Genomic DNA, 40,679 nt, shown 5'->3' with positions numbered 1-40,679 from the left:
CCCGCCCCCTTCCTACACCCCCGGAACTTCATGGACACGACACCGGCCCGGCTGCCAACTCTCTCTTCCGCCCCGCCGGCGCGCGCGCCACGGCGACAGATGCGCGCCTGCGCGATGAACATGCTCATGGCACTGGGCATCGCGCACGCGGGTGCTGCACGCGCAGATGATGGCTGCGGCGGCCCGGAGCGGTTCAAGACCGAATCCACCCTCAACGTGCGCATCGACAACGACCTGTTCGGCGGCCTGGGCCAGGACCAGGGTTACTCCAACGGGTTCCTCGTGACCCTGGTGTCGCCCAACCTGGTGGACTACACCGATGATCCCTGCCTACCAGCCTTGGCGAAGCGCCTGAATCGACACCTGTCCCTGCTCCAGCCGAGCGGCTTCGACGAACTGAACATGACCATGGGGCTGGGACAGATGATGTACACCCCCAACGAGCGGGAACCGCGTGAGCTGATCGCCGAGGACCGGCCCTACGCAGGGGCCGTGATGCTCAGCATCGGCTACAACGCGCGCAAGGAGGATCGCCTGCGTACGTCCCAGCTGCGCGTGGGCGTGGTGGGCCCGGCGGCCAAGGCCGGTGAAGTACAGAACTGGTGGCACGACATCATCGGTACGGATCGCTTCAATGGCTGGGACAACCAACTGCACAATGAGCCGGTGGTGCAGTTCATCCATGAACGGCGCACGCGGTTTGCATACGGTGAACCTGCGGGCGAATGGCGCTGGGACGCCATCTCCCATTGGGGCGGCAGCCTGGGCAACTTCGCCACCTACGCGAACACCGGCATGGAATTGCGCTTCGGCCTCCGGCTTCCAGACGACTTCGGCACCGCACCGTTGCGCCCCGCCGGCGAGAACACCGCGCCCCTCATCGTGCAAGAGGACAAGCGCTGGCTGGGCCATCTGTTCGTCGCGGTGGATACGCGTTGGGTGCTGCGCGACATCACCCTGGACGGCAACACGTTCCGCTCCAGCCACAGCGTCGACAAGCGTCCTTTCGTAGCCGACATCGGTTACGGCATCGCCGTCACGCGCGGACACTGGCGTTTCGCCTTCGCCCGCTACCACCGCTCGCGCGAGTTCGACGGCCAACGCAGCCGCCCCACGTTGGGCAGCTTCACGATCGGCCGAAAATTCTGACCCGCGCAGGACACCTCCCATGACCCAGACGTTGCTGCTCGTCCTCAATTGCGGTTCTTCCAGCATCAAGTTCGCGGTGTTCGACGCGTCGAGCGATCCGCTTTCGCGTACCCCCTTGTGGAATGGCAAGGTGCAGGGCATCGGCAGTGCGCACGCGACGTTCGGCGAAACCGGGGTACCGCCGTTCTCCGTCGTGCTCGATGCCGCCCAACCTTATCACGCCGCGCTGGCGCTGATCGGCGAGCGCATCGATGCCCGCATGGCGGGCCGGCGCCTGGCCGCCGTCGCGCATCGCGTGGTGCACGGGGCGAACCGCTACGTCGAACCCGTGCGCGTGGACGCCGTGATCGTCGCCGAACTGCGCCAGCTCATCCCGCTTGCGCCGCTGCACCAGCCGTTCGCGCTCGAAGCAATGGACATCCTGCTGCAGCAGAGGCCCGAGGTCGTGCAGATCGCCTGCTTCGACACCGCCTTCCATCACACCCTGCCCAAGGTTGAACAGATGCTGCCGCTGCCGCATGCCGCGTGGGAACGCGGATTGCGGCGTTACGGCTTCCACGGCCTCTCCTATGCGTACATGGCGTCCGCGCTGCCGGAACGGCATGGCGCAGTGGCCCAGGGACGCACCCTCGTGGCCCACCTGGGTAGCGGTGCCAGCCTGTGTGCCATGCGAGGCCTGAAGAGCGTGGCCACCACGATGGGTTTCTCCGCCCTGGATGGCCTGATGATGGGGACACGTACCGGTGCACTGGATCCAGGCGCGGTGCTTTATCTGATGGAGATCGAGAAGCTCTCCGTCGCGGAAGTCGGCGACATCCTTTACCACCAATCCGGACTGCTGGGCGTGTCGGGCCTGTCCTCCGAGCCACGCGTGCTGCTGGACCGCGAAGACGATGGCGACGAAGGCGCCGACCGGGCCCGCGACGCCTTGGAGCTTTACGTGCGTCGTATCGTGCGCGAGATCGGTGCACTTGTCGCCGTGCTCGGAGGGCTCGACCTTCTTGTCTTTACCGCGGGTGTCGGCGAGCACAGCGGCGAGATCCGCCAGCGTGTGTGCGCTGCGTTGGGGTTCCTGGGTGTAAGCCTGGATGCCGCCGCCAACGAGGCCAATGCCGCCGTCATTTCCGCGGCGGACAGCCGAGTCGTCGTCGGCGTGGAGCCGACCAACGAGGAATGGATCGCCGCGACCTATGCGCAGCGCCTGCTATTCGCCGCGACCTCCGTCAGGGCACACGCCTGATGCCCACCGCAGCCGCGCACGCGCGGCACAAGCCGGGCGTAGCGCCCTCCGGACACGCATTCGAATACCTGGATACGCGCATGAGCAACGACAACACGAACGACAAACCGGCGGGCGATCCCGATAACGCCACCCATGCGGCCTGGGCGAAGGCATGGTCGCATCTGTCGCCCGAGTCTGCCCTGATGGCGTGGACCGACTGGGCCAGCCACCTCGCCGTCAGTCCGCACAAGCGGGCCGACTTGCTGCAACTTGCCCAACGCCAGTTCGAGCAAATGATGGCCCATCTGCGTGACAGCTTGGACAGCCTGGCCGAAGGGAACACCCCGCCCGAGTTGCCGGCGACCGATGATCGGCGCTTCAGCGATCCTGCCTGGGGCCAGTACCCCTTCAGCCTGTTGCGCCAATCGTTCGAGATGCAAACGCACTGGTGGGATCAGGCCACGCAGGGCGTGTGGGGAGTGGACTCCGGGCACCAGAAGTTCGTGCAGTTCGCAGCCCGGCAATGGCTCGAGGCGATGTCACCCACCCACTTTCCCCTGCTTAACCCGCAGGTGCTGGAGCGCACGCGCGCCGAAGAAGGCAACAACCTGGCGCGCGGCATGAGCTACCTGATCGACGACACGATGCGACGGCTCGCCGGTGAGGTGCCTGCAGGACTGGAAGACTTCAAGGTCGGCCAGAATCTCGCCATCACCCCCGGCAAGGTGGTGTACCGCAATGCGCTGATCGAGCTCATCCAGTACGCGCCCAGCACGCCCGACGTCCATCCCGAGCCGATCCTCATCGTGCCGGCTTGGATCATGAAGTACTACATCCTCGACCTGTCGCCGCAGAACTCGCTCATCAAGTACCTGGTCGAGCAAGGCCATACCGTGTTCTGCATCTCATGGAACAACCCGGGCAAAGAGGATCGCCATTTGGGAATGGACGACTACCTGGCGCAGGGCATCGACGAGGCGCTTGCTGCCATCAACGCCATCGTCCCTAAACAACGCATCCATGCCGCCGGCTACTGTCTGGGCGGCACGCTGCTCTCGATTGCCGCCGCCGCCCTCGCGCGCGACGGCGATGATCGGCTTGCCTCCGTGACCCTGCTGGCGGCGCAAACGGATTTCAGCGAGCCCGGCGACCTGAGCCTATTCATCAACGAGAGCCAGATCGCCCTGCTCGAAGCGCAGATGGAGGAGACCGGCTACCTGCGCGCAGACCAGATGGGAGGCGCGTTCCAGATGCTGCGCTCCTACGACATGGTCTGGTCCAGGCTGACCCAGGAATACCTACTGGGCGACCGCCGGCCGATGAACGATCTGATGGCCTGGAACGCTGATGGCACCAACATGCCCGCGGCAATGCACTCGCAATACTTGCGACGCATGTACCTCTACAACGACCTTAGCGGTGGTCGCTACCTCGTCCGTGGCCGTTCCATTTCGCTGGGCGACATCACCGTGCCGATCTTCTGCGTGGGCACCACGACCGACCACGTTGCGCCATGGCGATCGGTGTTCAAGATCCACCTCTTTTCGCCCGCCGAGATCACCTTCGCCTTGACCAATGGTGGGCACAACGCGGGCATTGTCAGCGAACCGGGCAGACCGCGCCGGCACTACCGGCTGCATACCCGCCAGCAGGGCGAGCGTTACCTGGCCCCGGATGAGTGGCTCGAAACGGCAGGTCGCCACGAAGGATCGTGGTGGTCATCCTGGGTCGCATGGCTGAACGAGCATTCCGGCCCTCCAATGAAATCTAGTCGCGTCGCTTTGGGCGGGAAACGCCACCCGCCGCTTTGCAATGCGCCCGGCACCTATGTACTGAAGGCCTGCTGACATGACCAACGAGATGCTGAAAGGAAAGAAAGGGCTGGTCATCGGTATCGCCAACGACCAGAGCATTGCTTGGGCCTGCGCGAAGGCCCTTCGCCAGGCAGGTGCCACGCTTGGGGGTACTTGGCAGAGTGACAAGGCCCGGCCTCATGTCGAACCTCTGCTGGAATCCATCGATGCCGATATTCGTTTGCCGCTGGATGTAGCCGACGATGCGCAGCTGGAGTTGGTGTTCGACGCCGTAGCGCGCCAATGGGGACGGCTCGACTTCCTGCTCCACTCCATCGCCTTCGCTCCGAAGCAGGATCTGCACGGTCGCGTGGTCGATTGCTCGCGCGACGGCTTCCTGACCGCCATGGATGTTTCCTGCCACTCCTTCCTACGGATCGCTCGGTCAGCAGAACCGTTGATGACCGACGGCGGCAGCCTCATGACCATGAGCTTCCTCGGCGCGCAGGAGGTCGTTCCGCACTATGGCCTGATGGGGCCAGTCAAGGCAGCCTTGGAATCCGCCGTTCGCTATTGCGCCGCCGAGCTCGGCCCCTCCTCAATTCGCGTGAACACCATTTCGCCCGGCCCGATCGCAACGCGCGCCGCTTCGGGACTTGCGGAGTTCCCTGCCCTGCTCACCGACTACGGCCAACGCGCCCCGTTGCGGGCGCCACTGACCATCGACGATGTGGGCCCCCTCTGTGCATTCCTTGCCAGCGACCACGCCAAGTCGATCACCGGCATGACGATGTACGTCGATGGCGGCTATCACTTGCTCAATTGATCTGCGCTTCACAGGGGCACTACAGCATGCATCGCCGCGTCCGTGTTCGCGCCGGCTTGATCAACCGGTGAGCGTTGGGATGCTTGACTCTGGGCGCCGAGCATTGTGACGCTTGCGAATCTCCAGGACGTTGCCTACCCGTTTCTGGGGGGGCTTGGCCTATTCCTGATAGGGATGCTGCTGCTTTCGCAAGGCTTGGTGGCCTTCGGCGGCTCAACCATGAAGCATGCGTTGGCGCACTTTACCGGAACGCCAACAAAAGCCTTCGTTTCAGGCACGCTGGCCACCATAGCGGTGCAGTCATCGACGGCCACAACCGTCACCCTGATCGGCTTCGTCAGCGCTGGGCTAATCAGCTTTTCACAGGCCATTGGCGTGCTCATTGGGGCGAGTCTCGGGAACACGGCCACCGGATGGATCGTGGCCACCCTGGGCCTGAAGGTCAATCTGGGGTTCCACACCCTCCCGCTTATCGGCATCGGGGCCTTAGTCAAGCTGCTTGCGAAAGGACGCCTTGCCGATCTCGGCATTGCGATGACGGGCTTTGGACTCATGTTTCTGGGGCTGGAAATCCTTCAACATGGCATGCACGGCGCAGCCCAGGTGTTCGACTTCACCTCACTGCCAAGTGGCGGCTTCTGGGCCACCGTTATCACGATGCTCGTTGGATTGGCACTAACCGCCATCCTCCAGTCTTCAACAGCAGCCATTGCCACCACGCTCACCGCACTGCACGCGCAAGTGATCAACTTCGACCAAGCCGCCGCCGTGGTCGTGGGGGCAGCGATCGGCACCACGTTGACCGGCATCGTGGTGACTGCAGGCGGAACGATACACGCCAGACGGACAGCATTGGCTTATGTCTTATTCAATACCGCCACTGGCACCATTGCCATCGTGCTACTTCCGGCTTTCCTCCGGATCATCGCCATGTTGGAAGTGCGCGCAGGGCTTGACGCTGGCACCACCAGCCTCGCTGCGTTCCACACGATGTTCATCTCCGTTGGGGTGTTGCTTTTTTTGCCGTTCGCGGCGCAGTTTTCTCGGCTCATCGAGCGCATTCTCCCCGCTCATGGCGAAGCCACCACTCAGCTCCTGGATGCCTCCTTGTTAGCTATTCCCGCAGTGGCACTTGAGGCCTCCCAACGCGCGCTGGAGCAGGCCATGTCCGGGCTGCTTAACATGTTCGAAGAGATGCTTCTTGGCCAATCCACCACGACACACAAAGGAAGACTCCAAGCAGCAATACTTCCTTTGGATGACATATACAGCTTCGTCACCCGCATCGAGTTGCCTGCTGCGGACACGATACCTGCGGCTCAACGTGTCGCGCAGCTGCATGCGATCGATCATTTGATTCGCTTTAGAGGCCGCCTGAGTGAACTCGCGCAAGCTCGCGTCGTCCTAGCCACCTCAGACTATTTGTGGGCGCTGAAGAGCAGCCAAGAAATGATTCAGTTGGCTCGTCGCGGGGTAGAGCGCCGCGGCATTGAGGGCGACTTGGAGTCAATTGAAAGTCACGCCCGTTTTCTATCAGCACGCTCTCTGGAGATGCGCCACGCGGCGCTACAAGAAGGTGAAGCCTCATCGGAGGGTGCTGCTCGAATCACTCTCCAGCTCACTGACAACTTCCGCTGGATTGAACGAAATGCGAATCACATTTGGCGTATTTGCCACTATCTGAATCAAGGGTGTTCTCGACGCGCTCAACGAACCGACGCCAAACAATCTTCAGCCCCAGATGAAGTCGTAGCGACTTAATCGTAGAAAGATGGCATCGCTTGAGCAACGATGGACACGCTTAGTACTGCGCTCTGGCCGAGGATTCACTCCACCTTTTACGATCACAGACCACGGCTCTACCTTTTCAAGGCTCCTTCGAAGAACATGTTGTCAATCAAGCACTGCATTCCGACCCTTGCCACCCTGCCACGGTATTCTGCATCTATGATCCCACTGAGACTGGCCACGTAGATCTCGGTAAGTGCAGGAGCTGGCACGTCCACTCGGAAGACGCCCAATTGTTGGCCCCGCAGGAAGAAGGCATCCAAGGCCTGCTCCCAAGCGCTCTCCACGCTCCCTCTTACGGTGGATATCTTCCACTCATGGACGAGGAAAACCGATAGCTCCCGGTGCTCCAAGGCATTTTTCGTCAACTTCTCCAGTGCTTTGCGAGGCGCCGCACTCTCGAGCGCGGCGTCGCGAAGCGCACTGGTAACCACCTGCTGGGCGTGCGCCAACAGGACCTCGTAGAGCTGCTCACGCGTTCTGGAGAAGCGATAGAGCGTCGCCTTGCTGATACCCGCAGACCTAGCCAATTCCTGGAGAGATGCGCGCGGCTGACGGATCATCGCCAGCGCGAGCACCGCCATCAACGAATTGTCTTCTGTCAACCCAGCCGCCTTCATACCAACCCATGGCCTATCGAAGTTCTAACGACCCCAAGAATACTACCCGAGCCGCGACCTGTTTCAGGCAAAGTCCTCCAAAGCAAAGTACCGCTCTACGGACGCGCCTTGCCCGAAGGGGCCCGCTAGCGCAGACAGTCGCGGCCTTTCCCGCGCCGATACAACAACTGCAATGACGCTCGACAGTTGACCTCCGGCTGAATTATTGATCCGGCTCTGGTGGAGGCATGCGCAGACGTTCAGCGAGTGAGAAGCAGCCAGTAGCCTTGCTCTCCTCCTCGGACTTATCAAAAGCCCGGCCGACATCGACAAACAGCGCCGCGGTGGCATCACGTTGCCCTGCATCTTGCAGGACTCCCGCGAGATCGCCACCAAGTCGCATGGCTTGCTGAAGGTACTCGAGCCCGCTCGCCGCATCGCCAACAAGACTTAAGTGCAGGCTCGCCAGCGTCAGCAACAGATTGGCACGCTGGATCAAGGACTCGGGTACAGGCGCAGCTGATCGATCAAGCACGCCGAGGGCCTCGGCAAAATGCTCCACGGCATCGGGACGTTCGAGATCGACGTGGACCGGCCAGAGTTCTGTAGACACTCAGTCGCCGCTCTGCGCGTAGCGCCTTTCAAACTCTACCGGTGACAGTCCGCCAGCGGAACCATGCCGGCGGATCGGGTTGTAGAACATCTCGATGTAGTCAAACACGTCCGATGCCGCCATGGCGCGTGTCGGGTAGATCCGCCGCTTGATCCGCTCCTTCTTCAAGACGCTGAAGAAACTCTCGGCCACGGCGTTGTCGTGGCAGTTCCCGCGTCGGCTCATGCTCGGCACCATCCGGTGCGCTTTCAGGAACGACTGCCAATCGCGGCTGGTGAACTGACAGCCCTGGTCGGAGTGCACCATCACGCCAGGACCGGGCTTGCGCCGCCAAGCCGCCGCCACCAGTGCCTGCAGCACCAGATCGCTGGTCATCGTCGAAGCGGTTGCCCAACCCACGATCTGGCGCGAATACAGGTCCATCACCGCCGCCAGGAACAGCCAGCCCTCGTAGGTCCGGATGTAGGTGATGTCCGTGACCCAGACCTTGTTCGGTGCCTGTGGCCCGAAGTCCCGGTTGAGCACGTTGGCCACCACGCCCGCCGGGCCGCCGCGATGACGCGGCTTGCGGCCATAGCCGACTTGGGCACGCAGACCTTCTGCCCTCATCAACCGCAAGACGCGGTGCCGACTGCATTGCTCGCCGGCCTCGCGCAGGTCCAGGGTGATCTTGCGATAGCCATACACCGTGCCGCTGGCCAGCCAGTGGTGCTTGATCAGCCCCAGCAGACGCTGATCTTCGCGCTCACGAGCGCTGGCGCCATGGCGCAGCCAGGCGTAGTAGCCGCTGCGCTGCACGCCAAGCACCCGGCACATCGCCACCAAGCGGAACTCCCGGGCGTGCGCGCGCATGAACGCGTACTTCGCCCTTACCCCTTGGCAAAGTACGCGGCGGCTTTTTTTAGGATGTCGCGCTCCTCGGTCACCCGCCGCAGCTCAGCCTTGAGCCGTCGGATCTCGGCCGAGTCGCTCGGCGCAACCGTGGCTCCAGGGGCCGGTACCGTCTTCTTGGCCGCCTGCACCCAGCCATACAACGTGTGCTTGGGAATCCCGATCCGGGAGGCGACATCCACGACCGTGAAGCCACGCTCGATCACCTGCTTCACCGCTTCGGCACGGAACTCATCCGTGTACTGCTTGCTGTTGCCCATAAACACCTCGGTCATTGCCATGAATTATGGCAACCGGATGTCTACGAAAGGCTGGCCGGTCCACAAGCGCATTGCAGCCGAACCGGATCTGCTCAGTTCCCTCGGCGTAGATTCGAGGCAGTGGCTGCAGGATCGTGTGGGAACCATCCACACGTTCCAAGGCAAGGAGGCGGAGGCAGTAATCGCGATATTGGGCGCTCCCATGGCGGCGCAGCAGGGGGCACGGCGCTGGGCTGCAAGCTCGCCCAACATCTTCAATGTGATGGTGTCTCGCGCCAAGGATGCGTTGTATGTCGTGGGTTCGCATGCAGCGTGGTCAAGCGTCGGGTACGGGGTCGCTGTAGCTTCACACTTGCCGCATGTGGGAGCTCAATCGCTAAGAAGATGACTTTCAACCTGCTTTAACTGAAAGTCGTGCGATCTCATTGTTGATGCACTCCAGGATACTTCAGCTTTCCGCCACGGAAACCTCGTTTATCCAAGGATTCCCCGCCGCTGAGTCGATGATCCCCGCATCAGCTAGGTGATGATCGTCTACTCAGCAAAAGTGGGGACCTCCCTCAACCACTTAGCCACGCAACCTGCATCACCCGATTCTCCTGCGGATCGCGGTGAACAGTGCATTCACCGCCTCTATGTCCTGGAGCAACTCAGCAGGTTGCGTTACTGCACGCTGTTGGCCAGCAGCGTGGGAGTGCGCCCGTACGTTGCGGCAGCACTTGTCGTGCAGTCGCTGGACCTCGGCAAACTCACTGGCTTCGACCTCCTTCACTCCGTCAAGTCGTCCAACTGAGATGTTGTCGCGGAACCTCACGACTGTGCCATTCAGGATGGTCTCCTCGATTCCAACCTCAATTGTCACTCGCAGATCGTCGTACGCATTACGGGTAGCCAGTCGCTCCGCGTCTCCTGGCGGGTTATTGAACACCGCGGCAATCTGCTGTTGGTCGAGGCGATGCTGCGCAATGCGCTCCCTATGCTTACGCAGGTCGTATGGCAGACCGGCATCTATGTATCCGGGACCTTCAGCGCGGTAGGCAATGGACCGAACACTAGGCTCAGCACCCGCATCTTGCGCAAGCGTAGTCAATTCGCCGAAGAACACAGCGTCGTGCGTGAAAACAATCACCTGTCGAACTACGGACTCCGCCACGATACGACGTGCAACAGCAGTTCGATGATTATGGTCTAGGCTGGACACGGGGTCGTCGAAGACGACTCCTGAAGTCGAGCCTGACTGGTGGAGCTCGGCAAAGAAGTAGGCCAACGCACACATCCGCTGCTCAGCCTCGCTGAGGACAAGGTGGGGGTCTAACTGGCTGCCGGACAGGACGATACCCAGCCTAGTGGAACCCGCATCGCCCGTGGAGCTGATTTCAGCGCGGATGTGGTAGAGGTCCAGGCGTTCAAGCTCCTGGTTCATTCTGGCAGCAAGGGCGTCGCTGACGTGCCTCCGAGCGAGCTGCCCAGCGAAGGTGGTGATTGGCCTGGTGTTTCCGACGTCCGCTAGGCAGCTTTCAAGCTTGGCCTTGTGGACCAGGTTCCGCACAACAAGGGCGATACTCTCTATGTGCTCCGAGAGTACGCTTCTCGTCTGGAGCTCCCTCAGACGACGGCGCTTCGCCGCCAAGGCTTCTGCATCAAGATTGGCTCGCATGGCCGCAGCTTCGGCGCGCAGGTCATTCGCAATCTGACGAATTGCAGGAGCGGGGCTGACAACTCGGAAAGCGGGCCTATTATCCCACTGCCCACCTGATACGGCACGTTGGAGCCACCTCAGCCGAGAGGCCAGATCTTCTTGGAATGTGCGGATACCAGCCGGCAGAGTATCCACTCGACGACCGAGGCTTGTAGCCATTGTGTCAGAGAGAGTGAAGGACGCGCTTGCCTGCGCGACCTCGCCGACGATCTGCTGCCATCTCGTGCGCGCCTGCTGCGCGGTTGCAGAGGCGGAATCTCGCACAAATCGGTCGAACCTTTGCAGTCGCTCCTTTGCGACCGGCGACAGCTCCTGCTGGCATAGAAGGCACTGAGCCCCATCTCCTGTCACTGGGAATGCGTTCGCCACATACGCAGCGCGCGTTGAAAACTCGCGCGCCGCACTGAATAACAATGCCCAGGGCCCTTGCCCTGTCCCAGGGAGTAACTGCTCAGGGTCTTCCGACTGCAAGAGAGCCGCGGCAGCCCGCTCCGCAATCTCAGCCTCTCGCAGCATCAGGTAGGCGGAATGCTTGGCGTCAAGCAACTCGTCGGACACAACGTTAGCCGCTTCAACCGCACTGACCAACTCATCGACCCTTGTTGCCGCGTTCTCTAGAACGGTAGCCTTGGATGTAGGGTCCGCCTCGGCGATCTCTTGCGGAAGGCGAGCTAGCTCTTGCATCTCATCAGGAGACAGGTTGGCGAGCCTGCGCACTTGGTCCAAGTCGGTGCGCGTACTTACTGGATGCAGGGCACGCCCCGCTTCGGTGTCAACGGGAATGACATTGAACGGCGCTGTATTTACGGCGAGCGTATTGATCTCAGCTTGAAGTCTGGGCCGCAGCGCCTGATTGAGTCCGCTAGCTAGCTGCTGCAGTTGGGTCAAGGCCACCGGCTGGAAAGTCGCAACCTCTCTCGTCTGGAGATAGTGCCGCGCGCAGTCGCCGTCAAAAACTGCGATGGCTCGCAGTGCTGCGGGGGCGACGTGCCCGCGCCGACCACTCCAGTTCGCCTCATGGGGCTCATCGTCTATTAGGAAGGTGAGCGATGCGCTGGGTGTAAGTTGTTGGAACTGCGGATCATAGGCGTTGGGGTAGACCGCCCCAGGGCTCCTCGCACGACAAGCCTGCTTGAGTACACGTGCATACCCCGATTTGCCGGTGCCGTTGCCTCCATACGCGATGGTCAATCCCTGTGCTGCGAACTCGAGCACCTGGTCGCCCGGGATTCTCCCGACGTTGTTCAGTGTGTGAAGGGAAGTGAGCGTTACCAGTGCGCCATCGGTCGCTTCTGCCGGGAAGTGATCCTCTGCAAATGGCGCTGGCTCGATGGCCGGCTCTAGTCCGCTCGCGACGCCGTGTTGCTGCTTGGCGAGATCCAGGAGCTCGTCCAAGTCTTGGTCGCTCCACGAGCCGTGGACGCATAGACGACGCAGCGCGTCCTGACGCCATATCGGCAACCTTCCAGACCAAGCCAACACTTCCTCGTAAATGGCCATGCCCTGCTCCCCATTCCACTCCCGTGTCTCCAGCATACGGATCAGCAGGCCCGCAGACGATCTACCTCCTGAGCCACGGCAAGTTCGCCCTGGCGGGTCCACCGCTTGTGCCGGTTTCACACGGGCTGTCAGTCGGGCTCAACCCTTGGCTCAGACCCGGAAGCCGTTGATTTTAACTATTATTTTCAGCCACTTAGTTGCAGCGAACCCTAACTCACAATGCAAGGGGCGGAGATTCGGCGGAAACGCGGACGAACCTCATTCCCCGCTACACCAAAGCTGAGCTAGAGGGGCGGGGGGGGCGGGGACCACGAGGCCTAGGGCCTAGACTTCCCTTAGCTTGCTTGACACTCCTTTGCAGGCGCAATGGAATGCAGCAAAGTCGGCGGCTTCAACAACCTTTGAGACGTCCTTAGCAGCGTCTAGTCCACTCTTGGAAGAATGATCATGCATCCAGATCAGCAGCCGTACGCTAAGTTCACAGGCAAGGCTCGTCTAGATAGATCAATCAACTCACTTCTTGGCATCATTGAGGGAATTGCCATTGATGGGCGCATCAACGAGCTTGAGGTCAGCTACCTCAACATATGGCTTGAAGAGCACGAAGAGCTGAGAGATCTACATCCGTTCAACGAATTTGTGCCGCTAGTATCGGCAGCCTTAAGCGACGGGGTACTCGATCCTGAGGAACGAGAAGACATTGTGTGGCTTTGCGAGAGGCTGCGGTCGCAAGAGTTCTACGATCAAACAACGTCCGATCTCCAGCGACTTCACGCAATACTTGGCGGCATAGTCGCGGACACTAAGATTACCGAAGAAGAGCTCAGGGGACTGTCTGAGTGGATGGAGCAGCATCCTCATTTGAGATCCTGCTGGCCATTCGATGAGATAGGTAGCTTGATAACCGGCGTGCTTGCGGACAAGAGGATAGATCCCCATGAGCACGACCTACTCAGCTCCTTCTTCGCTGAGTTCACCGCGCTTCTAGACTCTAAAACAATAGTGAAGGCACCCGTTACTGAGCCAGAGTCAGGCCAAGTCGTTGGACTATGCGCAGTCGATCCCGAGATTTTGTTTGAGAATCGCGGATTCTGCTTTACCGGAGCATCTAATCGATTCACGCGCTCACAGCTTGAACATATCGTCTCTCGCCTTGGAGGGACAAGCCATGCGAGTCCCTCAAAGAAAGTCCACTACGTGGTTATCGGAGCCGAGGGGAACCAATGCTGGGCTTACTCGTGCTATGGGCGCAAAGTGGAGAAAGCGATCAAGCTGCGCAAGGAGGGCGTACGAGTCGTAATTGTGCACGAACTGGATTTCCATGACGCTGTTGCAAACTACTGAGAGGTCGAACCAACGGGCGATGATTACGAAGTTCGAGTAACTACTGCGCGACAGTTCCCTCGCAGCGAAGTAACTCTAGGCTGTAGCGTTCGTAGTCGCCGATGATGCTTTCGCACGCCCGACACAAAAGATAGGGCATAGGCGCGGCGATCCTCAGAAAGATCAGGCAAATGTACTGCCGCCGATGTCACGTCTGCACACCTTAAACTACGTAGCCGGATTGCGCTCACCCCATTGGACCGCCAATGCTGACCAGCTTCACTCGCCGACACAAGCTCGACTACGAACCATGCAAACTGCGGTACAAATTCGTACCCGCCGCATTCCGCTACGACCTACTCAAGACCGTTCTGGAACGGATCCACGACAGCGAGGACGGGCACCTACGCGAATACGGCGTCTATCGCCACCTGTCGGTGATGGTCAACAAGGACTACGAGCGGTTGGTCGGCGAGGACACCATCAACGAGTTTTACAGCAGCGACCTGCTTGTGGACCTAGTGCTGACCGCGCAGTGGCATGAAGTGCTGAGCATGGTCGAGGCGCTCATCGCCATTCGGCGGCTGAAGCGAAGGGAGGCGAACGACCTGTTCGACTACCACCACATCGGCTACGAAGCCACGGATCACGGTGCCGGAACCGTGCAGGTCGAGGTCAAGTACGACGCATTGGTGGAAGAAGTCGATCGGGCGGAGGAGGCCGCGTCCCAACACCCGGCGATCGCCGCGCTGCTGCGCGATGCGCGGCAGGCCCTGGTCGCGCCGAAGGAAGTGTCCGCCGAAAACTCGATCACGAACTCGATGAAGGCCATCGAGGGCTACCTGAAGGCCTGGCTTGCCGAGAAAGGCGTCAAAGCCTCGACCTTAGGCGAAGCCGTGAAGGAGATCCGGAGCAGAAAGCTCGTCGATACGACGATCGCCAACGCCTTAGAACAGTTTTACATCTACCGGAACAAGCAGCCGAACATCGGCCATGGTAGCGTTGCCCCCTCCGATGCTGGCCACAGCGAAGCGCTGCTGGTGCTGGACATGGCATCGAGCTTCATCAACTACTTCCATCGGCTGGATGGCAACAGCCCTCCTTGATTGACCGCCGCGGCCCTACTTGGGCAATCGGAGCGCTGGCTGGCCGCAGCAAAGATGCGCAATGCGTCAGCTATCGCGGCCTCCGACAGAGATGTCCCGACCTCTTACCCCGTGCCCTCGCGGGTGAAGGTAGCTACTGGCAATAGATGTGGGGCGAATCACCAGCGCTTCAGCGGAGATTTGGGATAACTCGCTCCCTCACCAGGTCCATTTTCAAGCACCGCTTTCATGGCGGTAACGCCGTCGGTAACTTAGAAGATCCACTCCACTGAATTTTATGAGATTCAATATCTTATTTGAGTTGTTTGGGAGCACCCATACCACCAACGCGGAGAGAGCCGAAAAACCCCGCCAGCCGGGGTTTTTTGCTGTCTGGGCCTCCGCTCCGATCGACCCTCGGCCAGGACGCCAAGGTCCCAGGCCGGGATCGCCTGCGCACGCATGGCCGATGATGGCCATACGCGTGGACACGGCCGCCCCTGCACGCGCGGCCGCAATCGAACGCATCGGCAGGTGGCCTGATCGCAGCACGGCGGAATGCGGTCGCCGACAGGTGCGCATGGCTCGCAGTCGCACCGGCTTGACCTAGGTCATGGGTGGAAGCGGCCGCCGGCGTGAACATGGCCGCATGAGAATACTTCCCATTACCCGCATGACCGGCCGGGCCCGGGCCCGGGCCGGGGCCCTGGCCGTGCTGCTGGCCGCCCTGGCGCTGCCGGGCTGCGGCTCGCCGCAGCCGGCGAACGAGGCCGAAGAAAACGCGGCCGCGGCGACCGCAGATCCGCTGCGCCTGGCCGGCCCGGCGGCGGTGGTCAGCTTCCCGCTGATGCGCATGGCCGACACCGGCGTGGCCGTGGACGGCCGCGTCCGCCCGGCCCGCTTCCAGCTGTGGCAGGGCGCCGACCAGCTGCGGGTGATGCTGGCCCGCGGCGAGGTCGACTACAGCGCCACGCCGGCCAACCTGCCGGCGCTGATGGCCAACCGCGGCGAGCCGGTGCGGCTGCTCAACGTCTCGGTCTGGGGCCTGCTCTGGCTGGTCAGCCGCGACCCGGAGGTGCACGGCTTCGCCGACCTGCGCGGACGCACCCTGCTCACTCCATTCCGCCGCGACATGGGCGCCATCGCCCTGCACGAGCTGTTCAAGGCCCAGGGCCTGGAACCGGACAAGGACATCGCCCTGCGCCAGACCCGCGACGCGCTCGATGCGGTGGCCCTGATGCTCGCCGGCCAGGGCGACCACGCGGTGCTGCCCGAGCCCACCGCCTCCCTGCTGCTGTACCGCAGCCGCCAGCAGGGCGCCGCGCCGCTGCACCGGGTGCAGAGCCTGGAGGCGGCCTGGGCCGCCGGTTTCCCGCAGCAGCCGGAACTGCCGCAGGCGGGAGTGATGGCCTCGGCTGCACGCGCCGGCGACGACGCCCTCGCCCAGGCCATCGTCGTCGACTACGCCGACGCATCGCGCTGGTGCAAGGCCGATCCGCCCGCCTGCGCGGCGCTGGCGCAGCGCTACCTGCCGCAGATGCCCTTGCCGGCGCTGGAGGAATCGATCCGGGTGACCCGCCTGGACGGGGTGCCGGCCGCCGAGGCTAGGCCGCAGCTGGAGGCGCTGTACCGGCTGATCCTGGACAGCCAGCCCGAAGCGGTCGGCGGCCGCCTGCCCGACCCGGGGTTCTACGGGCCCGCGGACGGCCCATGAACGGGCCTCCGCCCTCGCCACGCGAACTTGCGCCGTGGTCGGCGCTGGGCGTGCTCGCGCTCGGCCTGGCCTGGCAGCTGCTGGCGCTGCGCCTGGGCCCGCTGCTGATGGCCACGCCGCTCCAGACCCTGCGCGCGCTGGTCACGCTGATGGGCAGCGAAGCCTTCCTCCACCACGCCGCGACCAGCCTGCTGCGGGTGGTCCTCGGCGTGGGCCTGGGGATCGCGACCGGCCTGGCCCTGGGGCTGCTGGCCGGCCGCCGGCCGCGCCTGCGCGCCCTGCTCGAGCCTTTGCGCTGGCTGCTGATGTCGGTGCCCGGGGTGATCGTGGTGGTGCTGGCGATGCTGTGGTTCGGCATGGGCAGCGCGATGGTGGTGTTCATCGCGGTGGTGCTGCTGGCGCCGGGCGTGTACGTGAACACGCTCAAGGGCCTGCTGCTGGTCGATCCGGGCTTGCTGGAGATGGCCCGGGTCTACCGCTTCGGCCGCTGGCGGCGGCTGCGCCACGTGGTCCTGCCGGCGCTGGCGCCGCCGCTGTGCGCGGCCTTTCTGATCGCCACCAGCGGCGGCGTGCGCCTGGTGGTGATGGCCGAGGTGCTGGGCGCGGCCGACGGTGCCGGCTTCGCCCTGGCCAATGCCCGCAGCACCTTCGACAGCGGCGAGCTCTACGCCTGGGTGGTGCTGGTGCTGGGCCTGGTGGCGCTGCTGGAGCTGGGACTTTTGCGGCCCCTGCAAAGCCGGCTCACGCGCTGGCAGGACGAGGCCGACGGCCGCCGCGGCGCGGTGCGAGGAGGCGGCGATGCTTGAGTTCTCCCGGGTCGTGCTCGAGCGCGCCGGGCAGCGGGTCCTGGATGGCGTGGACCTGCGCATCTTCCCCGGCCAGCGGGTGGGCTTGGTCGGTCCCAGCGGCGCGGGCAAGAGCAGCCTGCTGCAGCTGGCCGCCGGCCTGCTGGCGCCGGCCTCGGGCGCAGTCGGCAACACCTTCGCCCGCACCTGTGTGGCGTTTCAGGAGCCGCGTCTGCTGCCATGGCGCAGCGTGCTCGACAACCTGCGCATCCCCCTGCGCGCGGCCGGACACGACGATGCCCAGGCACGCCGCATCGCCGGCCGGTGGCTGGCGCGGGTGGGCCTGGACGCGCGCGCGCAGGCCTGGCCGCGGCAACTGTCCGGCGGCATGGCCCAGCGGGTCTCGCTGGCGCGCGCGTTCGCGCTGGAGCCGGACCTGCTGCTCCTGGACGAACCCTTCGGCGCTTTGGACCCGGCCTTGCGCCAGGAACTGGGCGAACTGTGCGACGCCGAGCTGGCGCGCACCGGCGCCGCCCTGCTGTGCGTCAGCCACCACCCGCAGGAACTGGCCCGGCGGGTGGACCGCTGCCTGCGGCTCGAACACGGCCACCTGCATCCCTGCCTGCTTCCCGGCGCGTTCGCCGGGGAAATCCTCCACGCCACGCCAGCCGCCCCGCAAAGGCACGCGAGCCCGTCATGAGCCGTTACGCCCTGTTCCACATCCTCCACCTGTTCGCTGCGTTCGTCTTCGTCGGCACCGTGTTCTTCGAGGTGCTGATCCTGGAGAGCGTGCGCAAGCGGGTGCCGCGCAACGTGATGCACCAGATCGAGGCCGGCATCGGCGCCCGCGCGCGCCAGCTAATGCCATGGGTGCTGGCGGTGCTGTACGGCAGCGGCCTGGGCATGGCCTGGCGCTACCGCGAGTTGCTGGCGCACCCGCTGGGCGACAGCTTCGCGCTGATGCTGACGATCAAGATCGCGCTGGCCCTGAGCGTGTTCGGCCACTTCGTCTACGCGATGCACGTGCGCGGCCAGGGCCGGCTGGCGTCCACCGCGTTCAAGCGCCTCCACCTGAGCGTGTTCAGCCACATGGTCGGCATCGTCCTGCTGGCCAAGCTGATGTTCCACCTCGGCTGGTGACCTCCCTTCCCCGATACAAGCGAGCCTCCCCATGAACCTGCGCACCTCCCCCCTCGGCTTCCCTCCCGCCCTGTCGCTCGCACTGGCCATTGCCGCCGCGCTGGCAGCCGGCCCGGCCCTGGCCTCCGGCGACGACGCCGCCGACGGCACGGTCGACCTGGACCGGATCACCGTGCTCGGCCGCAGCGACGCCACCCCGGTGGCGCCGACCGTGGCCGACGAGCGCGCGCGCCTGCAGCGCGTGCCCGGCGGCACCAACCTGGTCGACCTGCGCGGCGCCGGCCGCCAGGCCACCCTGCGCGACGCGCTCGACTACAAGCCGGGCATCGTGCTGCAGGAGTTCTTCGGCGGCATCGACCAGCCGCGGCTGAACATCCGCGGCTCCGGCATCCAGAGCAATCCGGTCAACCGCGGCGTACTGCTGCTGCAGGACGGGCTGCCGCTGAACGAGGCCGACGGCTCGTTCGTCATCGGCCTGCTGGAGCAGCGCAACGCCGCCTTCATCAGCGCCCGCCGCGGCGCCAACGCGCTCAGCCCCGGCGCCACCACCCTGGGCGGCGAGATCGACTTCTACAGCCTCAACGGCGCCGACGAGCGCGGCCGCCTGCGCCTGGAGGGCGGCAGCGACGGCCGTCGCGGTGGCCAGCTCGCCTGGGGCGGCGCCGGCGAGCGCGGCGACTGGTGGATCGGCGCCAGCGACGACCGCAACGACGGCTACCGCCACCACGCCGACGGCGAACGCCAGGCGGTCCACTTCAACAGCGGCTGGCGCGCCGGCGAGAGCTTCAGCAACCGCACCTGGCTGTCGTGGACCGACCTGTTCTTCCACATCCCCAACGTGGTGCCCAAGGACCGCATCCACAGCGATCCGCGCGGGGTGATGGGCGACGGCAACACGCCGCAGGACACCCTGCTCAACGTCTACCGCCGCGATCCCCTGCGCGACACCCGCCAGCTGCGCATCGCCAACGCCTCCGAATGGGGTACCGGCGATTCCAGGCACGCGCTGGGCCTGTGGTGGCAGGACACCGAGGACCTGTTCAAGAACCCCACCGTGCACAACGTCAGCGACTCGGACACCTGGGGCGCGCAGTACCAGTGGCAGGGCGCGCACGCGGCCTGGGACTACCGCCTGGGCGCTGCGTACACCGGCGGCGAGACCGCGCGCGATTTCTACGCCAACAACCCGGCCGACGGCACCCGGCTGCAGCGCTTCGGCCACTACGACCTCGACGCCTCCAGCCTGGACCTGGTCGCCGCGCTGGGCTGGCAGGCGGCCGACGGCGTGCGCCTGCTGGCCGAGGGCAAGTGGAGCCGGGTCGGGCGCGACGCCGCCGACCTGGCCCGCGGCGGTGGCCTGGACCAGCGCTATACCCATGCCAGCCCGCGCCTGGGCGCGACCTGGCAGCCGCGCGCGGACCTGCGCCTGTTCGCCAACCTCAGCCGCAGCAACGAGGTGCCGACCTGGTGGGAGATCGTGGCCGCCGAGGCGCCGGCGAACAATCCGGCGGGCGCCGCGGCTGCACTGCTGCGGCTGCGGGTGCAGACCGCCGACACGGTGGAGATCGGCGCCAGCGGCCGGATCGGCGACGAGCAGGGCGTGAACTGGTCGCTGGTCGCCTACCACAGCGCGGTGGACGACGAGCTGATGTCGATGGTCGACGATTCCGGCAGCCGCGTGGGCACCTACAACTACGCCGCCGGCACCACCCACCAGGGCGTGGAGGCCGGGCTCGACGGCCGCCTGGCGCTGGCCGACGCCGGTGCGCTGGAGTACCGCCTGGCCTGGACCTGGAGCGACTTCACCTTCGACGACGGCCAGTTCGCCGGCAACCGGATCGCCGGCGTGCCCGAGCACCTGGTCAGCGCCGAGCTCTTGTGGCGCGGCGGCGGCTGGCGGCTGGGGCCGAACGTGCGCTGGCTGCCGCGCGACACCCCGACCGACCACGCCAACACCCGCGCGATCTACCAGGACGGCTATGCCCTGCTCGGCTTCCGCCTGCACTACACCGCCGGCGACGGGCGCTGGTCGGTGTTCCTGCACGGCGACAACCTCACCGACCGCCGCTACGCCAGCAGCTACGTGATCCGCAACGTCGGCACCCTGGCCCAGCCGGGCTTCCTGCAGGGCGTGGGCCGCAACGGCACGGTCGGCTTCACCTGGAGGTTCTGAAGGACGCAGTGCATGCACGCCACTCCCCCATTCCCGCCCGACGCCTGCTGCCGCGAGGACGAAGTCGTCGACCTGGTCCACGGCTTCTACGCCCGCGTGCGCGAGGACGACCTGCTCGGCCCGGTGTTCGACCGCCACGTCCACGACTGGCCCGCGCACCTGGCCCACCTGGTCGATTTCTGGTCGGCGCTGCTGCGCGGCACCCGCCGCTTCAATGGCGCGCCGATGCCGCGGCATATGGCCCTTCCGGGATTGAGCGCGGAGCTGTTCGAGCGCTGGCTGGCGCTGTTCGCGCAGGCCACCACCGCCTCGGGCAATCTGGCACTCAAGGCCGAGGCCGACGCGCGGGCGGCGATGATCGCCCAGCGCTTCTGGCGCCAGTACCAGCTCGAAGGCCACCACCTGCCGGCCGCGGCCGGCGTCGCTGTCGATACCGATGGAGAACCCGCATGAACCCGATCCGCTTCCCGCACGCTGGCCTAGCCGGCGGCGTACTGGCCCTGGCGCTGGCCGCGACCCTGCCGGTCCTGGCTCACGCCCACGACGGGCATGAGCACGGGCAAGCGGCGCCGGCCGCGGCACCAGCACCACGACTGGCGGACCTGGCGCCGCGGCCCGCCGCCGGGCTGGCCGAGGCCAAGACGGCGACGACCATCGGCCGCTACGGCGGCACCCGGATGATGCAGCTGCAGCTCAAGGCCGGTACGTCGATGCCGGCGCATTCGGCGCCGGAGCGGGTGGTGGTGGTGGTGCTTTCCGGACGCGGCAGCTTCGGCCTCGGCGCCGACCGGGTCGCCCTGCACGAGCGCCAGGTGCTGCATCTGGCGCCGGGCGAGGAGCATTCGGTACAGGCCGAGACCGACCTGGAGCTGCTGCTGGTGCGGATCGGCGAAGGGCCGGCGGTGCCATAGCGGCACGACCGGGTTCACCTGGCGGTGCTGAGCCGCGGGCGCTCGCCGACCACCGGATCGAGGCCGAAGACCCGGCGCAGGAACCGGGCGCCGTCCTCCAGCGACTGGCGGGCGGTGGAGGACACCTGCACCGCCTCGATGAAGCTGTGCGGCGCGCCGGGATACAGCTTCACCTCCACGTCCACGCCGGCGGCCATCAGCTTGCCGGCCATGGCCAGGTTCTGCTCGCTGAGCACGTCGCACTCGCCCACACCGATGAAGTACGGCGGCAGGCCGGCCACGTCGGCCAGCAGGCCGTGGGTGTACGGGTCGTTGCGGTCGGCGGGACGGGAGATGTAGTAGTTCCAGAACGTGTCGACCTCCACCGCGGTCAGCATGTCGGCGTCGGTGCCGTAGCGGCGGCGCGAATGCGGCGAGCAGTCGGGGGTGAAGCCGGCGTAGTAGCTGAGTACGGCGCCGACGCGGTGGCCCTGGCCTTCGTCGCGCAGCTTCAGCACCGCGCCGGCGCTGAGATTGCCGCCGGCCGAATCGCCGCCGAGCGCCAGCCGCTCGCCGTCCAGGCCGTGCCGGGGGCCGTGCTCGCGCAGCCGGTGCACCACGTCGACCACCTGCTCCAGCGCCACCGGATAGCGGGCCTCGGGCGACAGCGCGTAGTCGATTCCGACCCCCGCCACCCCGGCACGCGCCGCGAGCTCGCGCATCACCAGGTCGTGGGTGTCGATGCTGAACATCGCCCAGCCGCCGCCGTGCAGGAAGCCCAGGGTCGGCTTGGGCCTGCCCGGCGCCGGGTCGTGGATGCGCAGGCGCACCGGCCCGTGCCGGGTGTCGGCGAAGACCTCCTCGGTCCGCGGCATGACCGGCCCGCCCTCGCGCCAAGGCCGGCGCACCTGCTCGACGATCTCGCGCAAGGCGGGCCAGCCCAGGGTGCGGCCGCCGACCAGGCGCCGGCCCTCGGCGATCACGCTGTCGATGAAGAGGGCGATCTCCGGGTCGATCGGCCTGGCCCGCGGCTCGATCGCGGCGATGGCATCGGCGCCGCGGCCGCCGTCGAAGCGCCGCATCCAGTCGGCCAGCGGCAGTTGGCGGGTGTCCCACAGCCCGCGCAGGATGTCGTCGAAGACGTCGTCGCGTTCGTCCTGGCCGAGCTTGAAGGTGGCGCGGGTATCGCGGATGTGGGCGTGGAAACCGACCACGTGCTCGCGCAGCGACAGGTAGCGCGGGCCCATCTCCTCGATGCTCCAGGCGGCCGGGCGCCGCCTATCCGGTCCTGGTGCCCAACGCGAAGGGCCTGGAACGCGCGCTGGCCGCAGGCGTGGGCCAGATCGCGGTGTTCACCGCCGCCTCGGACGCCTTCAACCTGCGCAACACCAACTGCACGGTCGACGATTCGCTGCTGCGGCTGGCGCCGGTGGTCGAGCGCGCCCGCGCCGAGGGCCTGAGGGTGCGCGGCTACGTCTCCACGGTGCTGGGCTGTCCCTACCAGGGCCAGGTGCCGCTGGCCGAGGTGGTGCGCGTGGCGCGCGGCCTGCACGCGATGGGCTGCGATGAGATCTCGCTCGGCGACACCATCGGCGTGGGCACCCCGGACAAGGCCCGGCGGATGCTGCTGGCCTGCGCCGCGGAGGTGCCGATGGAGCGGCTGGCCGTGCACTTCCACGACACCTACGGCCAGGCCCTGGCCAACGCCTTCGCCTGCCTGGAGGCGGGTGTGCGCGTGGTGGACAGCGCGGTCGCCGGCCTCGGCGGCTGTCCCTACGCGAAGGGCGCCAGCGGCAACCTCGCCAGCGAGGACCTGGTCTACCTGCTGGAAGGACTGGGCATGCGCACCGGCATCGACGCCGAGGCGCTGGTCGACACCGCGCTGTGGATTTCCGCCGAGCTCGACCGGCCGCCGGCCAGCAGGCTGGCGACCGTCGCAGCGGCGACCTGCGGCTGAGCGCAGGCGCCGGGGCTAGCCCTGCGGCACCCCGGTCATGTCCGGCAGCTTGTGGGCGATGCCCTTGTGGCAGTCGATGCAGGTCTTCTGCCCGCTGCCCAGCCACAGTTTGTGGATCTGGCCCGCACGCGGGCTCTGCCGGGTCAGGTCCATCGAGTCGAACTCGTGGCAGTTGCGGCATTCGAGCGAGTCGTTGGCCTTCAGCCGCGCCCATTCGTGGGTGGCCAGGACCAAGCGCTCGTCGAGGAACTTCTCGCGGGTGTTGATGGTGCCGAAGATCTTGCCCCAGACCTCCTTGGAGGCCTGCATCTTGCGCGCGATCTTGTCGGTCCAGTTGTGCGGGACGTGGCAGTCCGGGCAGGTCGCGCGCACCCCGGAGCGGTTGCTGTAGTGGATGGTCGACTTCAGCTCCTGGAACACGTTGTCGCGCATCTCGTGGCAGCTGGTGCAGAACTCCTCGGTGTTGGTCGCCTCCAGGGCGGTGTTGAAGCCGCCCCAGAACATCACCCCGGCCACGAACCCGGCCACGGTCAGGAAGCCCAGGCTGTAGTAGCGGCTGGGCGAGCGCAGGGTCCGCCACAGACTCAGCGCGTGGTACCTGATCCAAGCCACCCGGGTGCGCACCGACATGGGTCAGCCTCCCCCCGGCGGGGCGGCTTGCGGCGGCGCGGCGTCCGGCGGCGGCGACGCCAGCACGCTGTCGATGTCGCGGAAGCCGCTGGCCACCAGAGTCGGGGCGTCGGTCTGGACCACGTGGCACTGGTTGCAGAAGTAGCGGCGCGGCGAGACCGTGGCCAGGAACTGGTCGTCGCGGTCCATGTAGTGGGTCACGCTCACCGGCGGCGCCTGGAAGGTGGCCGCGTTGGCGCGCGCGTGGCAGAGCATGCAGCGGTTGCTGTTCTTGTCGACCTGGTAGCCGTCGATGGTGTGCGGGATGGTCGGCGGCTGCATCGGGTAGGCGCGGGTGCGCTTGATGTCGGTGTTCTCCACGTGCGCCATCGGCGGCGGATGGCCCTCCTGGTCCACCGGCACGCCGCGTCGGATCGCGTCGATCTGGCCGGCGCCGGGGATGAACACCGCGCGCGCGTCCACCGGCACCGCGCCGGCGGCGGTCACCGGCAGTTGCGGTGCGTCGCTCCGGGCGCGGATCTTGCCGAGCATCCAGCCGGCCGAGAACACCAGCACCGACAGCGCCAGCACCAGGACGACGGCGACGATCAGGGGCTTGTTGCGCATGGGCTGTCTCCTAGGCCGCCACGACCTTCACGGCGCACTTCTTGTAGTCGGTCTGCTTGGAGATCGGATCGGTCGCGTCCAGGGTGACCTTGTTGATCAGCTGGCCGGCGTCGAACCAGGGCACGAAGATCACCCCGGGCGGCATCCGGTTGCGGCCGCGCGTCTCCACCCGCGAGCGCATCTCCCCGCGCCGCGACACCACCCGCACCTCGTCGCCGCGCTTGAGCCCGCGCGCGCGCGCGTCGTCCGGGTTCATGAACACGCAGGCGGCGGGAACGGCCTTGTACAGCTCCGGCACCCGCATCGTCATCGAGCCCGAATGCCAGTGCTCCAGCACCCGCCCGGTGACCAGCCACATGTCGTAGTCGGCGTCGGGCGATTCGGCCGGCGGCTCGTAGGGCAGCGCCCAGATCACCGCACGGCCGTCCTTGTTGCCGTAGAACTCGAAGCCGGCGCCGGCCTTGACGTAGGGGTCGGCGCCCTCGCGGTAGCGCCAGCGGGTCTCCTTGCCGTCCACCACCGGCCAGCGGATGCCGCGCGCCTTGTGGTAGTCGTCGAACGGCGCCAGGTCGTGGCCGTGGCCGCGGCCGAATTCGGCGTATTCCTCGAATAGGCCCTTCTGCACGTAGAAGCCGAACGCCGCGGCCTCGGCGTTGGCGTAGCCGGCCTCGATCTGCTCCACCGGGAAGGCGTCGACCTTGCCGTTGCGGTACAGCACCTCGAACAGGGTCTTGCCCTTGTACTGCGGATGGGCGGCCAGGATCTCCGCCGGCCAGCACTCGTCAGTGGTGAAGCGCTTGGAGAACTCCATCAGCTGCCACAGGTCCGACCTGGCCTGTCCCGGCGCGTCCACCAGCTGGTGCCAGAACTGGGTGCGGCGCTCGGCATTGCCGTAGGCGCCCTCCTTCTCCACCCACATCGCCGCCGGCAGGATCAGGTCGGCGGCCTGCGCGGTCACGGTCGGATAGGCGTCGGAGACGACGATGAAGTTGTCCGGGTTGCGGTAGCCGGGCCAGGTCTCCTGGAGCAGGTTGGCCGCGGCCTGCATGTTGTTGTTGACCTGCACCCAGTAGGCGTTGAGCTTGCCGTCCTTGAGCGCGCGGTTCTGCTCGACCGCGTGGTAGCCGGGCTTTTCCTTGATGATCCCATGCGGGATCTTCCAGATCTCCTCGGCGTGGTGGCGGTGCTCGGGGTTGGTCACCACCATGTCCGCCGGCAGGCGGTGGCTGAAGGTGCCGACCTCGCGCGCGGTGCCGCAGGCCGATGGCTGGCCGGTCAGCGAGAACGGGCTGTTGCCCGGGGTGGAGATCTTCCCGGTCAGCAGGTGGATGTTGTAGACCATGTTGTTGGCCCACGTACCCCGGGTATGCTGGTTGAAGCCCATGGTCCAGAACGACATGACCTTGACCTTGGGGTCGGCGTACAGCTCGGCCAGCTTCTCCAGCCAGCCGCGCTCGACCCCGGTCATCTCCACCGCCCGATCCAGCGTATACGGCGCGACGAAGCGGGCGAACGCCTCGAAGTCGATCGGGGTGCCGCCGTTGGCGTCCTTGGCGTTCTTGGCCTTCAGTTCCAGCGGGTGGTCGGGGCGCAGGCCGTAGCCGATGTCGTCGTTGCCGCGCTTGAAGGTGGTGTGCTTGTCGACGAAGTCCTTGTTGACCTTGCCGGACTGGATGATGTGGTTGGCGATGTAGTTGAGGATGACCAGGTCGGTCTGCGGCTTGAAGATGATCGGGATGTCGGCCAGCTCGAAACTGCGGTGCTCGAAGGTCGACATCACCGCGACCTTGACGTGCGGGTTGGTCAGCCGGCGGTCGGTCACCCGGGTCCACAGGATCGGGTGCATCTCGGCCATGTTCGAGCCCCACAGCACGAACGCGTCGGCCGCCTCGATGTCGTCGTAGCAGCCCATCGGCTCGTCCATGCCGAAGGTGCGCATGAAGCCGGTGACCGCCGAGGCCATGCAATGGCGCGCGTTCGGGTCGATGTGGTTGCTGCGGAAGCCGGCCTTCATCAGCTTGTTGGCGGCGTAGCCCTCGAACACGGTCCACTGCCCGGAGCCGAACATGCCGATGCCCTCGCCGCCCTTGGCCTTGAGCACCTTCTTGAACTGCGCGGCCATCACGTCGAAGGCCTCGTCCCAGCCGACCGGGGTGAAGTCCCCGTCCTTGGCGTAGGCGCCGTTCTTCTTGCGCAGCAGGGGCTGGGTCAGGCGGTCGGTGCCGTACAGCACCTTGGACAGGAAATAGCCCTTGACGCAGTTGATGCCGCGGTTGACCTCGGCGTGCACGTCGCCGTGGGTGGCCACCACCCGGCCGTCCTTGACCGCCACGTTCACCCCGCAGCCGGTGCCGCAGTAGCGGCAGGGCGCCTTGCTCCACTTCAGCTGGGTCAGGTCGCCCTCGGTGATCACGTTGCTGCCGCCGCCCGGCAGGGGCAGCCCTGCGGCGGCGGCGGCCGTGGCGATGGCGCTGGAGCGGATGAAGTCGCGACGTGTGGTGCTCATGCGGAGGCTCCGCTCGCGGATGCAGGGGAAAGGGAAAGGTCCACCGGCTCGTCCAGGGCCTGGCCCGGCTCGGCGTGGTGGTAGACCAGCAACACGTTGAGCACCCCGGGCACGGCCTGCAGCTGGTCGACCCGATCCATCAGCGCGTGGCGGTCGGCCGATTCGCACAGGACCACGCTGCGGGTGTCGCCGCGCACGGCCAGTTCCAGATCGCCGTGGCCGGCGACCGCCGCGGCCAGTGCGGGCAGCGCGTCGTCGCGGTGCTGGACCACGAAGCTGGCGATGTGGACCTCGTCGTGCGCGGGGACGTTCATGCGGCCGCTTCCAGCGGCGCGTCGGCCAGGGCCAGCGCGTCGGCCGGGCACACGCCGACGCAGGCCGCGCAGCCGGTGCAAAGCGCGGGATCGACCCAGGCGGCGCCGCGGCCGCCGGGCGGCACCCGGATCGCGGACTCGGGACAGGCGTCGCGGCAGCTGGCGCAGACCACGCCGTGCGCGGGCAGGCAGCCCGGGCCGACCTGGGCGCGCAGCTCCCACGGCGGCGAGAGCGAGGCGTCCAGCGCGCCGGTGCCGCAGGCCCGCGCGCAGTCGCCGCAGAAGGTGCATTCGCCGGCGGTCGCCTCGAACCGCGGCAGGCCGTCGGCGCCACGCGCGAGCACGTCCTCGCCGCAGGCGCGCACGCAGGCGTCGCAACGTGTGCACAGGGAGGCGAACGCGGCTTCGGCCAGCGCCCAGGGCGGGCGCACGGCGGGCGCCTCGGCGGCGGTGCGGCCGAACAGCAGGGCGCGTCGGGAAAGAGCGGCGGCGGCCATGGCTACGGCCCGGTCGGCGGCCCGGCAAACAGCAGCTGCCAGCCCCACACCAGAAAACCGTAGCCGGCCACGATCAGGATCGCCAGCAACGGGAACACCACCGCCGTCACCAGCAGGAACGCGATGCGTTCCTGGTTGCGGGTCGCCTGGACTTCCTGGCCTGGGCTCTGCTCCATGTGCCTACCTTTTACAGGATGGGGACGCAGCAGTACTTCGGCGCGCAGGCTACCACAGGCCTTCGTCGGCGGTAAGCGAAGACGCGCCGCATCGCGGTGCCCGGCGGCGCGATGCGATCCAGATCACATTCGCGTCCTCGCGGCCCTGGCCCGCGGGATCGGCAAGGCGCGTCGCGGTTCAGGCCTGCGCACGCAATGGTCGCCGGGCCTCGTTCTCGCGCGTCCGGGCGGCATCGCCGGAGGCCGCCGTTGCCTCCGCCATCGCGGCGCCAACCAGGATCACGCCCGGCTGGCCGGGCTCCAGCACGGCGGCCGCGGTCGCGGCCAGTTCGCCCAGGGTCGTCACCAGCCGGCGCTCGTCGCACTGGCTGGCCGCCTGCACGACCGCCGCGGGGGTGGCCGCCGGCAGCTGGCGCAGGAGGCCGCTGGCGATCGCGGCGATCCGGCCCATGCCCATGTAGATCGCCAGGGTGGTGCCGCCGCGCGCCAGCGCCTCCCAGTCCGGTTCGCCGTGGTCGGCGGTGTGGGCGGTGACGAAGGTGATGCCGTGGCAGTGCTCGCGGTGGGTGAGCGAGACGCCCAGCGCGGCGGCGGCGGCGAACGCGGCGCTGATGCCGTTGACGATCCGCACCGGCACCCCGGCCGCGCGCAGGAACGCGATCTCCTCGCCGGCGCGGCCGAACATCAGTGCATCGCCGCCCTTGACCCGCACCACCCGCAGGCCCTGCAGCGCGTAGCGCCGCATCAGCCGGCAGATGAAGGCCTGCGGGGTGGAGCGGCAGCCGCCGCGCTTGCCGACCCGCACCACGCGCGCCTGCGGGGCGAGTTCGACGATGCCGGGATCGACCAGTTCGTCCAGCAGCAGCACCTCGGCCTTTGCCAGCGCGCGCACCGCCTTGAGGGTGAGCAGTTCCAGGTCGCCGGGGCCTGCCGACAGCAGCACGACTTCTTCCGGGATGCGGCGCGGGGCGACGGGATCGGCGTGGGGGGGACGGGTCATGGACATCTCCGGTGGACGTCAGGCGCTCGCCGCCTGGCGGACGAACTGGGTGAGCTGGGGCACGCAGGAACCGCAGACCGTGCCGCAACCCAGCTTCTGCTTGAGCGCGGGCACGTCGGCGCCGGCGCGTACTTCGTGGCGGATCGCCGATTCGGTCACCTGGCGGCAGACGCAGACCACCGGGTCGCGCGCGACCTCGGCCAGCGCCGAGAACGCGGCCAGCCGCGGCCCGCGCCAGGCGCCGCCGGCCAGCGCAGTGCGCAGCAGGGATTCGCCGCCGGGCTGGACGTCGCTCCAGAGCAGGCCGTCGATGAAGCTGCCGCCGGCTTCGCTGCGCCAGGCCACGCGCTTGAGCAGGCCGCGGCGGGCGTCGCGGTATTCGAGGGTGTCCGCGCCGGCGGCCAGGTCGAGGGCCGCATCCAGCGCCGCCAGCCAGTCGGCCGGCATCGCTTCGGCCGACGCGGCGCGCAGCACCAGCCAGGCCCGGCCTTCGGGCGCATCCGGGTCGACGTCCGCCTGCAGGGAAAGACCGGCATAGCCGCAGTCCTTCAGCAGCGGCTGCACCGCCGCGCGCAGGGCCAGGGCCTCACCGCGGCGTGCGGCCAGCAGGTGCCAGCCGAAGCCGGCCTTCTCCACCCGCACCGCCGCATGCTTGAGCTCGGGCTGGCGCGAGCGCGCGTCCACCGCTGGCTGGCTGACCTCGTTGATGCCGCCGCTGGACAGGTACTGGCCGCTCCAGTGCATGGCCGCGAACACCGTGCCCGAAGCCACCTCGTCGGAGATCTCCAGCGGCAGCACCAGCTCGCCGCGCTTGCTCGCCACCCGCACCAGCTCGCCGGCTTTCAGTCCACGGCGCACGGCGTCGTCCGGATGCATCCGCAAGCCCGGCTCCGGGCTGTGCGCGAACAGTTCCGGCACCCGCCCGGTGCGCGACATCCCGTGCCACTGGTCGCGCAGGCGGCCGGTGAGCAGGCGCAGGGGGAAGCGCGCGGAGATCGGCTCGGCCACCGGCCGGTAGGGCGTGGCATGGAAGCGGGCGCGGCCGTCGGCGGTGGCGAACACGCCGTCGGCGTAGCGCCGCGCCTGGCCCTGGGCGGCGCCGGCGGGGAACGGCCACTGCTGCGGGCCCTGGTCCTCCAGCCGGGCGTAGTCGAGGCCGCCGATGTCCAGGTCGCGGCCGACCGTCAGCGCACGATGCTCGGCGAAGATCGCCGCCGGCGCGTCGGCCTCGAACAGCGGCGCGGCGCCCGGCGCGGCCAGCCGCGCCTCGATCCGGCGCGCGACCTCGCGCGCGATCCACCAGTCCGGCCTGGCCTGCCCCGGCGCGGCCACCGCCGCGCGCACCCGCGAGATCCGGCGCTCGGAATTGGTCACCGTCCCTTCCTTCTCGCCCCAGGTGCTGGCCGGCAGCAGGGCGTCGGCGAAGGGCACGGTGTCGGTGCCGGAGAACGCCTCCTGCACGACCACGTACTCGGCCTTGTGCAGGGCCTCGCGCACCGCGCCGATGTCGGGCATCGAATGGACCGGGTTGGTGCAGGCGATCCACACCGCCTTGACCTTGCCCGCGCGCAGGCCTTCGAACAGTTCCACCGCCGCCAGCCCCGGCCGCGGCGACAGCGTGCCCGGGGCCAGCCTCCACAGCGCCTCGACCTCGGCGCGATGGGCCGCGTCGGCGATCTCGCGGTGCGCGGCCAGCATCGTCGCCATGCCGCCGACCTCGCGCCCGCCCATCGCGTTGGGCTGGCCGGTCAGCGAGAACGGGCCGGCGCCGGGCCGGCCCAGCTGCCTTGTGGCCAGGTGCAGGTGGATCAGGGCCAGGTTCTTGTCGGTGCCGTGCGCGGACTGGTTCAGGCCCATGCAGTACAGCGACAGCGCCGCCGGGCTGCGGCCGAACCATTCGGCCGCGGTCACCAGGTCGGCGGCCGGGATGCCGCAGATCTGGGCCGCCATCGACGGGGTGTAGTCGCGCAGCAGCTGCTTGAGCTCGGCAAAGCCGGTGGTGCGTTCGCGGATGAAGTCCTGGTCCAGCAGCCCTTCCCACACCAGGTGGTGGAGCATGCCGTTGAACAGGGCCACGTCGGTGCCCGGCTGGATCGCCAGGTGCAGGTCGGCCATGGCCGCGGTATCGGTGCGGCGCGGATCGACCACGATCCAGCGCACCTGCGGATCGCGCGCCTTCGCCTCCTCCAGCCGCCGGAACAGCACCGGGTGGGCGTAGGCGGCGTTGCTGCCGGCGAACAGCACGGTCTTGGCGTGCTCCAGGTCCTCGTAGCAGGTCGGCGGGCCGTCGGCCCCGAACGCCAGCTTGTAGCCGGTCACCGCGCTGGACATGCACAGGCGCGAGTTGGTGTCGATGTTGTTGGTGCCGATCAGGCCCTTGGCCAGCTTGTTGAAGACGTAGTAGTCCTCGGTCAGCAGTTGGCCGGAGAGGTAGAACGCGACCGCGTCCGGGCCGTGGCGCTCGACGATCGCGGCCAGGCGCTCGGCCACGGTGTCCAGGGCCAGGCCCCAGTCCACCGCGCGCCGCGGCTCGCCGCGGCGGCCGCGCAGTTCCGGCGACAGCACCCGGCCGTGCAGGCTGCGGGCGCTGTCGGCCAGGGTCCGGCCCTTGCTGCACAGGCGGCCATGGTTGGCCGGGTGGTCCGGGTCGCCCTCGACCGCGACGATCCGCTCGCCGCTGGTGTCGCGCTCGCTGTGGATCCGCACGCCGCAGCCCACCCCGCAGTAGCAGCAGGTCGAACGCGTGGTCCGCCGCTCCACCGCCGCGGGGTCGGCCTGGGCGAGCGGGCCGCCGGCGCCATCCATCAGGCAGCGGCCTCCGTCGCCACCGCGATCTCCGCCTGCGCGTCAGGCTGCAGCGACAGCCAGACCTGGCCGTCGCGCACCTGCACCGGGTACTTGCGGGCGCAGCCCACGTCCGGGGCGCAGGCCTGGCCGCTGTCGAGCTGGATGTTCCAGCCGTGCAACGGGCAGGTCACGGTGTCGCCACTGACAATGCCCTGCGACAGCGGCCCGCCCTTGTGCGGGCAACTGTCGGCCAGGGCGAATACCCGCTCGGCGGCGGGGCGGAACAGGGCGATGTCGTCGCCCTCCCCGCATTGCAGGACCCGCGAGCCCAGCAGGGGGATCTCGTCGATGGCGCACACGTGCACCCAGGACGGGTTGGCCGGAATCTGTGCGCTCATCTCAGTCCTCCAGGGCCACGGCGATCCGCCGCTCGGCGGTGTCCAGCTTCAACGGTGCGTACTCGCGCGGCTGCGCGCCGGCGATGCGCGCGGCCCACGGGTCGGGCAGGCCCTCCAGCGCGAACAGCAGGCGCTCGTACAGCGCACGACGGTTGTCGGCGTCCTCCACCACCTTGCGCTTGACGTAGTCCAGGCCGACCCGCTCGATGTAGTGCACGGTGCGGTCGAGGTAGTAGGCCTCTTCGCGGTACAGCTGCAGAAAGGCGCCGGTGTATTCCTTGACCTCGTCGGCGGTCCTGACCTTGCACAGGAAGCGCGCGACCTCGGTCTTGATCCCGCCGTTGCCGCCGACGTGGATCTCCCAACCCGAATCCACCGCGATGATGCCCACGTCCTTGATCCCCGACTCGGCGCAGTTGCGCGGGCAGCCGGACACCGCCAGCTTGACCTTGTGCGGGCTCCACATGTTGGCCAGCATCGTCTCCAGGTCGATGCCCATCTGGGTGCTGTTCTGGGTGCCGAAGCGGCAGAACTCGCTGCCCACGCAGGTCTTCACCGTGCGGATCGACTTGCCGTAGGCGTGGCCGGAGTTCATGCCCAGGTCCTTCCACACCCCGACCAGGTCCTCCTTCTTCACCCCCAGCAGGTCGATGCGCTGGCCGCCGGTGACCTTGACCATCGGCACCGCGTACTTGTCGGCGACGTCGGCGATCCGGCGCAGCTCGCTGGCGTTGGTGACGCCGCCCTTCATCTGCGGGATCACCGAGAAGGTGCCGTCCTTCTGGATGTTGGCGTGGGCGCGCTCGTTGATGAAGCGGCTCTGCGGGTCGTCCACCGCCTCGCGCGGCCAGGTCGAGAGCAGGTAGTAGTTCACCGCCGGGCGGCAGGTGGCGCAGCCGTTGGGGGTGCGCCATTCCATGAAGGCGTAGGCCTGGGCGTGGCTGACCAGGTGGTGCTCGCGGATCGCCTGCCGGACCTCGGCGTGGGTCAGCGCGGTGCAGCCGCACACCGCCTTTGTCTTGGGCGTCTCCTGGAAGTTGGAGCCCAGGCAGTTCATCAGGATCTGCTCGACCAGGCCGGTGCACGAGCCGCAGGAGCTGGCGGCCTTGGTGTGCTTCTTGACCTCGTCCACGGTGAACAGGCCCTGCTCGCGCACCGCCTTGACGATGGTGCCCTTGCACACGCCGTTGCAGCCGCAGACCTCGTCCGAATCGGCCATGCTCGCGGCGCGGTCCTGGCCGCCGGTGCCGGCGTCGCCCAAGGCGGTCTCGCCGAAGGCCAGGGTGTCGCGGCGGTCGCCGATGGCCGCGGCGTCCTTGATCTGCTTGAAGTACCAGGCGCCGTCGCTGGTGTCGCCGTACAGGCAGGCACCGACCAGCTTGTCGTCCTTGATCACCAGCTTCTTGTACAGGCCGCCGGCTGGGTCGGAGAGCACGATCTCCTCGGTGCCCTCGCCGCCCATGAATTCGCCGGCCGAGAACAGGTCGATGCCGGTCACCTTGAGCTTGGTCGACACCGCCGAGCCCTTGTAGATGCCGATGCCGTAGGTGGCCAGGTGGTTGGCGCAGATCTTGGCCTGCTCGAACAGCGGCGCGACCAGGCCATACGCGATGCCGCGGTGGCTGGCGCATTCGCCCACGGCATAGACACGCGGATCGTAGGTCTGCAGGGTGTCGTTGACCACGATCCCGCGGTTGCAGTGGATGCCCGCGCCCTGGGCCAGGGCGGTGTTGGGGCGGATGCCGGCGGCCATCACCACCAGGTCGGCCGCGATCTCCTCGCCGTCGGAGAAGCGCACCGCGGTGACCTCGCCGGCTTCGTTGCCGAGGATCGCGGTGGTGGAGGTGTTGAGCCGGAACGACAGCCCGCGCTCGACCAGCGACTTCTCCAGCAGCGCGCCGGCCACCGGGTCGAGCTGGCGCTCCAGCAGCCAGCCGGCGAGGTGGACCACGGTCACTTCCATGCCGCGCAGCTTCAGGCCGTTGGCCGCCTCCAGCCCGAGCAGGCCGCCGCCGATCACCACCGCGTGCTTCTTCACCCTGGCGGTGTCGATCATGGTCTGGGTGTCGTGGATGTCGCGGTAGCCGATCACCCCCTTCAGGTCCTTGCCCGGGACCGGCAGGATGAACGGCACCGAGCCGGTGGCCAGCAGCAGGCGGTCGTACTCGGCCTCGGTTCCGTCGGCGGCGACCACCTTGCGCCGCACCCGGTCGATCGTGGTGATCTCCTTGCCCAGGTGCAGGGCGATGCCGTTGTCGGCGTACCAGGACAAGGGATTGAGCACGATCTCGTCGAAGGTCTGCTCGCCGGCGAGTACCGGCGAGAGCAGGATGCGGTTGTAGTTCGGGTGCGGCTCGGCCCCGAACACGGTGATCTCGTACATGTCCGGCACCAGCTTCAGCAGCTCCTCGAGCGTGCGGATGCCGGCCATGCCGTTGCCCACCACCACCAGTCTTGGCTTCTTCATCGTTCGTTCCGGTTGTGCGCCCCGGCCAGGGTGCGCGTCATGAAAGTGCTGAACGGGTCTTCGACATACCTGTCGAACGGACCGCAGACATCGAACCCATAGCGCCGGTAGAGCGCGCGGGCGGGGGCGAATTCCGGCTGGGGGCCGGTCTCGAGGCTGAGCCGGCGGTAGCCGCGCTGCTCGGCTTCCTCGAGGATCCGCCGCATCAGGGCGCCGCCGACGCCGCGTCCGCGATGGACCAGGGCGGTGCGCATCGACTTGATCTCGCCGTGCCAGCCGTCGAGCTCGCGCAGCGCCGCGCACCCGAGCAGTTCGTCGCCGCTCCACGCGCTCCAGAAGGTGACGTCAGCCTGGCGCAGCTTGGACAGGTCCAGCGCGTGCACGCTCTCCGGCGGTGAAAGCCGGTACATGTCGTCCAGGTGCTCGCGCAGCAATGCCGCGATCTCCGGTCCGGTCAGCGGGTCGACGACGATCTGCAGGTTCATGGCTCAGACCCGGGCGGCGCCCGCCGCGGCCCAGTGCATGCGCCAGCGCTGCTTGACGCCGACCAGGCACAGCGAGGCGGTCAGGGCGACCGCGGCGAACAGCCACAGGCCCGGTGCGTAGGACCCGGCGTGCTGCTTGACCACGCCCAGCCCTGCCGCGAGCAGGAAGCCGCCGACGCCACCGGCCATGCCGATCAGGCCGGTCATCAGCCCGATCTCGGCGCCGAAGCGCTGCGGAACCAGCTGGAACACCGCCCCATTGCCCGCGCCCAGGCACAGCAGGGTGAACACGAACAGCGCGACCGTCGCGGTCGCCCCGCCGATGCCCAGCGCCGCGGCGGCGACCAGCACGGTGACGGCGACATAGACCATCTGCAGCGAGCGCGTGCCGCCGATGCGGTCGGCGATCACGCCGCCGAGCGGGCGCATCACCGAGCCGGCCAGCACGCAGGCGGCGGTGGCCCAGCCGGCCAGCTTCGGCTCGAAGCCGAACTGGTCGTGGAAGTAGCCCGGCAGGGCGCTGGCGAAGCCGGCGAAGCCGCCGAAGGTGATCGCGTAGAAGAACATGAACCACCACGAGTCGCGGTTGCCGACCAGCACCTGGGCGTAGTCGCCCAGGGTCTTGCGCGCCACCGGCACCGGCGCGTCCTTCGCGCACAGGGCGAACACCAGCAGCACCAGCGCCAGCGGGATGCAGGCCAGGCCGAACACGTTCTGGAAGCCGAAGGTCACCGCCAGCGCCGGCGCGAACAGCGCCGCCAGCACGGTGCCGGAATTGCCCGCCCCCGCGATCCCCATCGCCGTGCCCTGGTGCTCGGGCGGATACCAGCGCGAGGCCAGCGGCAGGGCCACCGCAAAGGAAGCGCCGGCCACGCCCAGCATCAGCCCCAGCAGCAAAGCCTGGCCGAAGCTGTGCACGCCCAGCTTCCAGGCCACCAGCAGGGCGGCGATCACCAGCAGCTGGGCGAGCACGCCGGTCAGCTTGGCGCCGATGCGGTCGGCCAGCAGGCCCAGGAACAGCCGCAGCACCGCGCCGCACAGAATCGGCACGGCCACCATCAGCGCGCGCTGCTGGGTGTCCAGCGCCAGCGCTTCGGCGATCTGCACCTGCAGCGGGCCGAGCAGGTACCAGACCATGAAGCTGAGGTCGAAGTAGAGGAACGCCGACAGCAGGGTCGGGGTGTGTCCGGCTTTCCAGAAGGATCGGTGCATTCCAGCCATCTCCGGGTGGGGGTACGCGGGTGCTGCGGAAAACAAAACGGCGCCTCCCGGTTCGCACCGGAAGACGCCGTTGTCTGCGTGGCTCGACCGCCGTTGGCCGGGCTACGTATCGGGTTGTGTGCCGGCACGCCGTTGCGCCTGCATGGGGTTCATCGCAATGGCCGTGCCAAGTTTTCCGGCGGCTCGGATCGGGCGTGCGAATCCATCCGCATCAATGGGTTGCACGTCCGTGGATGACGGAGACCGGTTGGGAGCGGGTCGACGGACGTGTGCATCTGGCACCGTGAAGGTGCAAGGGGCACTGCTGTTGTGCAGTGCGGCAAGCGCTGGGGATGGCGTAAAGGCGCTTGGATGGGATGGCGTAAAAGCGCTGCGTCGGGCGGGGCCGCCGTGCCTCGGGTCTGCGGTGCACCGCTCGGGCGGGCCTCCTGCCCGCAACGCGCGGCCGTGGCACGTCCCTGTGCCACTTGCCCCGCAGACCCAAGGCACGACGGCCTCTGCGGGCGTGGCGTTCACCGCTTCGGGGGCTTCTGCTCCTCAGGCTTTGCTGCGCCTTTCCCCACTCCCGTCGTCCCGGCGAACGCCGGGACCCAGCGTCTTTGCCCTACGGTTGCGACGCCGGTCCGCTCAGCCCCACTCGCGGCGGTCGAACAGCATGCTCGCGCGGCTGGGTACCACCGGCAGCGGCACCCCGAGCTGCAGGGCGGCCTGACGATAGCTGTCGCGGCGGTAGAGGTCGGCCAGCCAGGCGTCGTCGTCGCCCCCGGCCGCCGCCGGCAGCCAGCCCCAGCGGCGGAACTGGCCCAGGAACCAGCGCCCATCGGAAATCCACGGGAAGTTGGCGTCGCCATCGGCATGGAAGCGCAAGGCCTCGCCCGCCAGTTCGCCCTCGCGCGGCGCCAGGCACGCGGCCAGGCGCTCGGCCGGCAGGCCGATCGCCTCCGGCTCGGCCAGCCACTGCGCCGCCTGCTCGCGGTGCGAGGGCTCGGCGTCCAGCCAGCGGCAGGCCTCCAGCACCGCCGCGGTCAGCGCGGTGGCCAGTTCCGGCTGCAGCGCGGCGAAATCGCGGCGGGTCGCCAGCACCTTTTCCGGATGCCCGGACCAGATCCGGCCGCTGCGGATCACCCGGCGGCCGGCACCGATGGCCTCGGCCTGTTCGCCCCAGGGCTCGCCGGCGCAGAAGCCGTCCAGCTCGCCGGCGGCCAGCGCCTGCGGCATCAGCGGCGGCGGTAGGGTGACCGCCTCGATGTCGCGCATCGGGTCCAGGCCCAGCGCGGCCAGCCAGTAGTACAGCCACAGGGCGTGGGTGCCGGTGGGGAAGGTCTGGGCGAACACCGGCTTGCGCGGCAGCGCGCGCAGGGCGCTGGCCAGCGAGCGGCCCTCGTCCAGGGCCTGTGCCAGCGACGGCGACAGGGTGATCGCCTGGCCGTTGCGGTTCAGGCCCATCAGGATCGCCAGGTCGGCCTGCGGCCCGCCGATCCCGGTCTGCACGCCCAGCACCAGCGCGGCCATGGCGTGGGCCGCGTCCAGCTCGCCCGACAGCAGGCGGTCGCGCAGCACCGCCCACGACGCCTGGCGGTGCAGGCGCAGGCTCAGCCCGTGGCGGCGGTCCAGGCCCAGGCGCACGGCCGCCAGCAGGGGCGCGGCGTCCAGCAGGGGCATGAAGCCCACGTCCAGGGTGCGCACGGCGTCGGCGGGCGGAGTCGTCATCGTCTGTCCTTCATCCCAACAGGTCGGCCATGGCCAGGATCCGCCGGGCCACGTCCGCCAGTTTCAGGCCCTGCTTCATTGCCTGCTGGCGCAGGGCGGCGTAGGCCTCGGTCTCGCTCAGGCCGCGGCGGTCCATCAGCAGGCCCTTGGCCCGGTCGATGTCCTTGCGGTCGAGCAGCTTCTGCTCCAGCTCGTCCACCCGCTGGCGCACGTGTGACTGCTGCTCGAAGCGGGCCATGGCCACGCGCAGGATCGGCGCCAGCCGCGCCGGCGCCAGGCCGTCGACCACGTAGGCCGCCACCCCGGCGCCGACCGCGTCGCGGATCAGGGCCTCGTCGCCGTCGGCCGAGAACATCACCACCGGCCGCGGCGCGTGCCGGTTGAGCATCGACAGCTGCTCGAGGGTGTCGCGCGAGGGCGAGTCGACGTCGAGAATGACCACGTCCGGCTGCAGGTCCTGCACCGCCTTGAGCAGGCCGCCGCCGGCCACCTGCGGCAACACCTCGTAGCCGGCCTGGCGCAGGGCTTCCTGCAGGTCGGCGATCGGTTTGTCGGTGTCGTTGACCAGCAGGACGCGCAGCATCTGGCGAGGGGGGCGGGACGAGGCTCGGCTCCAATGTTGCCATGCAACACGCGCCGGCGGCGAACCGCCCGGGCGACGGTTGCAGATGGAACATCGGGCCTGCGGATCCGCCCGCCGGCATCACCTTGCTGAAGGAAAACCGTCCGCAGAGGCGGGATTGACCTGCATCAAGGACACCCGGGCGCCGCCTGCCTAGCCTGTCGCCATGGCCAGTCTCTCTTCCCTGTTCGACCCGCAGCTGCTCCAGCGCTACGACGTGCCGGGGCCGCGCTACACCTCCTATCCCACGGCGCCGCAGTTCACCCCGGGGTTCGGCGAGGCCGAGCTGCGGGCGGTGGCCGCGGCCAGCAACGGCGACCCGATCCCGCGCCCGATCTCGCTGTACCTGCACATCCCGTTCTGCACCAGCCCGTGCTTCTACTGCGGCTGCAACCGGATCATCACCCGCGACAAGGGCCGCGGCGAGGCCTACCTCACCCGGCTGTACCGCGAGATCGCGATGGTCTCGACCCTGTTCGACCGCGACCGCGACGTGCAGCAGGTCCACTTCGGCGGCGGCACCCCCAACTTCCTCGATCCCGCACAGATCGCCGAGGTGGTGGACGTGCTGCGCCGGCACTTCCACTTCGCCCCCGAGGCGAAGATGGACTGCTCGATCGAGCTGGACCCGCGCTTCATCACCCCCGAGGAGGTCGGCCGCCTGGCCGCCGCCGGCTTCAACCGCTCCAGCCTGGGCGTGCAGGACTTCGATCCGGTGGTGCAGGAGGCGGTCAACCGGGTGCAGGGCGTGGAGCAGACCCTGGGCATCATCGAGGCCTGCCGCACTCACGGCTTCCGCTCGGTCAACGTCGACCTGATCTACGGCCTGCCCAAGCAGACCCTGGAGGGTTTCTCGCGGACCCTGGACATCACCCTGGATGCGCGCCCGGACCGGCTGGCGATCTACGGCTACGCCCACCTGCCCAACCTGTTCCGCCCGCAGCAGAGGATCCACGCCGAGGACCTGCCCTCGCCGGAGGCCAAGCTGGACCTGCTGCGGCTGGCGATCGACAAGCTCGGCCAGGCCGGCTACGAGTACATCGGCATGGACCACTTCGCCCTGCCCGGCGACGAGCTGGCCAAGGCCCAGCGCGAGGGCGGCCTGCACCGCAACTTCATGGGCTACACCACCCACGCCGAGAGCGACCTGGTCGGCCTGGGGGTGAGCGCGATCAGCCACATCGGCGCCAGCTTCAGCCAGAACCCGCGCGACATCGGCAGCTGGGAGCAGGCGATCGACGCCGGCCGCCTGCCGGTCTGGCGCGGCATGCGCATGGACGAGGACGACGTGATCCGGGCCGACGTGATCCAGGCGCTGATGTGCCACGGCGAACTGGACTTCGACGCCCTCGGCCGCCGCCACGTGATCGACTTCCGCGACTATTTCGGCGAGGCCCTGAAACGGCTGGCGCCCCTGCAGGACGACGGCCTGGTCGAGCTCGACCGCCGCGGCCTGCACGCGACCTCGCGCGGGCGGCTGCTGCTGCGTATCATCGCCATGTGCTTCGACCGTTACCTCGCCCCCGCCGCCGACACGGCCCAGCCCCGGTACTCGCGCACCGTCTGATCGCGGCGGGAGCCTTGGCATGACCTCGCCCACGGTATTCCCGCGGACCAGCCCGACGGTCCTGGCCGACGACGGCGATGCGCTGACCTTCTGCTCCACCTGCGCCTTCTCCCAGGCCTGCCTGTCCGAGGGCATGGACAAGCGCGCGCTGATGGACCTGCACGTGCTGGTCGAGCATGTCGGCCCGCTGCACCCGGGCGAGCACGTGTTCCGCGAGGGCGACCCGTTCGGCGCGATCGCCGCGGTCCGCGCCGGCACGGTCAAGACCTACCAGATCGACCGCAAC

At 67.7% G+C, this 40,679-nt stretch carries 35 protein-coding genes and 1 pseudogene (1 of these 36 running past the window's edge); 17 read left to right on the top strand and 19 right to left on the bottom strand.

Going from position 1 to position 40,679, the window contains the following annotated elements; genetic code table 11:
* Positions 1-99: 99 nt before the first annotated feature.
* From CSC62_RS11745 to CSC62_RS11725, 5 genes are all read left to right on the top strand, one after another.
* Complete coding sequence (locus tag CSC62_RS11745; protein WP_425502021.1) at positions 100-1,149, top strand: lipid A deacylase LpxR family protein; 1,050 nt, start codon at positions 100-102, stop codon at positions 1,147-1,149.
* Between the two features lie 19 nt (positions 1,150-1,168).
* Positions 1,169-2,389 (top strand): acetate/propionate family kinase, encoded by a 1,221-nt coding sequence (locus CSC62_RS11740; protein ID WP_162406544.1) that lies wholly within the window; start codon positions 1,169-1,171, stop codon positions 2,387-2,389.
* An 80-nt stretch (positions 2,390-2,469) separates the two neighbouring features.
* On the top strand, positions 2,470-4,218 hold the full coding sequence (locus CSC62_RS11735) for a PHA/PHB synthase family protein (RefSeq protein ID WP_162406542.1): 1,749 nt from the start codon (positions 2,470-2,472) through the stop codon (positions 4,216-4,218).
* 1 nt (position 4,219) lies between these two features.
* A complete protein-coding gene (gene fabI / locus CSC62_RS11730; RefSeq protein WP_246194387.1) occupies positions 4,220-4,990 on the top strand; it encodes an enoyl-ACP reductase FabI in 771 nt (256 codons plus the stop codon).
* A 105-nt stretch (positions 4,991-5,095) separates the two neighbouring features.
* Entirely contained in the window at positions 5,096-6,751 is a 1,656-nt protein-coding gene (locus tag CSC62_RS11725) for a Na/Pi cotransporter family protein (protein WP_281353318.1), read from the top strand.
* A 98-nt stretch (positions 6,752-6,849) separates the two neighbouring features.
* Here CSC62_RS11725 and CSC62_RS11720 read toward each other — a convergent pair whose 3' ends face one another.
* The 4 genes from CSC62_RS11720 to CSC62_RS11705 all read right to left on the bottom strand — a co-directional run bounded on the left by CSC62_RS11720 (position 6,850) and on the right by CSC62_RS11705 (position 12,340).
* Positions 6,850-7,362 (bottom strand): TetR/AcrR family transcriptional regulator, encoded by a 513-nt coding sequence (locus CSC62_RS11720; protein ID WP_246194385.1) that lies wholly within the window; start codon positions 7,360-7,362, stop codon positions 6,850-6,852.
* A 238-nt stretch (positions 7,363-7,600) separates the two neighbouring features.
* Positions 7,601-7,990 (bottom strand): hypothetical protein, encoded by a 390-nt coding sequence (locus tag CSC62_RS11715; protein ID WP_162406536.1) that lies wholly within the window; start codon positions 7,988-7,990, stop codon positions 7,601-7,603.
* Positions 7,991-9,141 (bottom strand): IS3 family transposase gene (locus CSC62_RS11710; RefSeq protein ID WP_246194383.1). Its coding sequence is split into 2 segments (ribosomal slippage): positions 7,991-8,895 and positions 8,895-9,141, totalling 1,152 coding nucleotides; the frame shifts between segments, so codons are not numbered across the junction. It lies immediately after the preceding gene.
* A gap of 586 nt (positions 9,142-9,727) precedes the next feature.
* Positions 9,728-12,340 carry an AAA family ATPase gene (locus CSC62_RS11705; RefSeq protein ID WP_162406532.1) on the bottom strand — a complete coding sequence of 871 codons (2,613 nt, stop codon included), beginning with the start codon at positions 12,338-12,340 and terminating at the stop codon, positions 9,728-9,730.
* Positions 12,341-12,787: 447 nt separating this feature from the next.
* Here CSC62_RS11705 and CSC62_RS11700 point away from each other — a divergent pair, with 447 nt between their 5' ends.
* The 9 genes from CSC62_RS11700 (at position 12,788) to CSC62_RS11660 (ending at position 21,471) form a co-directional block, all read left to right on the top strand.
* Positions 12,788-13,684, top strand: coding sequence for a BRCT domain-containing protein (locus CSC62_RS11700; protein WP_162406530.1), 897 nt, complete (start codon positions 12,788-12,790; stop codon positions 13,682-13,684).
* 245 nt (positions 13,685-13,929) lie between these two features.
* Positions 13,930-14,769: a hypothetical protein gene (locus CSC62_RS11695; protein ID WP_162109485.1), complete on the top strand. Its 840-nt coding sequence runs from the start codon at positions 13,930-13,932 to the stop codon at positions 14,767-14,769.
* 652 nt (positions 14,770-15,421) lie between these two features.
* Positions 15,422-16,462, top strand: coding sequence for an ABC transporter substrate-binding protein (locus CSC62_RS11690; RefSeq protein ID WP_211368982.1), 1,041 nt, complete (start codon positions 15,422-15,424; stop codon positions 16,460-16,462).
* Positions 16,459-17,268 (top strand): ABC transporter permease, encoded by an 810-nt coding sequence (locus tag CSC62_RS11685; protein ID WP_162406528.1) that lies wholly within the window; start codon positions 16,459-16,461, stop codon positions 17,266-17,268. Before CSC62_RS11690 ends, CSC62_RS11685 begins: the two co-directional genes overlap by 4 nt.
* On the top strand, positions 17,261-17,947 hold the full coding sequence (locus CSC62_RS11680) for an ATP-binding cassette domain-containing protein (protein ID WP_162406526.1): 687 nt from the start codon (positions 17,261-17,263) through the stop codon (positions 17,945-17,947). The genes CSC62_RS11685 and CSC62_RS11680 overlap by 8 nt, the downstream gene beginning before the upstream one ends.
* Positions 17,944-18,387 (top strand): CopD family copper resistance protein, encoded by a 444-nt coding sequence (locus CSC62_RS11675; protein WP_162406524.1) that lies wholly within the window; start codon positions 17,944-17,946, stop codon positions 18,385-18,387. The genes CSC62_RS11680 and CSC62_RS11675 overlap by 4 nt, the downstream gene beginning before the upstream one ends.
* A gap of 31 nt (positions 18,388-18,418) precedes the next feature.
* On the top strand, positions 18,419-20,560 hold the full coding sequence (locus CSC62_RS11670) for a TonB-dependent receptor family protein (RefSeq protein ID WP_162406522.1): 2,142 nt from the start codon (positions 18,419-18,421) through the stop codon (positions 20,558-20,560).
* A 12-nt stretch (positions 20,561-20,572) separates the two neighbouring features.
* A complete protein-coding gene (locus tag CSC62_RS11665; protein WP_162406520.1) occupies positions 20,573-21,013 on the top strand; it encodes a group III truncated hemoglobin in 441 nt (146 codons plus the stop codon).
* Positions 21,010-21,471 carry a cupin domain-containing protein gene (locus CSC62_RS11660; protein ID WP_162406518.1) on the top strand — a complete coding sequence of 154 codons (462 nt, stop codon included), beginning with the start codon at positions 21,010-21,012 and terminating at the stop codon, positions 21,469-21,471. Before CSC62_RS11665 ends, CSC62_RS11660 begins: the two co-directional genes overlap by 4 nt.
* Before the next feature lie 14 nt (positions 21,472-21,485).
* Here the strand turns inward: CSC62_RS11660 and CSC62_RS11655 are convergent, their stop codons facing one another.
* Complete coding sequence (locus CSC62_RS11655; RefSeq protein ID WP_162406516.1) at positions 21,486-22,697, bottom strand: alpha/beta hydrolase fold domain-containing protein; 1,212 nt, start codon at positions 22,695-22,697, stop codon at positions 21,486-21,488.
* A gap of 14 nt (positions 22,698-22,711) precedes the next feature.
* On the opposite strand from CSC62_RS11655, the pseudogene CSC62_RS11650 reads away from it, so the two are divergent.
* Positions 22,712-23,407, top strand: a pseudogene (locus CSC62_RS11650) (hydroxymethylglutaryl-CoA lyase); the annotation flags it as partial.
* A gap of 15 nt (positions 23,408-23,422) precedes the next feature.
* Here the strand turns inward: CSC62_RS11650 and CSC62_RS11645 are convergent.
* The 14 genes from CSC62_RS11645 to CSC62_RS11580 all read right to left on the bottom strand — a co-directional run bounded on the left by CSC62_RS11645 (position 23,423) and on the right by CSC62_RS11580 (position 38,784).
* Positions 23,423-24,037: a cytochrome c3 family protein gene (locus tag CSC62_RS11645; protein WP_162406514.1), complete on the bottom strand. Its 615-nt coding sequence runs from the start codon at positions 24,035-24,037 to the stop codon at positions 23,423-23,425.
* A 3-nt stretch (positions 24,038-24,040) separates the two neighbouring features.
* The gene (locus CSC62_RS11640; protein ID WP_162406512.1) at positions 24,041-24,643 is read right to left on the bottom strand and encodes a nitrate reductase cytochrome c-type subunit; all 603 of its coding nucleotides are present in this window, start codon (positions 24,641-24,643) and stop codon (positions 24,041-24,043) included.
* A gap of 10 nt (positions 24,644-24,653) precedes the next feature.
* The gene (napA, locus tag CSC62_RS11635; protein WP_162406510.1) at positions 24,654-27,149 is read right to left on the bottom strand and encodes a periplasmic nitrate reductase subunit alpha; all 2,496 of its coding nucleotides are present in this window, start codon (positions 27,147-27,149) and stop codon (positions 24,654-24,656) included.
* On the bottom strand, positions 27,146-27,463 hold the full coding sequence (locus tag CSC62_RS11630; protein ID WP_162406508.1) for a chaperone NapD: 318 nt from the start codon (positions 27,461-27,463) through the stop codon (positions 27,146-27,148). Before CSC62_RS11630 ends, napA begins: the two co-directional genes overlap by 4 nt.
* Positions 27,460-27,960, bottom strand: coding sequence for a ferredoxin-type protein NapF (locus CSC62_RS11625; RefSeq protein ID WP_162406506.1), 501 nt, complete (start codon positions 27,958-27,960; stop codon positions 27,460-27,462). Before CSC62_RS11625 ends, CSC62_RS11630 begins: the two co-directional genes overlap by 4 nt.
* Positions 27,961-27,962: 2 nt before the next feature.
* Positions 27,963-28,136, bottom strand: coding sequence for a periplasmic nitrate reductase, NapE protein (locus CSC62_RS11620; RefSeq protein ID WP_162406504.1), 174 nt, complete (start codon positions 28,134-28,136; stop codon positions 27,963-27,965).
* 178 nt (positions 28,137-28,314) lie between these two features.
* Complete coding sequence (cobA, locus tag CSC62_RS11615; protein WP_162406502.1) at positions 28,315-29,136, bottom strand: uroporphyrinogen-III C-methyltransferase; 822 nt, start codon at positions 29,134-29,136, stop codon at positions 28,315-28,317.
* A gap of 18 nt (positions 29,137-29,154) precedes the next feature.
* Positions 29,155-31,941 (bottom strand): nitrate reductase, encoded by a 2,787-nt coding sequence (locus tag CSC62_RS11610; protein ID WP_162406500.1) that lies wholly within the window; start codon positions 31,939-31,941, stop codon positions 29,155-29,157.
* Entirely contained in the window at positions 31,941-32,321 is a 381-nt protein-coding gene (nirD, locus tag CSC62_RS11605; protein ID WP_211368981.1) for a nitrite reductase small subunit NirD, read from the bottom strand. Before nirD ends, CSC62_RS11610 begins: the two co-directional genes overlap by 1 nt.
* 1 nt (position 32,322) lies before the next feature.
* On the bottom strand, positions 32,323-34,788 hold the full coding sequence (gene nirB, locus CSC62_RS11600) for a nitrite reductase large subunit NirB (protein WP_162406498.1): 2,466 nt from the start codon (positions 34,786-34,788) through the stop codon (positions 32,323-32,325).
* Positions 34,785-35,273: a GNAT family N-acetyltransferase gene (locus CSC62_RS11595; RefSeq protein ID WP_162406496.1), complete on the bottom strand. Its 489-nt coding sequence runs from the start codon at positions 35,271-35,273 to the stop codon at positions 34,785-34,787. The genes nirB and CSC62_RS11595 overlap by 4 nt, the downstream gene beginning before the upstream one ends.
* Positions 35,274-35,276: 3 nt before the next feature.
* Positions 35,277-36,446, bottom strand: a complete 1,170-nt coding sequence (locus CSC62_RS11590; protein WP_211368987.1) for a nitrate/nitrite transporter — start codon at positions 36,444-36,446, stop codon at positions 35,277-35,279.
* A gap of 675 nt (positions 36,447-37,121) precedes the next feature.
* Positions 37,122-38,204, bottom strand: a complete 1,083-nt coding sequence (locus tag CSC62_RS11585) for a CmpA/NrtA family ABC transporter substrate-binding protein (RefSeq protein WP_162406492.1) — start codon at positions 38,202-38,204, stop codon at positions 37,122-37,124.
* A gap of 10 nt (positions 38,205-38,214) precedes the next feature.
* Positions 38,215-38,784, bottom strand: coding sequence for an ANTAR domain-containing response regulator (locus CSC62_RS11580; protein WP_211368986.1), 570 nt, complete (start codon positions 38,782-38,784; stop codon positions 38,215-38,217).
* Between the two features lie 208 nt (positions 38,785-38,992).
* On the opposite strand from CSC62_RS11580, the gene hemN reads away from it, so the two are divergent.
* Both hemN and CSC62_RS11570 read left to right on the top strand, forming a co-directional pair.
* Complete coding sequence (gene hemN / locus CSC62_RS11575) at positions 38,993-40,393, top strand: oxygen-independent coproporphyrinogen III oxidase (protein WP_162406488.1); 1,401 nt, start codon at positions 38,993-38,995, stop codon at positions 40,391-40,393.
* A 19-nt stretch (positions 40,394-40,412) separates the two neighbouring features.
* On the top strand, positions 40,413-40,679 hold the start of the coding sequence (locus tag CSC62_RS11570) for a helix-turn-helix domain-containing protein (protein WP_162406486.1). Its footprint extends 489 nt past the window's final position; only the first 267 of its 756 coding nucleotides appear in the window; it begins with the start codon at positions 40,413-40,415; its stop codon lies beyond the right edge, outside the window.

The organism is Pseudoxanthomonas jiangsuensis (assembly GCF_010093185.1).
Classification (GTDB): Bacteria; Pseudomonadota; Gammaproteobacteria; order Xanthomonadales; family Xanthomonadaceae; genus Pseudoxanthomonas; species Pseudoxanthomonas jiangsuensis.
Note: the sequence above shows the minus strand (reverse complement) of the source record. Positions and strands in the feature narration are given on the sequence as shown.

Coding starts and splice junctions, on each gene's coding strand:
- CSC62_RS11740 (WP_162406544.1), top strand. CDS start 1,169: ATGACCCAGACGTTGCTGCTCGTCCTCAATTGCGGTTCTTCCAGCATC.
- fabI (WP_246194387.1), top strand. CDS start 4,220: ATGACCAACGAGATGCTGAAAGGAAAGAAAGGGCTGGTCATCGGTATC.
- CSC62_RS11680 (WP_162406526.1), top strand. CDS start 17,261: ATGCTTGAGTTCTCCCGGGTCGTGCTCGAGCGCGCCGGGCAGCGGGTC.
- CSC62_RS11745 (WP_425502021.1), top strand. CDS start 100: ATGCGCGCCTGCGCGATGAACATGCTCATGGCACTGGGCATCGCGCAC.
- CSC62_RS11610 (WP_162406500.1), bottom strand. CDS start 31,941: ATGGATGGCGCCGGCGGCCCGCTCGCCCAGGCCGACCCCGCGGCGGTG.
- CSC62_RS11585 (WP_162406492.1), bottom strand. CDS start 38,204: ATGACGACTCCGCCCGCCGACGCCGTGCGCACCCTGGACGTGGGCTTC.
- CSC62_RS11660 (WP_162406518.1), top strand. CDS start 21,010: ATGAACCCGATCCGCTTCCCGCACGCTGGCCTAGCCGGCGGCGTACTG.
- CSC62_RS11735 (WP_162406542.1), top strand. CDS start 2,470: ATGAGCAACGACAACACGAACGACAAACCGGCGGGCGATCCCGATAAC.
- CSC62_RS11705 (WP_162406532.1), bottom strand. CDS start 12,340: ATGGCCATTTACGAGGAAGTGTTGGCTTGGTCTGGAAGGTTGCCGATA.
- CSC62_RS11640 (WP_162406512.1), bottom strand. CDS start 24,643: ATGCGCAACAAGCCCCTGATCGTCGCCGTCGTCCTGGTGCTGGCGCTG.
- nirD (WP_211368981.1), bottom strand. CDS start 32,321: ATGAGCGCACAGATTCCGGCCAACCCGTCCTGGGTGCACGTGTGCGCC.
- napA (WP_162406510.1), bottom strand. CDS start 27,149: ATGAGCACCACACGTCGCGACTTCATCCGCTCCAGCGCCATCGCCACG.
- CSC62_RS11630 (WP_162406508.1), bottom strand. CDS start 27,463: ATGAACGTCCCCGCGCACGACGAGGTCCACATCGCCAGCTTCGTGGTC.
- hemN (WP_162406488.1), top strand. CDS start 38,993: ATGGCCAGTCTCTCTTCCCTGTTCGACCCGCAGCTGCTCCAGCGCTAC.
- CSC62_RS11645 (WP_162406514.1), bottom strand. CDS start 24,037: ATGTCGGTGCGCACCCGGGTGGCTTGGATCAGGTACCACGCGCTGAGT.
- nirB (WP_162406498.1), bottom strand. CDS start 34,788: ATGAAGAAGCCAAGACTGGTGGTGGTGGGCAACGGCATGGCCGGCATC.
- CSC62_RS11675 (WP_162406524.1), top strand. CDS start 17,944: ATGAGCCGTTACGCCCTGTTCCACATCCTCCACCTGTTCGCTGCGTTC.
- CSC62_RS11665 (WP_162406520.1), top strand. CDS start 20,573: ATGCACGCCACTCCCCCATTCCCGCCCGACGCCTGCTGCCGCGAGGAC.
- CSC62_RS11670 (WP_162406522.1), top strand. CDS start 18,419: ATGAACCTGCGCACCTCCCCCCTCGGCTTCCCTCCCGCCCTGTCGCTC.
- cobA (WP_162406502.1), bottom strand. CDS start 29,136: ATGACCCGTCCCCCCCACGCCGATCCCGTCGCCCCGCGCCGCATCCCG.
- CSC62_RS11620 (WP_162406504.1), bottom strand. CDS start 28,136: ATGGAGCAGAGCCCAGGCCAGGAAGTCCAGGCGACCCGCAACCAGGAA.
- CSC62_RS11595 (WP_162406496.1), bottom strand. CDS start 35,273: ATGAACCTGCAGATCGTCGTCGACCCGCTGACCGGACCGGAGATCGCG.
- CSC62_RS11720 (WP_246194385.1), bottom strand. CDS start 7,362: ATGGCGGTGCTCGCGCTGGCGATGATCCGTCAGCCGCGCGCATCTCTC.
- CSC62_RS11695 (WP_162109485.1), top strand. CDS start 13,930: ATGCTGACCAGCTTCACTCGCCGACACAAGCTCGACTACGAACCATGC.
- CSC62_RS11655 (WP_162406516.1), bottom strand. CDS start 22,697: ATGGGCCCGCGCTACCTGTCGCTGCGCGAGCACGTGGTCGGTTTCCAC.
- CSC62_RS11690 (WP_211368982.1), top strand. CDS start 15,422: ATGACCGGCCGGGCCCGGGCCCGGGCCGGGGCCCTGGCCGTGCTGCTG.
- CSC62_RS11625 (WP_162406506.1), bottom strand. CDS start 27,960: ATGGCCGCCGCCGCTCTTTCCCGACGCGCCCTGCTGTTCGGCCGCACC.
- CSC62_RS11685 (WP_162406528.1), top strand. CDS start 16,459: ATGAACGGGCCTCCGCCCTCGCCACGCGAACTTGCGCCGTGGTCGGCG.
- CSC62_RS11700 (WP_162406530.1), top strand. CDS start 12,788: ATGCATCCAGATCAGCAGCCGTACGCTAAGTTCACAGGCAAGGCTCGT.